Origin of the sequence: Flavobacterium xanthum (assembly GCF_900142695.1) — a bacterium.
GTDB lineage: Bacteria > Bacteroidota > Bacteroidia > Flavobacteriales > Flavobacteriaceae > Flavobacterium > Flavobacterium xanthum.
Genome location: NZ_FRBU01000008.1, coordinates 57,672 through 115,342, shown reverse-complemented (window position 1 = coordinate 115,342; position 57,671 = coordinate 57,672). Strand labels below are relative to the sequence as shown.

Sequence of the window (57,671 nt, the reverse complement as noted above, 5' to 3'; positions counted from 1 at the left end):
CTCAGAATCCGAAATTTCGAATTTCTGTGGTGGAACAAAAGACATGGTTTCAAATAATGAAATGCCTTGTGTATGTTGCTTAAAATAGGGGATTTCTAACGATCTCAGTACTTCCAGAAGTTGGCTATGTTGGTTTCCAAACCAAGTGGCACCCATTTCCATGGTGACAGCGGTTGTGCCAGTAATAGTTTTGATGCGACCTCCAATTCTCGTATTGGCCTCTAATAGTAGAACTTCCATACCTTTTTTCTGAAGTAAAAAAGCAGTGTAAAGTCCGCAAAGTCCAGCTCCTATTATAATAACTTTTTGCTTTTTCATGACTCTTCTTCCTCCGAAAATTTCCTTTTTTTCGGCTCTTTGATTATTGTTTTTCCACCCACAACTACAACAATTTCTCCTCTCGGAGCTATTTTTTCAAAATGGTTTAATACTTCTTTTACTGTTCCTCGAACATTTTCTTCATGTAGTTTTGATAATTCTCTGCACACACAAATCGGTCTGTCTTCTCCAAAATAAGTGATGAATTCCGCCAATGTTTTTAATAATTTATGTGGAGAGACATATAAAATCATGGTACGGGTTTCTTCGGCTAAAGCCAAATAACGAGTTTGTTTTCCTTTTTTGTCAGGTAAAAAACCTTCGAAAATAAATTTGTCGTTAGGCAGGCCACTGTTGACTAAAGCAGGTACAAATGCCGTGGCTCCGGGCAAACATTCTACTTCAACTCCGTTTTCAACACAAGCACGTGTTAATAAAAAACCGGGATCTGAAATTGCAGGAGTTCCTGCATCTGAAATTAAGGCGATATTTTCTCCAGCTTTCAACCTCGAAATTAGATTTTCGATTGTTTTATGTTCGTTGTGCATGTGATGGCTGTACATGTGCGTGCCAATATCGAAATGCTTTAATAATTTTCCGCTCGTACGCGTGTCCTCGGCGAGAATCAAATCGACTTCTTTAAGAATCCGAATCGCTCGGAAAGTCATGTCTTCGAGGTTGCCAATAGGCGTAGGAACGATATATAATTTTGACATAGATAAAATAATTAGGTACAAGTTTCTAATAAAATCAGAAACTGTTGAAATGCGTAATCAATACTATAGAACGAAGTTTACAAGAATTTTTTCTCAATAATATCCATGAAACGTTCTTCATACTCTTGTTTTCCTTGCCAGTTATTGTAATCTGGTTTTACCATTTCTTGAACAAAATCTCTAGTTTCATAGAAGGTATCAAACGTAATCAATTGACTTAGAACCCTATTGTAATCTTCACTGCTGTTTCCAAAAAGATGTTTTATAAACGCCAGACGGTCATTCAAATCGATGTTGATTCCTTTGGCTAATTTATCATTCAAAGAAACTATTTTCGGTTCTGTCTTTTCGACTATTTGTGATTGTATAGGGTCTGATTTTTGTGCTTCAGTGGCTGTATCGTCTTTTGGAACTTCAATGACTACTGCAGTTGGAATATTATCTACTTGCTGTTTTTTTACAAAAAGTGTATCGTGATAATTGCCGCCTAAAAGATCTTCAAAAGAGATTTGTACAGCTTCTGTTTTCTTTGGTATTTCCAACTCGGTCTGTACTTCTTTTTCCTGTGACAATTCAAAAGCAGGTTCAAAAGGCGCTTCAGTTTCCATTATTTCTTCTTCTATTTCCATTTCCGTAGCCGCAACTATTTCTGGTTCTACCACAGTTTCTTCTTCTTGCTCGGTCTCATCAATTACTTCTCCTCTTTGTTCCAAAGGCATTTCATCTCCTTCTTCAGCAACAGTTTCCTCAGCGATTATTTCTTCCTCATCAATTTCCTCAGTTACCGTTTCTTCCTCCTCAACAGCGCTTTCTTCTTCCGTTGCAACTGGTTCTTGTTCCGCTGAAGGAGTTGTTGCGGCGTTTTGTTCCAAAGTCGTTTCAGTAGCTTCTTCTACAGCAGTTTGTTCAATTACAACTTCTGCTTCCGGTTGAACCGATTCAGTTGTATCATAAATAGATTCTATTGCTTTACTAATTTCCGTTATACCAATAGTTGGTTTTGCTTCGCTAAAATGTTCGTCCACAAATCGTAAGACAGAAAGTTTTTCGTATAATTTCTGTGTTTCCAAATATAATTGATTGATATCAGATTTATTTTTTAACTGTAATATTCTGTGTGCAATGCTGATTAAATCGGCTTCCAATTTTTTTTTCATAACTGTTGAAATTATAGGGTGTTAGGCAGGTCTTCTTTGATGCGTTTTTGTATTCTGTTTTATATCTTGATCTAAAATGAGATTATTTAAGTAAAAGATTTTTATTTTTTTAAATAAGTGCTGGCAAATCCCCGATTTGATATAATTTTTATACTTTTGAAACGACGTAAAAGTATAAAATTTTTAAGTCGGTTCACTTATTACAAAGTAATAAAAACTATTCATTTTTTAAGTTAGAAAAATACAAAATGTTTCTCGAAAATACAGTAAATCATAAAGAACAATTTGGTTGGATCGAAGTTATTTGTGGCTCCATGTTTTCGGGTAAAACCGAAGAATTGATCCGTCGTTTGAAAAGAGCGCAGTTTGCCAAGCAAAAAGTCGAAATTTTCAAACCGGCCATCGATACGCGTTATGATGATGAAATGGTCGTATCACATGACGCTAATGAAATCCGTTCCACTCCTGTTCCTGCTGCGGCCAATATTGCTATTTTGGCGCAAGGTTGTGATGTGGTAGGCATTGACGAAGCACAGTTTTTTGATGATGAAATTGTGAAAATTTGTAACGATTTGGCCAATCAAGGAATCCGAGTAATTGTTGCTGGATTGGATATGGATTTTAAGGGAAATCCTTTTGGTCCAATGCCTGCATTAATGGCAACTGCCGAATATGTGACCAAAGTTCACGCCGTTTGTACCCGCACAGGAAATCTCGCTAATTATAGTTTCCGTAAAACCGATAATGACAAACTCGTTATGTTAGGCGAAACCGAAGAATATGAGCCTTTGAGTCGTGCCGCGTATTACCATGCTATGCGCAAAGATCAGGAGAAGTAATCCTCTCCCCAACCCTCTCCAAAGGAGAAGGAGCCGGAACTGGATTGAAATATAAAACCCTTTCAGAGTTCAAAAATTCTGAAAGGGTTTCTTTTTAATTAAAGATAGATTCTAATTTAAAATCTAATTCTGGAAATAATTTACTTTGAATACTATCTTCCTCAATTAACGGATGCATTCCTATGAACTCGTTGTCTTTTAAAACATATATAAAAACCGTTTTATCGGCTGGGTTTACAATCCAATATTCAAGAACTCCTGCTTCTTCATATAAATCAAATTTATACTTCATTTCTTTATTAGAATTCCCTGGGGACAAGATTTCAATCACTAAATCAGGTGCGCCAATAGCGCCTCGCTCATCAATTTTAGAATCGTCACAGATAACACATAAATCAGGTTGTATCACGGTGTAAATTTCTTGATGCAATGTAGCTTTCTTTTTGGCTAATAAGCGAACATCGAAAGGAGCTGCAAAAAGATTACAAGGATGTGGTTTGAAAAAATTATATAAAACACCTGCCAACTCCATGGAAATTCTTTGATGTGTAGTACTTGGTGCGGGACTCATCTTAAAGATCTTCCCTCTTAGCAATTCTAGTTTTTCCTGAAACTGCCAAGTCAAGTAATCCGCATAGGAATAGGTTTTATTTAAATCTAATTGATTGATGTCCGTTATCATAAAACTTCTTTTTCACAAAGTTACTAAAAAAATACTTCGTTTTTAATGTGCTCAACAACAGTGTATTTTTATTTATAAGGTTCAAATTTGACATTGGATTCGGAGTATTTCATTGCTTGAACATTTCATAATCCTCAATCTAAAATTAACAATCTTACATTTTCTTCCTCATTCTCGCTACAGGAATATCAAGTTGTTCTCTGTATTTTGCTATGGTTCTTCTGGCGATAGGATAGCCTTTTTCTTTAAGAATTTCCGCTAATTGATCGTCTGGAAGTGGTTTTTTCTTGTCTTCTTCCTCAATCGTGTTCTGTAGAATTTTCTTGATTTCTAGTGTAGAAACATCTTCTCCTTGGTCATTTTTCATGGATTCTGAGAAGAATTCCTTAATCAGTTTTGTGCCATAAGGCGTTTCTACATATTTACTGTTGGCTACGCGAGAAATTGTCGAAATATCCAGTCCTACCATATCGGCAATATCCTTCAAGATCATTGGTTTCAACTTGGTTTCATCACCATCTAGGAAAAATTCTTCTTGATAATGCATAATCGCATTCATGGTGACAAACAGTGTTTCTTGACGCTGGCGAATCGCATCGATAAACCATTTAGCCGAATCTAATTTTTGCTTGATAAATTGTACAGCATCTTTTTGCTGTGCTGATTTATCGCGCGAATCCTTGTAGGTTTGCATCATTTCCTGATAATCTTTAGAAACGTGCAGGGAAGGAGCATTTCGTCCGTTTAGGGTGAGTTCCAGTTCGCCATCTACAATTCTAATGGCAAAATCAGGAACTACATTTTCAGTTACCTTGTTGTTTCCTGTGAAAGAACCGCCTGGTTTTGGATTTAATTTCTCTATTTCGTGAATGGCTTTTTTCAGTTGCTCATTCGAAACATTGTATTTCTGAATTAACTTATCGTAGTGTTTTTTGGTAAACGCATCAAACTGATTTTCGATAATATCAGTCGCTAGTTCCACAGATTCTGTAGGTGTTTTGTGCTTCAATTGCAACAACAAACATTCCTGTAAATCTTGCGCACCTACGCCGGAGGGTTCTAGTTCATGAATAACTTGTAGCATTTTTTGCACCATCTTTTCATCGGTGTAAATGCCTTGGGTAAACGCCATGTCATCGACCATATCAGCCACGCTACGACGAATATAACCCATGTCATCAATACTACCAACGAGGAATTCAGCAATGTCACGCTCTTCATCATTCAGGATAAAGGTGTTCAACTGATTGATTAAATCTTGGTGAAAACTCACTGGCGCTGCAAAGGGCGTTTCGCGATCATCGTCATCATCGCTATAATTGTTGGCCTGTGTTTTATAATCTGGCGTTTCATCGTTGCTTAAATATTCGTCGATGTTAATGTCTTCGGCTTCAATTCGCTCTGATTCGGCATCATCGTAATCATCGTAATCCTCGTTTTCGAACTCGTCTTTCTCGTATTCATCTTCTTCTTTTCCAGTTTCAAGCGCTGGATTTTCATTCATTTCTTCGAGTAATCGTTGCTCAAAAGCTTGCGTAGGCAATTGAATTAACTTCATCAGCTGAATTTGCTGAGGAGATAATTTCTGGGATAATTTTAAATTTAAGAATTGCTTTAGCATTTTTATTGTTTAAAAGTTTAAGGTTTAAAGTTTAAGGTTGCAGAACGTTCCACAACTTTAAACTTTAAACCTGAAACAAATTTTTAAAATTCTGCATTCATTGGCGTTCTCGGGAAAGGAATTACGTCACGAATGTTTGTCATTCCCGTTACGAATAAAACCAATCTTTCGAATCCAAGTCCGAAACCAGAGTGAACTGCTGAACCGAATCTTCGGGTATCCAAATACCACCATAATTCTTCTTCGTCAATTCCTAAGGCTTTCATTTTTTCGACTAAAACATCAAAACGTTCCTCTCTTTGTGAACCTCCCACGATTTCTCCAATTCCTGGGAAAAGAATATCCATGGCGCGAACCGTTTTTCCGTCTTCGTTCAAACGCATGTAAAATGCTTTGATATTTGCCGGGTAATCAAACAAGATTACCGGACATTTAAAGTGTTTTTCTACCAAATAGCGCTCGTGCTCACTTTGTAAATCAGCGCCCCATTCGTTAATGATATAGTTGAATTTTTTCTTTTTGTTAGGCGTACAATCTCTTAAAATGTCAATTGCTTCGGTGTATGAAACACGTTTGAAATTGTTTTCCAAAACAAAATTTAATTTGTCAAGCAAAGCCATTTCGCTTCTTTCAGCAACCGGTTTTGATTTTTCTTCGTCTAACAAACGCGTCTCTAGGAACTTCAAATCCTCTGGACATTTATCCAATGCGTATTTAATTACGTACTGAATAAAATCTTCTGCCAAGTCCATATTGTCATTCAAATCATTGAACGCAACCTCTGGCTCGATCATCCAAAATTCGGCCAGGTGACGCGACGTATTTGAGTTTTCGGCTCTAAAGGTTGGTCCAAAAGTATAAATCTGACCCAAAGCCATTGCGAAAGTTTCTCCTTCTAATTGCCCCGAAACCGTAAGGTTGGTCTCTTTACCGAAGAAATCTTCTTTATAATTCACTTTTCCGTCTTCAGTTCTTGGTGTTCCGTCAAATGGCAAAGCGGTAACTTTAAACATTTCACCTGCACCTTCCGCATCTGATCCCGTGATGATTGGCGTATTTACATACACAAAACCTTTTTCCTGAAAATAGCTGTGAACCGCATATGATAATACGGAGCGTACTCTCATAATCGCTCCAAACATATTAGTACGAACTCTTAAATGCGCATTTTCACGCAAGAAATCCAAGCTCGGTTTGTTCTTTGGTTGTATCGGGAATTTCTCTGCATCAGAGTCGCCTAGGATTTCTAGTTTAGCCACTTGAATTTCAAATTTCTGTCCGGCACCTTTGCTTTCTACCAACGTTCCTGTAACGGATATCGCTGCTCCAGTCGTAATTCTCTTCAAGGTTTCGTCTGGCGTATTCTCAAAATCGACAACACATTGTATATTATCAATGGTCGAGCCATCGTTTAAGGCAATAAATTGATTGTTTCTAAAAGTTCTCACCCATCCTTTTGCATTTACTTCATGAAGCGTCGTGGTACTGTTTAGTAAGTCTTTAACTTTTGTATGTCTCATTTTATGTATATAGTTGATATTAAAAATTGTCTTATAACCAACTGCAAATATAAATGATTTGTTTGTAATTGTCACGGTGAGAAACGAAGCATTCCAAAGCTGTTTTTGTTTTTTGGAGCTATTTCCCGCTATCCATTACAATCTTATTGTTTTTTGAAAGCAAAAACAATAAGGATTTCCATTTCTATCGGGGCTAGGGAGTAGTGGAATTAGGAAGTTACTATTGAAGTAAAGAATAACTCATTAGATTTAATGCAAATTCAGTTTAAAAATTTTTGCTAATTTTCTAGGTTTAGGCTATTGTAGCGTTATCTTTTTAATGTAAAATGTCCTTTCACAATTCTACCATCTTCCAATTCTATAGTGTACCAATAGTCGTCAGAAGGTAAAGGTTGCCCGTTAAATGTACCATCCCAACCTTGATTTAATGGATTCAACGTATCTATTAATTTCCCATATCGATCATAAATATGAATGATTGTTTTATTATTGAAAGAATTATTAACCCCTTTGATATTCCAATAATCATTAAATCCATCTTGATTAGGGGTGAAGAAATTTGGAATTCCAAGTAGCGCTACTTCTTGTAGGACAATTCCACAACCATTCAAGTCTTTTACAAAAACCGTATGAATTCCCGCAGTAACATTAGTGAAAAGGCTTTCTTTTTGATAGTTCCCATTCTCTTCATCTAAAGCATAGACATAATTTCCTGTACCTGTTACGGATACTTGAATGCTATTTGAAGAAGTAAGATCTTCTATTTTTATATCTTCTATTTTAGCAATATTTGAATTAGAAACCTTAATGACTCTGGTTCTGGAACACCCTTTGTCAGTAGTTGCTTTTACGGTATAGGTTCCAGATTTGTTGACTGTTAAAGTGTATTGGGACTCGCCAGTAACTAGCTCTCCGTTATAAGTCCACTCATAAGTGTAAATATCTTTTAATAATTCATCGACAAGGCCCGCATTGATTGTTTTGGTAAAAGAACTAATATTACTGCATAGCCATTCCACACCAGTTAAGGTTATCGCTGGTACTGGATGAACTTCAAAGGGTAAAATCATTGTTGCTTTACAGGTAGTATTTGTTGCATTGATAACTTCAATTCTTATATTTTGTGAAGTGGTTACAAACGGATTGGGTAACGGACTTGAAAGCAAGTTGTCATTGGCATCAAAATATTTTACTGTCATTCCGGTTTGTCCTCCTAGGATGGTGTTTTGAAAAGTGGCAGTGTCAAAAGCATATTTTCCGTCTTGCTTAATAGGATCTATTTCATCATCACAAACAGTTATTAAATTGGAAGGAATAGGGTAGGCTTCTGGCAGATCAGAAACTACAAATTCTACTGTTGTCTCATAGGAACAAGCGGTTAATGTAGTATTGGTCGCCTTTACTTTTATTATTTGCGACCGAGTTATAAAAGGATTAGGTAGCGGACTTGCTAATTGATTATTATTTTGATCAAAGTAATCCAACGTGACATTAGTTGAACCATTCAATAATCGGGTTTGAATGGTAGCCGTGTCAAAAGCAAAAAGTCCGTCTTGGTCGTCATCACATTGTATCTCTTTTATAAGTTGCATAACCGGAATTGATTCAACAGTTAGCTGAATAGGAGATCCTAATCCTAAACAATCATTATTTAGTTTACTATCCACACGAACAAAGATCTTTTGTGAATTTGGATATCCTATATTCCTATAATTTGTAATATCTAAAATTGTGTTTTTTTCTGTTAAAGCATCATTTAGATTGCGATAGTAAGTAATATCTAGTTGTTGGCCGATTGGAAAAATAGCTGCGATTTCATTATCAAAACTACTAAAATCAAAACTGGCAATACCGTCAGTATTGGTACCTAAAATGGCATCATCGCAAACTGCAAAATTTCTTGTAAAATTAATCGGAATTTGCGTAGTAGAAACAATTAGGTTTACTGTAGCAATTCTAAAACAGTCATTAGAATTTGAAATCCGTGCAAAAACAATATCAGTATTGATCATTTGATTACTGTAACTAGTTGAATTAGTTGTGGGGTTACTATTATTTTCTGCATCAATTTGAGTGGTAAAAAAAGTGATGCTTTCGTTAGCTGCATTTGCTGTTATTTTTGGGATTGCTTCTTCTAAATTAAAAATACTAAAACCATTAATATCATCATCGCATTGTTTTAAATCGACATTTTGATTGATATTAGGTAACGCAATCACCTGAATTGTGAAGGAAGTTGTTGCAAAACAGATTGGATTGTCTTTGTTATACATTTTAACATAAATCGTTTCTATAGGATTAGTATTTGCGTAAGCAGATGGAGCTCCAATATTTTGGGTAAAAGCCACATCTTTGTAGTAAGAAAATAAAAATTGTGTCGCGGATTGACCGTTTAAAATCGGTACAGCTTTTTGAGTTAAATCAAATAGAACGCGTCCATCGCTATCATTGCCAATACTCGTATCATCGCAAACTAAATAGTCTGGAATAGCAGTTGAAATTCTTGGCATTGGTTTTTCAAAAACTGCAATTGAAAATGAAGTGCTGCTTTTGCAAGAAGGATTAGCTTTATTTGTTACTGCAACAATAATCGTTTGTGATTGATAAGCAGTAGTGTTTGTATAGGTATTTGGAGTATTAATAATTAAATCATTAGCATAGTCAGTAGTGTTAGCATAATAGTTTACCTCATATGAAGCGGGATCTTGACCGTTAAGTATTGCGGCATTTTGAGATGTCAAATCAAAAGCAGTAAAACCATCATTATTGGTATCACAAACTAGAATGTTTTGTGGCTGAGAAGCTGTTGGGACTTCGTAAATAACAATATCTTCCGTTTCTGTTATGGTACCTGTTCTTGATGTTGCTTTTACGGAGACGGTGTAATTGCCTGCTGAGGAATAAATAGGTGTGGGGTTAATGTCAGTTGACGAATTACCATCACCAAAATCCCATTGTGCAGCAATAACTTCCTGATTGCTAATTAATGAAAATGCAATCATTTCACCCAAACAGTTATTTTCCGTTTTTATGGTGACACGAAGATTAGATGGTGTAAATTGAGGTAGCCCCGCAAAAGATAGTCTTTCGTTAAGGCTAACAGCATTTAATTCAAAAGCACAGCCTAAACCCAGTACATTAGGTTTAGTTATGGCGCTTAAATAAGGTGTGATAAAATTGGCTATGTAGATCTTTCCATCAGGAGCTATCTGCAAAGCAGATGACCGATATCTAAAGTTAGGTTTAGATGATAAAATAATTTCAGAACCAGGTATATCAGCTGCTGTTAAATCATATTGATTGACTTCGAACTTATCAAGAATATCACTTCCCGTTGTTAGGTAGGCAATTTTTCCAGATGGTGAAAATTCTACGCCATAACTCTTTGGTTTATCCGTAATCAATCGAGGATTACTTACAACACCAGTTTCGTTATTAAAATCAAATAGTTCAGTTAAATTTAAATTATTAGCACAAATTAATTTATCCCCTAATGGAGATACTTTCATGTAACCAATAGCATCTCCTGCTCCTCCTATTTCTACACCAGCGTTGCTTATAACTGGATTTGTATTTACCCCTGAGTTATCAACGGCGAATGCGTAGAAATTATTATTTCCAAATCCATGACACATGACCCATATTCCCTCTCCCGTTTTATTTAAAACCGCTGTTAATTTTTCAGCAGGTGGCGTAATTAATAAATTATTTTTAATGGATGTAACCGCTCCTAAACCTCCATCTAGAGATAAATCTACTTCAGAGTAGCATATTCCTTCGTTAGATCCTTGAACGTCAGCGGTAAAAATATAATAAATTGATGCGGAATTTGGTTTTTTTACTATAATAGCAGATTGTGAACTAGAGAAATGACCTTTGAGATTACTGCCGTTAATCATAATAGTATGATTTTTATTATAGACAGTTACACCATCGGTATAAAATAATAATTGTCCTGAACTGTTAGATATTGTTGCACAGCCTTCGGTAGTACTTAATTTTCCGTTAGTTAAAGCAACTGGAGAGCCACTGTTAAAGTCTAATCCTGCACGTTCACCAAAATACCAAATATTAGCTTCGCCTTGAGCAGATAATGATAAAGAAAGTAAAAGCATTAAAAATGTAAAAATTTTACACATAGCATATATCATGAAAAGGTAGCTAAATATACATCTTATTTTTGTGGCAGTATGAGATTAGTAGGAAAATTTGGTTTTTTAACTTGTGAAAGATCTTTCAAAGTTACGAGAGAATGTAGGTCTTACTGTTTGAGAAGTAACTTATAAAAAATGCTAAAACACTTGAATTGCTTGTTTATTTTTTAATTAGTTTTTTTAAGTTTACTGTGATAACTTAAATGTTATACGATGACTCCAATATGTCATTTAAAGAAGGAAGTAGCAAAGGTGATCTAAAATAGTTAACACTCTTTTTAGTGAGGTTTTAAATCTCATGTAGTCAATCTGGAGCTATTTCCCGCTATTGGCTATATCTTACTTTTTGTAACAAAAAGTAAAAGGATTTTTTCCGAGGCTTCTGGACTATCCTTGCTAGGGTGCAGTGGAATAACAGTTTTTGAAGGGCTTTTTTCTGTTATGGTTGGGTTTAAAACAGATGTTTGGGGAGGTAATTTGCTCATTGATGTGACTTGTAATTTGTACAAGATGAAAAGTTTGTTTTTCTATCTTAGAAATAGTCTATGTTTTTTGATTGTTAGTTAAATCATGGGCTCAAAGTTGGAAACTTTGCGGTGAAAGAACAAATCCACAATTATTTCTATATTTCGCTGTCAGAAAACAATCGGTTTTTAACAATATTTAAAACTTGGCAAACTACTCAACACTTTGTATTTGTGCACCATGAACGACAATTTTGTAACAGAATATTTTGGCATCGGAATTCAAAACGGTAAAACACCGGAAAACTTAGGGGTTTTATGGCGAACGGCGCAAAATTTAGGCGCCAGTTATATTTTTACGATTGGGAATCGCTATGCTAAGCAAGCCTGCGATACGCACAATGCGGTAAAATCAATACCTTATTTTCATTATGAATCGTTTGACGATTTCTATAAAAATTTACCTAAAGGCGCTCGTTTAGTTGGGGTAGAGCTGGATGAAAATGCATCAGATTTAGAGACATTCAACCATCCAAGACGTTGTGTTTATTTATTAGGAGCGGAGGATAATGGTCTTACCAAAAAAGCGATTGAGAAATGTCACTATTTGGTCAAATTCAAATCCGAAAAAAGCTTAAACGTATCCGTTGCAGGAAGTATTGTACTGTATGATAGAGGTCTAAATAAGCCCAGATCTTAAAAAAATTACCGCTACGAAAAACGGGTAGAGGTAAAAATCACATCCGGGCAACTGGAAACTTTATGGATTGCGGAATGATTGATTTCCCTGATGACTACAAACAGAATTAAAAATATCTGCTTGTACCGCATCCAAACCCCAAAGCAGAACTTTTGTATTTTATTCCTTTACTTATTATTGAGGTTCTTTAATAAATTTATTTTAGTATTTGCAATGGAGTCAATTTTTGAGGTTGACTTATTAATTAAGGAATCCAGTCTTTTTACTTTAGCGCCTTCTTTAGAGATTAAAGAATCAAGTGCATTTACCTTCTTTAGCTCTTTGTTTACTAGCGAATCCAATTTATCGGTTTTACTATTTAACTCATTGATTTTTTCCTCTGCTTTTTGAGATAAGTCACCACAAGAAATAAACAATCCAACGAACAAAACAATTAGTCCAGTACTTTTTAATAGATTTTTCATAATTTAAATTTATTTAATTTTTTTCTAAATCCTCAATTTCTTCATTTGGGTTATTCAAAATGTCGATTTTTGGTTCGATGAATTCTTGTTTGTTGGTTAATGATTTGTTTAAGGTAAGGACTAGACAAGGCAACAACATCAGGTTAGACAACATACCAAAAGCGAGTGTAATGGCAATCAATCCTCCCAAAGCGACAGTTCCACCAAAATCAGAGAGCATAAACACGGAGAAACCAACAAATAATACTACTGAAGTATAGAACATGCTGATGCCCGATTCTTTGATGGTAGCAAAAACGGATTTTTTAATTTTCCAATTGTTCTGTTTTAATTCTTGACGGTATTGAGCCAAGAAGTGAATGGTGTCATCTACCGATAATCCAAATGCAATACTAAAGACTAAAATAGTGGAAGGTTTTAATGGAATTCCGAAATAACCCATTAATCCAGCGGTGATCACGAGCGGCAGTAAATTTGGAATCAAAGACACTACCACCATTTTGAAAGAACGAAACATAAAAACCATTAATAACGAAATCAAGAATACCGCAAACAATAAGGAGCTAACTAAGTTGTCTAATAAATACTGCGTTCCTTTTTCAAATACTAGTGCCTTTCCAGTCATTACCACATTGTAGCGGTCTTTTGGGAAAACGGCATTGGCTTTAGTCCAAAGCTTGTCTTCAATTTTAGCCATGTTTCCCGTACCAATATCTCTCATAAATGTGGTAATTCTAGCGACTTGCCCTGTGCTATCTACATAGCTCTTCATTAAGTTATCCTTAGTGTTTTTAGTGGCGTTTTTAGCATAGCCCAAAATAAAACTTTGCTCTTGCGAGCTAGGCAAATCATAATATTCAGGGTTACCGTTGTAGTAGGCTTGTTTAGAATATTTAACTAAATTTAATATTGAAATAGGTTTAGACAGTTCTGGAATTTCTTCTATGGTTTGTTGCAATTCGTCCATTTTACTCAAAGTAGACAGTTTCATAACCCCTTTTTTTCGTTTGGTATCAACTGTAATCTCAAGCGGCATGATTCCTTCAAATTCATTTTCAAAAAATAAAATATCTTTGTAAAAACTGGTATTTTTAGGCATGTCTTCAATCAAACTTCCAGAGGTTTTAATTTTAAGAGCACCTATGATGCTTACTAAAAATACAATCAAGGCAATGCTATAAACATAACGTCTGTTGTGTTTTACTGTTTTTTCAATCCAATTAATAAATACGCGGGTATAATTGCGGTTGAGGTGTTCTAAATGCTTTTGTTTGGGAACGGGTTGATAACTGTAATAAATAGGAATTACAATCAAACATAGGAAAAATAGAGACACAATGCTCAATGAAGATATAATTCCAAATTCCTTTAAAAGTTGACTACTAGTAATAATAAAAGTAGCAAATCCAGCTGCTGTGGTTAAATTGGTCATTAAAGTGGCGGTCCCTACTTTGGTAATGACGCGCTGTAATGCTTTTGCTTTATTCCTGTGTGCGCTGTATTCTTGCTGGTATTTATTAGTCAAGAAAATACAATTCGGGATTCCAATTACGATAACTAGCGTTGGCACTAATGCAGTAAGTACTGTGATGTGATAATTGAACAATCCTAATAATCCAAAAGTCCACATCACTCCAATAATCACAATTAAAATAGCGATTAAAGTTGCTCTAAATGAACGGAAAAAGAAGAAAAATATCAAGGAGGTGAGCAATAGCGAAGCGCCAATAAATAAACTAATTTCGTTTAAAATGCTCATGGCATTCAAGGTGCGAATGTAAGGCATTCCAGAAACACGCAAGTCTATCCCAGTTTCTTTTTCGAAAGCATTGATCTTTGGAATAAAATCATTTACAATATAATCTTTTCGGCCTGCTGTATTGACAATTTGTTTGTCTAAATAGATTGCAGAACGGATACTCCCGCTTTTTTTATTAAAAAGCAACCCTTCATAAAAAGGCATGTTTTGGAACAAATCTTTTTTAATGCTATTTAAATATTCCTGACTGTTAGTTTTATTTAGATCTACAAAAGGGATAAGTTCAAAAGTCTGCAAAGAGTCGTTTTTCTTGAGCTTCTTTAAATCATTGATAGAAACGACTAAATCAACTTCCTTCTGCGCTTTTATAGCAGTCATTAATTTGTTCCAAGCAGCAAAGGCTTTGGGCGAAAAAAAAGTATCGTCTTTTACCCCAACAACAATCAAGTTTCCTTCTTCTCCAAATCTATTTAGAAAGGCATTGTACTCAATATTAACAATATTGTCATCAGGTAATAAATTAGCTTCGGTGAATGAAAACTGAATATTTTTCCACTGTAAGGCTAATAGCGCTGTTATCACGACAATAATGGATAACATTAAAATTCTATTTCTAAGGACTATCCGAGCTATTAATTCCCAAAATCCCAAACTAAACCACTTGTTCATATTTACTTTATAAAGGCTGCAAAGGTAGTTAAAACCGCTATAAATCATTGGTTTTAGTATACTATTTTTGTTGGTTTTTGATCTGGCGGTTTGATTTTTATTTTATTTGTAATTAGAAAAAAATTAAAATATAAATGATACATTTGAGTCCGCGTCTTCAGTTACTATAGTTGAGGATAATCACCTAGGATAGGATATGAAGAATTATAAAAATACCATTTTTTATTTGATTGTAACAGGCGGTTTTACAGCTTTAATGTATTGGATTATCACCAAAGGCAAACATTTAGAAGTGGCTAAAACAATTGAGACGCCGGAGAGCGGAAATGGTTCTTGGGGCGATTTTTTGAGTTCGATGCAGTATAATTTTCAGGATCCTTTGGCTATTCTATTAGCCCAAATTATAACTATTATTCTTGTTGCGCGTGTCTTTGGCTGGATCTTCAAAAAAATTGGCCAGCCCTCCGTAATTGGTGAGATAATTGCCGGAATTGTTCTTGGACCCTCGTTAGTGGGGATGTATTTTCCAGAATTTTCAGCAGCCTTATTTCCCGTTGAATCTTTGGGTAATCTGAAGTTTTTAAGTCAGATTGGGTTGATTTTATTTATGTTCGTCATCGGCATGGAACTCGATTTGAAAGTGCTGAAGAACAAAGCAAATGAAGCCGTGGTAATCAGTCATGCTAGTATTGTTATTCCTTTTGCGCTAGGGATTGGTTTGGCCTATTTTGTATACAATCGATTTGCTCCGGAAGGGGTAAAGTTTTTGTCTTTCAGTTTGTTTATGGGAATTGCTTTGAGTATCACTGCTTTTCCGGTATTGGCCAGAATTGTACAAGAACGGGGGATTCATAAAACGAAATTAGGAGCTATTGTCATTACGTGTGCCGCTGCAGATGATATTACGGCTTGGTGTATTTTGGCTGTGGTTATTGCCATTGTAAAAGCGGGAACTTTTGTTAGTTCATTATATATTATCCTGCTGGCAGTTATTTATGTGCTAGCTATGATTTACATTGTAAAGCCATTTTTAAAAAGAATTGGAGACTTGTATGGTTCAAAAGACACCATAATTAAACCAGTTGTAGCTATCTTTTTTCTCGTTTTAATCATTTCGTCTTATGCCACTGAGGTGATTGGTATTCATGCCTTATTTGGAGCATTTATGGCCGGAGCTATTATGCCAGATGTTCCAAAATTTAGAACCATTTTCATAGAAAAAGTAGAGGACGTAGCTTTGATACTTTTACTGCCTTTGTTTTTTGTATTCACGGGTTTGAAAACCGAAATTGGTCTGATAAATGATCCGTATTTATGGAAAGTTACCGGTTTTATTATTTTGGTAGCTGTAGTAGGGAAGTTTTTAGGTAGCGCTTTGGCAGCGAAATTTGTAGGTCAGACGTGGCGTGACAGTTTAACCATTGGAGCCTTGATGAACACCAGAGGTTTAATGGAATTGATTGTCTTGAACATCGGTTTAGAACTAAAAGTTTTAACTCCCGAAGTGTTCACCATGATGGTCATTATGGCTTTGGTTACCACTTTTATGACTGGACCAGCTTTGGATTTAATCAATTACATCTTTAAAACTAAAGATGGTGTTGAAATTCTGGAGCCAACAAACCATAATAAATACCGCGTTTTAATTTCATTTGGAAACAATGAAAAAGGAAAATCGTTGTTGCGCTTGGCCAACAGTCTAATTAAAAAGCAAAAAAACAGCTCCAGTATTACGGTAATGCATTTGTCTTTGAGTGATGAGATGCACACTTTTAATATGGATGATAAAGAGAAAAATAGTTTTTACCCAATTGTGGAAGAATCGCAACTGCTGAAACAGGATATCACGACCATCTTCAAGGCAACGATGGATATTCAAACCGAAATTGCTGACGTCGCCAATCAAGGCGATTATGATTTGTTATTGATAGGATTGGGGAAATCTATTTTTGAAGGTACGATTCTGGGTAAAGTAATTGGTTTTACAACTAGAATAATCAATCCAGATCGTTTAATTGATAAGTTCACCGGGAAAGAAGGCTTGTTTGAAAATTCTCCATTTGATGAAAGAACCAGACAAATTATTTCCAAAACCAAAATGCCAATCGGGATTTTGATTGATAAGGATTTACAACAAGTCAAACATGTTTTTATTCCAATTTTTAGTCCAGAGGATTCGTTTGTGATTGATTATATCCAAAAATTAATTTACAACAATAATACTAAAATTGTTATTTTGGATGTTAATGGATATGTCACTACTAATTTTGTAATCAAGAGTGCGATTGATTCATTGGAACAAAAATATCCAAATAACATTAGTTTGATAACCGATAAAACTATTAAAAAGGAATTTTTAGACCAACAGGATTTAATGTTAATTAGTCTTGAAAGTTGGAAACAGTTAGTTGATTCCAGAAGTATCTGGCTCAGCGACGTTCCTTCCGTATTAATTTTAAAACAGTAATATGAATTGGATTTTATTAATTATCGGGGGTCTTTTTGAAGTTGGTTTTGCTACTTGTTTGGGCAAAGCCAAAGAAAGCACCGGAATGACGGCAACATTATGGTTGGGCGGATTTTTGGTTTGCTTGACAATAAGTATGATGTTGCTTTACAAAGCGACACAAACATTGCCTATTGGAACAGCGTATGCGGTTTGGACGGGAATTGGAGCTGTGGGAACGGTTTTGGTAGGGATTTTTATTTTTAAAGAGCCTGCTGATTTTTGGAGAATATTTTTCATCACCACGCTAATCAGTTCTATTATTGGACTGAAGTTTGTCTCGAGTCATTAATAGGTTTTGCTGACTATACTAGGAAGTCATTTGTTTTTTATCCTTGCTTTTTGAACTATAGTCATTTTATTTATCAGTATCTTATCACAGCTTAACAACACAAAACTATATAACAATATTGGTAAAATTCGGTCTTATTGCCAATAAATAATTCAAACTTTATAAAAATGATTTTAACAACAACCAATTCTGTAGACGATTATAAAATACTTGAGTATAACGGAATAGTTTCTGGAACTGCTGTAAACATGCAAAAAATGGGTTTGACTTTTAATATGCAAAAATATTATGCAGAAATTAGCGAAAGTATAGCTGATGTAAAAGATCAAGCATTTGCTAATTTAAAAGTAAATGCCGAGAAAATGAATGCTAATGCTGTGGTAGGAATTCAAGTAGATGTAGAACTTAAAAGCGGTGAAGGATTAATTGCGGTTATCATTACTGGGACTGCTGTGAGTATAGTAAAACGGTAAGTAGTATAAAAGATACAGTTTACTGTTTATTTACTAAGTACAAGGAGTTTCTTAACATCAAATGGTATATATAATTAATCGGTTAGTCATAGTTGGCTTTAGTGTATTGCTCAATCACAGAAATAGTTCCATTCAAAATCTCATGAAATCATAAAAAACCCGCCCTGTCACAATAACAGAACGGGTTTTAAATATAAGTTGAACTGGAATTACACCTTCATGATTTCGACACCGCTCACACGAACGTCCCGGTCATGAAAATAATTCATATTCTACCAAAATTCAAAAGAAAGCTAAATACTAGCACAAACCTCAATTACATTTGCCTCCAAGAATTGTTATTGACTGAATGCTTGCCTCAACATGGCTTTTTTTGAATTCGATTAACTAAATTTACTCACTTGTTTTTATTTGTAAGTTGTTAAGTTTTTTGTAAAGTTTAACTACAAAATAAATAATTATTAGGAGCAATATCACTAAAAATATTTGCCAAATAATTAATTCAATACTATAATCATTTACTATTTTTTCCATTATAACTTTTTAATTGAGATTATTGTTCCGTTAGAATTATTATCTCATATGAAAGCTCCACTTCCCTAGCTCACGCGAGCGTCTCGCTCGTGAACACAATTTATATCGCAACATACTTCAAAAGAAAGCTAAATACACTAGAACAAACCTCAATAATATTATCCATTAAGAATTATCACGAGCGGGACGCTCACGCCAGCAGGGTAATTCAGTTTAAAATCAAAAAATTACCATCTTTCTAATTCTATTTTTTTCTCCAATTTCCAATGACCTTCTTCTTTTTTAAACAAGCAGGCATTAACAACCCCGTCTTTTTGAGATGATTGTTTTGAATAAATCAGAATTGCATACTTTTCATTAATAAAAGGTTTATAAAATCGTATTATACCTATATATTTACTTTCAAAATCTTTGTTTATTTTAGGGTTTGATAAAGCAATTAGCTTAAATTTCCCAATTGATTTTAATTTTTTTAAATCAATTAATTTTAATTTTGAATAGGGATGTTTTTCTAATAATTTTAAGTATTTAGTATAAGTAGTTCCTTCTAATTCCTTGAGAATACCGGGAACATATTCCCTTGAATCTATGATTTTTTTTTCTATACAAATTTTATAATCTTTTGATCTAGTGCTATTTGTTTTTATAGAATCATTTGGAGTTATAAAAAAAGAATTATGGTCATAAGCAATAGTATCCGACAACACTAAAAAGTTATCATCTAAAATATCGTAAAAAACATCATTATGCTTTTTTTGGCAGCTTGCATAAATAATAACTAACAAACATAATAAAATGGACTTTTTCATTTTTATGGAATTAAAAATAATTACTAAATTTAATCACAACATTACCTGCGTTGTCATATTCTATTAGCACGTTGAATGCATCTCTCTCAAAGCCTTTACCAAAATCATAAGCACCTTCACTTATATTATTCTTATTTGTACTGTAATGAACAAATTCATGTAATATTGTAACAGCAAGTAAAAACGCAGTTGCTTCTCTTGTACTTTCATAATATGCACTTTCTAAACCTCGAACATAGCTAGCATTGATGTGTAAAGTATTGATTCCTTTATTTTTATTGAAAAAACCATATCTCCCATACATTTCCTCAACTTTTATAACTGGTCCTTGGCCAAACGTTAAATCGTCTAAAATTTTCTGTTTGCTAAAACCTGAGTAAGTTTTTAATGCTTCTAATACCTTGGGGTTGTTTTTTACAAATGTTTTTAAATTTTTTGCTAAATACGTAAATTTGGGATATGTTTTTTCATAATTATCTGTTGGGTCGAATTTGAAAAAAGGTTCTTTTGAGGGGTTTAAATCATTGAAAGTGTTTCCGTCATCTCCAATATATTTCCATATAAATGGTGGTTTTATATAGTCAAAATATGTTACTTCCGGATTTTCAATCATAAAATTTATTGTTCCATTAACAAATTCAATTTGTTCAAAACTAGTAATGGTTTCTAAAATGCTTATTTGAATTTGGAGGTCTAGATTTGACAACCATTCACCATGATAGAGTAAAAATTGAAATACACTAAACTTAAAATTTGCAACTTGACTAGGTGTATAGTCATTGTTGTAATATTGATTAAATATTGTTGGGATATTATTAAAAGCATATGTTAGCGCAATTTGATTCGATGAGGTTAAGCCTCCATTTGTGCCAATCCAATAATTGGTGTAAGCCATTAGCCACTCTGTATTGTCAATAACTCCCTTGATTTCATTACTCGAATTGTATAAAGTAGTAATGAATTGATTAATTTGTAACATGTTTTGTACAGCGGGATCACTCAAATCGCTACCTTCAAAATAATTTGGTAAAAAAATATTTAAATCAGTAGTTCCTCCACCTGCAGTGCTTCCGCCAGTAGTAGTACCTGTATATTCAGAATAAGGATTACTACTAGAGGTATTAGAGAAATCCCATTGTGAGGCTAGTGGAATAAAATCTGTAGGGCCACCACCTGTAGAACAAGCACTATCTATTACTTTGAAAACATTAATTGTAGCTCTTGTCCCATCACTGTTATAACAACGCGGACTGGTATCAAGGTTACCTTCGCAGGCATCAACCTCTTCATAATATCCTACCTGTAAACAACCACCACTAGTTGTTCTGTGGGTTTTTAACTGATTTTCTATTTTTACAGTTAATGTACTTTTTATGGCACGAATAAAATCATTACTATTGTTAATTTGGTTTACCTGTTTATTTAAATAGTAGGTCACTAAATAACTTTGAGGTTCTTCATTTTTTTTAAATTCAACAATAATATTTTGTTGAAAAGTAGCTGTTGGAACTTGAAATATACGAAAAGAGAATGTTTCGTCATCATTTGCTCTTTTTACATATTGAATATTTTGTAGATCTATATCGTAATTAAATGTTGAGTTTGATGTTTTATTTTTATCACTCGCTACAACATTTTTGAGTTTTGCTGATTCAATAAATGCTTGATTGTTTATTTTTTTTAATTCTAAAAAATTTATTTTTTTGAAACTATAATCTCTCGATTTGGTTAGAGATTCATTTTGTAGCACCACCTCTTCGGGACTACACGATTGAAAAAGTGACAAGACAAATACCATAATTACAGCAAATAATGTCTGCCTTTTGTATCGTGTTTGTTTGTTTGTTTTCATTTTTTTTGGTTAATTAATATTTTATAAAAATAGGATTTATTTTATAAGTTACAATACCCACTTTTAGTGATATTTACAAAAAAACAAAAAACCCGCCCTGTTACAATAACGGGACGGGTTTCAAATATAAGTTAAGATGATTTTACACCTTCATAATTTCAGCTTCTTTCACCACTAAAAGTTCATCTATTTTACGGATAAATGTATTGGTTAGATTTTGCACTTCATCTTCGGCAGATTTGCAAATGTCCTCTGAAGTCCCGTCTTTTTCCAGCTTTTTGATTTCGGTATTGGCATCTTTACGAGCATTTCGAATACCTACTTTAGCGTCTTCAGCTTCAACTTTGGCTTGTTTTGCTAGATCGCGTCTTCTTTCCTCTGTCAATGCGGGAACGCTAATGATAATTACATCACCATTGTTCATTGGATTAAAACCAATGTTTGCAATCATAATTGCTTTTTCAATGACTTGCAGCATGTTTTTTTCAAAAGGCTGTAAAGTAATGGTTCTAGCATCTGGAACACTAATTTTTGAAACTTGAGATAGCGGTGTTGCAGATCCATAATAATCTACAAAAACACTTCCAAGCATGGCTGGAGATGCTTTTCCGGCACGAATATTCAAAAATTCTTTTTCTAAATGCGCAATAGAACCCGTCATAGATTCTTTAGTACTGTCTAATATAAATTCAATTTCTTCGGTCATAATTTCTTAATATTCAGTGTTCGGTATTCAGTGTTCAATTTTACTGTATTGTGAACACTGAAAAGTTTATTTATACGTTTACTACAGTTCCTATGTTTTCTCCAGCACAAATTTTCAATAGATTTCCTACTTTGTTCATGTCGAAAACTACGATTGGCAATTTGTTTTCCTGGCTCAAGGTAAATGCAGTGGTGTCCATTACATTCAATCCTTTTTTAAGCACATCATCAAAGGTGATCGTATCAAATTTAATTGCAGCGGCATTTTTCTCTGGATCACAATCATACACTCCATCCACACGAGTTCCTTTTAGGATTACATTAGCATTGATTTCTATGCCTCGTAAAACAGCAGCGGTATCCGTTGTAAAATAGGGATTTCCTGTACCTGCGCCAAAAATCACAATTCTTCTTTTTTCAAGATGACGATCTGCTCTTCTTTTGATATAAGGCTCTGCAATGGACTCCATTTTTAATGCGGTTTGCAAACGGGTTTTCATCCCTTTTTCTTCCAGTGCTCCTTGTAATGCCATTCCATTGATAACAGTGGCCAGCATTCCCATGTAATCGCCTTGCACACGATCCATTCCTGCACTAGCTCCGGCAACTCCTCTAAAAATATTTCCACCACCTATAACAATGGCAATTTCTACTCCTTTGTCATGAATTTGCTTGATTTCGTCAGCATATTCAGCCAATCTTTTTGGGTCAATTCCGTATTGCAAGTCGCCCATTAAAGCTTCGCCACTTAGTTTCAGAAGAATTCTTTTGTATTTCATGTGTGTGTTGAGTTGATTGGTGCAAATATAGAATATTCTTCTTTTCTAATATAATGTTGCTTAAATTTTATAAAGTAAGTTTTTCGTGTGATTTTTTTGCGGCTTCATAGCCAATGTTGAAAACGGCATTCATTTTTACTTTGCTAGTTTCAAAGGTGCTGTATAAACACAAATCTTTGGGCTCTATAACCCAATCACAAATATTAAATTTATGCCTATTTGAATTTGCCGAAAGAATATCAAAAGCTCGAGTAGTAACTGCCTTGATAGAATTGAGATCTTTGGCTTCAATTTTTTGAATTGGACTCACATAAACCCCTATTACCGTTTCACATTGTCCTTGTAAAATATCAGTAGGAAAATGATTTAGGATGCCACCATCACTGTAAATATTGCCCTCTATTTCATATGGGGATAAAATTCCAGGAAAGGCTGATGAGGCTAAAATTGCATCAACAATTTTTGTGCTTGGACTAAATATTTTTAGTTTCCCCCGAATCATATCCGTAGCCGTTATTTGAATAGGGATTTTTAAATCGCCTAAAACGGCATCCTTGAAAATACTGTGAAAATAACTTCGAAAGGATTCAGAATCAATTAATCCTGCTTTTTTGAACGTTAAATGCTTCCAATGAAAAAGATAAATGGATTTGAAAAATTCTAAAATTTCTTCCGGACTTTGTCCCCAAGCATATAATGCACCAACAATGGATCCCGCACTCGTGCCTGCTATTTGCGAAGGCTTAATATTTTGTTCTTCTAAAAATTTTATAACTCCAGCGTGTGCTAAGCCTTTAGAGCCTCCACCGGAAAGTACCAATCCTATCGATTTTGTTTTTAAATCCATTGTAACTATTTGTTATAAAATTACTCTTTTTGACCAATTGAATGTGATATATGTCATGATTAAAATTCAAATTTATGGTAACTTTGTTAAAAACAAAATATTCATTATGAAAATTCCAATAGCTAAAGCATTGTTTAATAGTCATTCCTATTTAGAATATAGAAAATTAATTGCCGATTTATTGCTTGAAAAAAAATCAACCGGAAACGAACAATCAGAGGATTTAACCCATTATAGTGAGTTGAATGAAACCCGAATGAACCGTTTAGACAAAACGATTAAAATAACAGACGAAACTACCTCTAAACTAAAGGCGCTAAACGGAGAATACATTTGGTTGATAATTTCTGAAGGTTGGTGCGGTGATGCTGCACAATTGCTTCCTATCATGAATAAGATGGCAGTGGAATCTGGTAAAATAGAATTGAGAATTGTGCTGCGAGATGAAAACGAAGAGTTAATGAATTTGTTTTTAACTAATAATAAAAAAGCAATTCCCATAGTAATATTTTTAGATAAAGAAACAGGAAGTGCTTTAGGGAAGTGGGGTCCAAGACCGCAAGCTGCAGTAGAATTGGTAGCGGATTATAAAAAAGAATTTGGAGTTATTGATGAAACATTAAAAACCAATTTGCAACTTTGGTACTTGCATGATAAAGGCATTACTACTCAAAAAGAGTTGGTGGGCGCAATGCTAGAATTAGATGCATATAAGGAACGCTAAATTTATTTCCGAAGCTTACAACTAACACTATTTTATTTGAAGGAAGAATTAATACGATCCTTCAAACTCAAATCCATTAGACATTTTCTCGAATTTAAATTTTTATACAGCGAAAAATTTCGTAAATTGCTCTTTGCCAACCAAGTCTATTATTTGATTTACTTTTTTATGGATGTTTAACTATTGTATAACAATTAAAAAAACATCATTATGAAAAATTTATTGGAAAGAGTTTATGATTATTTATCGTACTTGCTATTTGGAGGTAAAGACGTAGCTAATTATTAACAAAAGACAGTAGCCGGTTAAACGAAAAAAGTATGGTTTAAAACTACTGTAATTTTTTAGAAAAAGCACATCGCAAGTTCAATTACAGGATTTGTCATGTGTTTTTGCTTTTTGATAAGGATTTTACTTTAAAAAGTGATTAGAGAAAGACCTAAACTAATGCTTCCATTCTCTTTTAGATTGCCAAAAGGAATCTTAAATTGATTTAGTTCAATAAATATAAGGAGGTCATCTGCAGTTTGTACACCCAAGTTTATTTTTTTATAACCTCCTGTTAAAGCGCCGCGACCCAGAGCAATTGCTTTTCCTGAACCCAATTGTAGCGCAAGTCTGGTATTGTCCCCTATTTTTGGACTTAATTTCACATTAATAAAAACAGGAACTATAACTAGTTTGTCGTACCATTTCCAATCTATTCCGGAGTGAATGCCTAAAGCAATCCACTGATTGTAATGCAATCCAAACCCTATTTTACTGCTCAGACCATCAGGAAGGAACCACGACTTATTTGTATTGCCATTGGGGTTTATTTCTTCGCGATCTGGGTTTCCTTTTAGAGGTACGGCTACGTCAAATTGTAGGTAAGTGCGATTATCATTTTGCGAATAAGCAAAACAGGTGATCAGGAAAACGTAAAGAATAGAAATTCTCAAATTATTAGGTGCTTTCCGTTAGACTAGCTTCAAATTGAACAACATCTACACCGTTGTTTACATCGTAGTCACCAATTTTAGTTCGGCGTAAAGCAGTTAAGTGAGAGCCGGAATGCATTGCTTTACCAAAATCATAAGCCAAAGAACGAATATAGGTTCCCTTGCTGCACACCACTCTAAAATCAATTATTGGAAGTGCTATCTTGGTAATTTCAAATTCGTGAATGGTTGTTTTTCTACTGGCAATTTCAATGATTTCTCCTGCCCGAGCATGCTCATACAAGCGAACTCCATCTTTTTTTATAGCAGAATAAATCGGCGGTTTTTGGTCTATTTCGCCTAAAAATTGTTTGACAGTTTCATGAATTAAAGCTTCATCAATATGTACTGTTGGGAAAGTTTGGTCGATTTCCGTTTCTAAATCATAGGAAGGCGTAGTTGCGCCAATATAAAATGTTCCGGTGTATTCTTTGGCTTGACCCTGAAGTTCAGTAATTCTTTTGGTAAATTTTCCGGTGCAAACTAATAATAATCCAGTAGCCAAAGGATCTAAAGTTCCGGCATGGCCAATCTTAAATTTCTTTGGAAGTCCCAGTTTATTAATTAGGGCATATTTCAATTTATTTACCGCCTGAAAGGAACTCCAATGTAATGGTTTATCAATGAGTAAAATTTGTCCGTTTTGGTAGTCTTCGGCTGTTTTCAAAGGGGATTATTTAAAATATGAAAAGTAAATCAACAAAAATATTCCTACTATTATGCGGTACCAACCCCAAGGTTTAAAACCGTATTTTTTGATGATTTCAATAAAGAATTTAATCGCTATAATGGCAACTATAAAAGCAACAACATTTCCTAATAAGAACAATTGTATGTTTTCATTTGATTTTAAAATCAATTCGTACCCTTTCATCTGTGAGGTTTCGTACGTTTTCAAGAATACGGAATAACAGGTCACGGCCATCATGGTAGGGACCGCTAAAAAGAAAGAGAATTCTGCGGCTACATGACGCGTTAATCCTTGTTGCATTCCTCCAATAATGGAAGCAGCAGAACGACTTGTTCCTGGCATCATTGCCAAGCATTGCCAAAAACCAATAATTACTGCTTTCTTTACAGTAATGTCTTCTTCTTTGACAACTGTTGGGTTTTGAAACCGACTGTCGATAAAAAGTAAAATAATCCCACCCAGTATCAATACAATCGCAATAGGAATTGGATCACCAAGGATGGCTTCAATTTTATCATCAAATAACTTTCCTAAAACCAACGCTGGAATTACAGCAAATACAAGTTTAATATAAAAGTTGAATTTGGAGAAATCGAAAAATTTTTTCCAATACAAAGCCACAACAGCCAATATGGCTCCAAACTGAATAGAAACTTGAAATAGTTTTACAAAATCATCCTCTTGAATTCCAAAATAAGAACTCATAAAAACCATGTGAGCAGTTGAAGAAACAGGAAGATATTCCGTTAATCCTTCGATAATGGCAATTAAAAAAGCCTGTATTATATTCATTTATGCTTTTTTTGGATTTTTAAGAATCGCATAAATGGTAATTCCAAAACCAATTAAAACGGTAGTTGGCGCCAATCGAATTCTTCGGAAGTTAAAGATTTCCTCACTAAATGCATTAGGATCGTCACTTCCGCCTCCCGACATTAGAATAAATCCTAAGGCAATTACTCCAATTCCAATCAGTAGAATTTTGTAATTTATTTTATCAAAAAGAAATTCGGGTTGCTGTTCGTTATTTTTCATTTATGCTGAATTTTAATACTTTTTTTTAAATCTGTAGTCTAAAATAGTTTGTCTACACTCTAAAATTAATAAAGGTCATCTGTTCTTAAATTCAAGAAACGTTGCGTTGCAAAGTAAGTACTTAACCACGTGATTAGTATCCCAATACCTAAAACCGTTAATAATACTAGTCCAATCATTGCTTTGTCTTCCAGTATACCAAGATTTGGAAAACTAGTTTCCACGTAAATTAAAACTCCTACAAGTGCTACAACAGCTAGCGCGGCTCCAATCATTCCTAATTTGATGCTGCGCATCACAAAAGGTTTTCTAATAAATGATTTTGTAGCTCCCACCATTTGCATGGTTTTAATAATAAATCGGTTAGAATGGATGGACAGGCGTAAGGAACTATTGATTAGTAAGACTGCTATAACAGCAAGAAATCCGCTGATGATTAGAATCCACATACTCACTTTTTTGATGTTGTCGTTCACTAAATTGACCAATTGTTTATCATAAACAATATCTGAAATCATCGTGTTTTGGCGCAGGCCAGCTTCTATTTTTGTAATGCTATCTTTAATAACATAATCTCCTTTTAAATGGATATCATAAGAATTCTGCAATGGGTTTTCACCTAGAAAGGTCATGAAATCTTCACCAATAATATCAGTATGTTCTTTAGCAGCAGCTTCTTTAGCGACGTATTTATATGATTTAACAAAAGGACTTGCTTTTAATTGACTACCAAAAGCTGTCACAATACTATCCTTGGCTTCATTTTTAAAAAAAACCGTCATGGCAATATTTTCTTTGAAATCGTTGGCTAATTTTTTAGAATTTATAATGAAAAGGCCTAATATTCCCAGTAAAAATAAAACTAAGAATACACTTAGTACTACTGAAAAATAAGAGGAAATTAAACGGCGTTTTTGAAAATTATCAAAGGAAGAACTCATAGTTTACTAAAATTATTGGGTAAAAATAATAAAGAATTTCTTTATTTAAAGTTAATAACGCTCAAAGTTTCAACTTTCGTACAATAAACGTAAATTTGGCACCTGAAAATAATCATTGCCAGAAAAAATGAAAGGAACTGACCTAGCCAGTTTCTCTGAAGCTTATACTATGAAATACAATCCAAACGAAATTGAAGCCAAGTGGCAAAAATATTGGTTAGAAAACCAAACATTTAAAGCCGAAAACAACTCAGAAAAACCTAAGTATTATGTGCTTGATATGTTTCCTTATCCATCTGGAGCGGGATTGCACGTTGGTCATCCGCTTGGATATATTGCTTCTGACGTGTATTCCCGTTATAAAAGACACCAAGGGTTCAATGTATTGCATCCTATGGGCTATGATAGTTTTGGATTGCCGGCAGAACAATACGCCATACAAACGGGTCAACGTCCCGAAGATACTACTTCAGTAAACATTGATGGTGGAGTTGATAAAGAAGGAAATATAATTGCTGGTTACAGAAAACAATTAGATAAAATAGGTTTCTCATTTGATTGGAGTAGAGAAGTACGAACTTCAAATCCAGATTATTACAAACATACACAATGGATTTTTATCCAATTATTTAATTCTTGGTACAATAAGAACAGTGATAAAGCGGAAGATATTGCTACTTTGATTGCCATTTTCGAAACAGAAGGAAATGCAAATGTCAACGCCGTTTGTGATGACAACATTCAACAATTTTCGTCAAATGAATGGAGCGCTTTCGCAAAAGAGACGCAGGAGAAAATTTTGTTGCAATACAGATTGACTTATTTAGCAGAGACTGAAGTAAACTGGTGCCCTGGTTTAGGAACGGTTTTAGCGAATGACGAAATCGTAAATGGCGTGTCAGAACGAGGCGGTTTTACAGTGGTACGTAAAAAAATGACCCAATGGAGCATGCGAATTTCTGCTTATGCAGAACGTTTGTTGCAAGGGTTGAATGACATAGACTGGAGCGAAAGTATTAAGGAAAGTCAGCGGAATTGGATTGGGAAGAGCGTTGGAGCGACTGTAGAATTCAACGTTCAGAATTCGGAAGCTAAAATTGCAGTTTTCACAACACGTCCCGATACCATTTTTGGAGTTACGTTCATGACGTTGGCTCCGGAACACGAATTAGTTTCACAAATTACGACTGCGGAACAAAAAGCGGAAGTGAATGCCTATATAGAAAAAACGTCAAAACGTTCCGAAAGAGAACGTATGGCCGATGTAAAAACCATTTCAGGTGCATTTACAGGAGCGTACGCTGAACATCCGTTTACGAAAGAACCAATTCCGGTTTGGATTGGCGATTATGTTCTAGCAGGTTACGGAACAGGCGCAGTTATGGCAGTACCTTGTGGTGACGAAAGAGATTATGCTTTTGCAAATTTCTTTGAAGGGCAACAAGGCATGCCTGAAATCAAAAACATTTTTGACCAAGACATTTCTGAAGTTGCTTATGGAGCTAAAGAAGGGTTTCAATTAGTGAATTCTGATTTTTTAAATGGATTAGATTACAAAAAAGGAACTCAAAAAGTAATTACAGCATTGGAAGAAATCAATCAAGGAAAGGGAAAAATCAATTACCGTTTGCGTGATGCCGTTTTCTCTCGCCAACGATATTGGGGAGAACCGTTTCCAGTGTATTACGTGAAAGGGATGCCTCAAATGATAGCAGCGCAACATTTGCCAATCATTTTGCCTGAAGTAGAAAAGTATTTACCTACTGAAGATGGTTTGCCACCTTTAGGAAATGCCGCAGTTTGGGCTTGGAATACTAAAACGAATACCGTTGTTGGTACTGATTTGGTTGACCATGAAACGATTTTTCCTTTAGAACTCAACACGATGCCAGGATGGGCGGGAAGTTCATTTTATTGGATGCGTTATATGGATGCACACAATGAAACCGAATTTGCCAGTCAAGAGGCACTGAAATATTGGGAAAGTGTCGATTTATATATTGGAGGAAACGAACATGCAACGGGTCACTTGTTGTATTCTCGTTTTTGGAATAAATTCCTTAAAGATAAAGGCTATGCACCAACCGAAGAACCCTTCAAAAAACTGATTAATCAGGGAATGATTTTGGGGACGAGTGCGTTTGTTTATAGATTAAGTTCTTTTGGTGCGTCTGGAGGTCGGGATGACTACGGGAACGATACGGTTGGAGAAGTTTCTAAGCCAATTTTCGCTTCATTCAAATGTGTGAAAGAAATAATTAAAATTATTGATAGTTTAGGGATTGATAGCTCTCAAAGTATTGATTTGACTAGAAACGGAAGCTTTTTTAATTATAATAAAATTGAAGATAGTACATTAGACTTTTTAGGCTGCGAAATAATGAAAAATTTCACTGGTAGTACAGAGTCTATCTCTGTTAGAGTCGGTTCTTTTAATCCAATTCACGTTCATTTAAAGTTAATTAACGAATCTTCAAATGAATTGGACATTGAGAAATTCAAAGCGTGGAGAGAAGATTATAAAGACGCGGAATTCATTTGCGAAGAAAACGGAAAATACATCGTTGGTCGCGAAGTCGAAAAAATGTCGAAATCGAAATACAATGTAGTTACTCCAGATGCTATTTGTGACGAATATGGAGCAGATACGTTGCGTTTGTACGAAATGTTCTTAGGGCCATTGGAGCAAGCAAAGCCATGGAATACGGCAGGGATTTCGGGAGTTTTTGGTTTCTTGAAAAAATTGTGTCGTTTGTATTTTGATGAACATACAATGATTGTTACTAATGAAGCACCAACTAAAGAAAATTTAAAATCATTACACAAAACCATCAAAAAAGTAGCCGAAGATATTGAGGGATTCTCTTTCAATACATCAGTGTCGCAGTTTATGATTTGTGTAAATGAATTGTCTGCGCAAAACTGTCATTCTTGCGCGATTTTAGAACCTTTGGCGATTGTGATTTCACCTTATGCACCGCATATTGCTGAAGAATTATGGTCGTTGTTAGGATATGAAGGTTCAATTGCGACGGTTCCTTTTCCAGTTTTTGAAGCTAAGTATTTAGTTGAGAGCGAAAAGGAATATCCCGTTTCTTTCAATGGAAAAATGCGTTTTACAATGGTTTTACCTTTGGATTTAACCAAGGAGCAAATCGAGGAAATCGTTATGAAAGACGAAAGAACCATCAAACAATTAGAAGGAAGAATACCTAATAAGGTGATTATCGTTCCGGGAAAAATTATCAATTTAGTGGGGTAAATATCCAATATTGCAATAATCATATTAATCCAAATTCTATTTTTAGAATTTGGATTTTTTGATTCTAATAAATAAAAATCTGCGTAAATCAGTTTCATCTGCGTTATCCGTGTTCCATTTCACCAATGCCAAATTGACACAATAAAAAATTGGTTCAGATTTTGCTATTTCTTTCATAACTTTAAACATTACAATTAAAAAATAAAAATATGGGAATGGGTTATTTGATTCTTGCCGGAGCCATTATGCTTTTCAGCTGGTTAGTTAGTTCAAGACTAAAAAGTAAATTTGAACATTATTCTAAGTTACAATTACAAAACGGAATGTCAGGCGCTGAAATCGCTGAAAAAATGCTTGCTGATAACGGAATTCGGGACGTAAGAGTAATCTCTACTCCGGGACGTTTGACGGATCATTACAATCCGGCAGATAAAACGGTGAACTTGAGCGAAGCGGTTTATAACCAACGCAACGCTGCTGCTGCTGCTGTTGCAGCACACGAATGTGGTCATGCCGTACAACATGCGGTAGGCTACCAATGGCTTACAATGCGTTCTAAATTGGTGCCAGTAGTCAATGTGGCGTCAACGTACATGCAGTGGATTTTGCTTGGAGGAATCTTGATGATGAAAACGTTTCCACAATTATTATTGGTAGGAATTATCATTTTTGCGGCAACCACGCTGTTTTCTATTGTTACTTTACCAGTTGAATATGATGCGAGTAATCGCGCATTAGCTTGGTTAGAGAACAAAAGAATGCTGACGCAACAAGAACAAGCAGGAGCTAAAGATTCCCTAAAATGGGCTGCCAGAACCTATGTAGTGGCTGCTTTAGGTTCTATTGCCACGCTATTGTATTACGTTTCCATTTATATGGGCGGAAGTAGAAGAGATTAATACTTTTTGAAGGAAATATATAATCCGTCTTGTGAAAACAAGGCGGATTTTTTCTGTCAAAAAACCAAAAAAACTATAATTGAATCTGTCGGTCGATTTGTTGGTCTAAGGAAATGAAAGTTTCGGTCCGGGAAACGCCTTCTATCGCTTGGATTTTCGTATTAAGCAATTGCATTAAGTGTTCGTTATCTCTACAGATAATTTTTATTAGAATCGACCAGTTTCCAGTGGTATAATGGCATTCCAATACTTCAGGGATTTTCTTTAAATCTCTTACGGCCTCCGGATTTCGTGCGGCTTTGTCTAAATAAATCCCAACAAAAGCCATTGTATTGTATCCTAAAATTTTATTGTTTACCGTAAACTTAGAGCCCGAAATCACACCAGATTGTTCCAGTTTTCTCAAACGCTGATGAATTGCGGCTCCTGAAATGCCTATTTTATTGGCAATTTGAAGAATTGGTTTTCTGGCATCTTCCATCAAATCTCTCAAAATTTCTTTATCGATGCCGTCAATTTCTACGATTAGGGAATTGATTTTCATGTGTTGTTATTTTAAACTAAAATATGAAATTTAGTTTGAATTGAAAATCAAATTTAAGTAAAAAACGATTAATGTAAAGAATAAGTTGTCTGATTTATAATTTACTCTAAAAAAAAGCCATTCGGATTGCGAATGACTTTTGTATGGTAGTAACAAGTAGTTTTTTTATTTTCCTTTATTAACTTCGACAATGTACTTTTCTAAAGCCATAGTCATCGAAGGTGTTGCTGGAGTTGGGGCAAGAATGTCTACTCTTAAACCGTGATCCAACGCTTCTTTTTGTGTCGTACTTCCAAAAACGGCAATTCGAGTATTGTTTTGTTCGAAATCTGGAAAGTTCATAAACAATGATTTTATTCCGGTTGGGCTAAAGAAAGCCAAAACGTCATAATATACATCAGCTAAATCAGATAAATCACTCATTACGGTTCTGTAAAATACAGCTGGCGTCCAGTCTACTTTTAAAGCATTTAAGGTCATAGGCGCATCAGCATTTAATTGGTCTGAAGCAGGTAATAAGAATTTTTCGTCTTTGTATTTTTTTATTAGTGGAGATAAATCGGCAAAATCTTTTGGTCCAACATAGATTTTACGTTTTCGATACACTACGTATTTTTGAAGATAAAAAGCGATAGCTTCTGATTGACAGAAATATTTTAATCCTTCAGGAACTTTAAAGCGCATTTCATCCGCTACTCTAAAAAAGTGATCAACAGCATTTTTACTAGTTAAAATAATCGCTGTGTAATGGTTAAGATCAATTTTTTGAAGTCTAATCTCCTTGGCATTAACTCCTTCTACATGAATAAAAGGTCTGAAATCAATTTTTACTTTATGCTTTTGTTGAAGTTCAAAGTAAGGTGAATTTTCCACCTTAGGCTCAGGTTGTGACACCAAAATTGTTTTCACTTTCATATATGACGTTTTCTAAGCACTCCCTTTTGTAAACCAATAATACATAAAATAATAGGGAGCTATTTCGAGAGCGCAAAGATATAAAATAAAATAAAACAACTTACCGAATATTAAATTTTGATAATTTTTTATTGAAATCAAATAAGTCAAAACATTGATTACTAGTATTATGGCAATAATAACCAGAGGAATATTTCTTGAAAAGGAGTCGTAATAAAACAAAATAATATTAAAAGGCAGTATGAATAATCCAATATAGGTTCTGTAAGTCACCTTTTGTAGGTTAAACTGCTCCATAAATTCCTCAATATTAAAGGATGTAGCTATTATTTTTTCAATCAAATATTTAGATAAGATAAAGAAAACTAAGAACGTGAATATCTGAATGTAAAGCAGCCAATCTGTTTTTGAGGCGTAACCAAAATAACTCAACAATATTTGAATAAAAAACGCAAGGGAAATGACCTGAACGAAAAACAAACCAAGGGTAAAGCCACTTTTTAAATGGGCGCTGTCTCTATATACTTTGGTATATTTATTAGAAAAAAGCAGGTTGGCAAAATCACCAAATCGATTTTCGAAAACAGATTTAGTAATGGCAACAATAGCAAATGACAGAACAAATAGAACTGTTGCCCAGTCTTTGCTGTCCGTTATTCTGGGATGAAGTATAGTTTCGATCATAACACTGCAAAATTACTAATTTTTCTATCATTCTTTTTATTATAATTTTATTAAGGTTCAAATGGCATAAAAAGTTTACTTTTGCCGTGAAATTAGTCGAAATATGAATGATTGTATTGTTATAATTCCAACCTATAACGAAATTGAAAATATTGAAAGCATTATTCGATCGGTGCTTTCGCAAAAAAAATCTTTTCATGTTCTAATAATTGATGATAATTCGCCGGATCACACTGCTGATAAGGTTGTTTTACTTCAATCAGAATTTGAGGGTAGATTGTTTTTGGAAAAAAGAAACAAAAAATCAGGTTTAGGAACCGCTTATGTTCACGGATTCAGATGGGCCTTGAATCATAAGTATGAATATGTTTTTGAAATGGATGCTGATTTTTCCCATAATCCCAATGATTTAGAAAAATTGTACAGTGCATGTCATTTTGGAGATGCCGACTTAGCCATTGGTTCTCGTTATGTGACCGGTGTAAATGTCGTAAACTGGCCATTGAGTAGGGTCTTAATGTCCTATTTTGCCTCTGTTTATGTGCGAATGATTACGGGTATGAAAATTCATGATGCTACTGCTGGGTTTGTTTGTTACAAAAGAAAAGTTCTAGAAGATATAAATTTAGATAAAATTAAATTTGTGGGGTACGCTTTTCAAATAGAAATGAAATACAGAACGTACTGTAAAAAGTTTCAGATTGTTGAGGTTCCCATAATTTTTACCGACCGGACGAAAGGACAATCCAAAATGAGTAATTCAATAATAGTTGAAGCCGTTTTTGGAGTTATTGCACTTAGATTAAAAAGATTAGTCAACTCATTATAAGAAAAAGATACGATGAACAGGGTTTTAATTAAGAATGCCAAAATAGTAAATGAAGGAGTGATTTTTGAGGGCGACGTGTTAATTGAAAATGACTTAATTGTTGAAATTTCAGAAAGTATTAGTGCCAAGTCATCCGAATGTAAAATTATTGACGCCGAAGGGAATTATTTAATTCCAGGTGCGATTGATGACCAAGTGCATTTTAGAGAGCCAGGACTAACGCATAAAGGCGATATTGAATCTGAATCTAAGGCCGCAGTAGCAGGTGGAATTACCTCTTATATCGAACAGCCTAATACGGTTCCGAATGCGGTGACCCAAGAAATATTAGAACAAAAATACGAGTTGGCTGCTCAAAAATCGTATGCGAATTATTCGTTTATGATGGGTGCAACCAATGATAATTTAGAGGAAGTTTTAAAGACAAATCCAAAGAATGTTGCCGGAATCAAAATATTCTTAGGGTCTTCAACCGGAAATATGTTGGTGGATAATGAAGCTACTTTAGAGAAAATATTTTCCAGTACACCCATGCTAATTGCGGTACACTGTGAAGATGAAACTACAATAAAAAATAATTTAGAGAAATACAAAGCAGAGTTTGGAGAGGATGTTCCCGTTACGGTGCATCATCTCATTCGAAGTGAAGAAGCGTGTTATATTTCATCATCTAAAGCCGTTGCACTTGCCAAGAAAACAGGTGCTCGTTTGCATGTATTTCATCTTTCGACGGCCAAAGAAATGGATTTGTTCTCGAACAAAATTCCATTGGAAGACAAAAAAATTACAGCTGAAGTTTGCATTCATCATTTGTGGTTTACCAATGATGATTATGCCACTAAAGGCAATTTGATTAAATGGAATCCGGCTGTAAAAACGGCCAATGATAGAAAAGTACTTTGGGAAGCCTTGTTGGATGATCGAATCGATGTGGTAGCTACAGATCATGCTCCACACACTTTAGAAGAAAAAAAACAATCTTATTTGAATGCGCCTTCTGGTGGGCCGCTAGTTCAACACGCTGTTGTAGCCATGTTTGAAGCGCATCATCAAGGAAAAATAAGTATTGAGAAAATTGTGGAAAAAATGTGCCATAATCCAGCTAAAATTTTCAAAATAGAAAAACGTGGCTTTATCAAAGAAGGCTACTATGCGGATTTGGTTATCGTTAATTCAGGTTTGCCTTGGAGTGTAAAAAAAGAAAATATTTTGGCTAAATGTGGTTGGTCTCCCTTTGAAGGATTCACGTTTAAATCCAGAATTACCCATACTTTTGTAAACGGACAATTGGTTTACAATGCTTTTAAAGTAAAAGATGTTCGCGCAGGGAAACGATTATTATTCGAGAGATAAATTTTATTAGATGAGAAAAATAACAACAGTGATAGTAATGCTGATTCTTCTGGTAAGTTGCAAGGAGGAAGTGATTCAAAAGCCGGATCAGCTTGTGGAGAAGGATGTTATGGTCAATGTTATGGTTGATTTATCTATTTTAGAAGCCATAAAATATCAAAATCCAGCTTCCTTAGATACCTTTAAAATAAATCCAAGAGACTTTATTTATAAAAAATATAAAATTGATAGTCTTCAGTTTGCAAAAAGTAATGTGTATTACGCATCGGATTATGAGGATTATAAGTTGATGTTTGAACAAATTGTACAACGGTTGGATGCCAAGAAAAAAAGCGCTGATTCGTTAGTAAATTTGGAAAAAAAGAAAAAGAATCCGATACTTTCAAAGAAGAAAAATCCAGCCTTACTTGCTAAAGATACTACGAAAGTAGACTAAGGAATTGTGTTGTTACAGCGTTGAAATCTCTTTTATATACTGATGAATGTCTATAAATTCCGTTTTCAAATGATCTTTTATCTTGTGGTTAGAATAGGTATTTTTCGAATAGGATGCTGTTGCAGTAGCTCGAGATAATTTTCTTTTTTGTTGCAAAATATTCGCAAAAAACCAATCCAATCTCCACAGCACTTGCATTAAGAAAGGAGTTGCGTGAAGTGAAGGTCTTTTGACTCTAAAAGAATCAGCAATGCTATTGAATAAGTCCTGAAAGACCATGTTCTCCGAGATAAGGGTAAAGCGTTCGTTTTTAGTTTCGCTTTGCATCAATTGATGCGCCATGCGTACCACGTCAAAAACAGCAACAAAACCAGTTGAACCCCTTGTGTAAAATTTCAATCCTTTTTTTACCTTCGTAAAAAGTTGTCCACTACCTTGCTCTCTGAAGCCAGGGCCAAGAATTACTCCAGGATTTACTATGATCACCTCTAAACCTTCTTGTTGTCCACGCCATATTTCCATTTCGGCACCATATTTAGAAATGGCATAATCACTGTGGTATTTCTCCGGATTCCATTCGGTTTCCTCAGTGATGAGTTTTTCATGGGGTAATAAATCGCCTAATGTGGCAATAGAACTCACAAAACAAAGTTTTTGGATTTGATAGTCGATACAAAAATTTACAATATTTGCCGTGCCCTCAATGTTTGTTTTTCGCAATACATCTTCGTCTTTTGGATCAAAAGAAATTAAAGCGGCGCAATGGTACACGATATCAATATCTTGAAAGGCGATTTCTAAGGAAGGAACAGCTGTAATGTCTGCTTGAATCCATTCGATTTGGTCGAATAGAAATTCCTTTTTATAAATAGAGAATAGTGATTTGGTTTTCTCTATAGAAGCATTGCTTCGATAAATAGCGCGTACTTTTTCGCCATGATCAATTAAATGAAGCAATAAATGTGCGCCTACTAAACCAGTTCCTCCTGTGACTAAAATCATGCTACGAAAATACGAATAATTTTTTTCGAATAACCTATTAAACAAATAACCGAATCCACAATAAATTTTATCTTTGTGCAAATTGATTAAAAAGATGAAGAATTTTATTGAAGAAGTAACTTGGAGAGGAATGCTCCACGATGTTATGCCCGGCACAGAAGAACATTTGATGGAACAAATGCGTGTGGCGTATGTGGGAATTGACCCAACTGCCGATTCATTGCATATAGGACATTTAGTGGGTGTGATGCTGTTGAAACATTTTCAGCTATCGGGTCATAAACCACTAGCGTTAGTGGGTGGTGCAACAGGAATGATTGGTGATCCATCCGGAAAGTCGAATGAAAGAAATTTATTGGACGAAGCGACTTTACGTCACAATCAAGAAGCAATAAAAGGACAATTGGCTCGTTTCTTGGATTTTACCTCTAATTCGACTAATGCAGCAGAATTAGTGAATAATTACGACTGGATGCAGCACTTTTCTTTTCTGGATTTCATTCGTGATGTAGGTAAACACATTACGGTAAATTATATGATGGCAAAAGATTCTGTGAAGAAACGTTTGTCTTCCGAAGCTGCCGAAGGAATGTCATTTACAGAGTTCACATATCAATTGGTTCAAGGATATGACTTTTTGCATTTGTACAGAGAAAAAAATTGTACGTTGCAAATGGGAGGAAGCGACCAATGGGGAAATATTACTACAGGAACTGAATTAGTACGTAGAATCGCCAGTGGAAAAGCATATGCATTGACTTGTCCGTTGATTACAAAAGCGGATGGAACTAAATTTGGAAAATCTGAAGGTGGAAATATCTGGTTGGATTCTGCTAGAACTTCTCCGTATAAATTTTACCAATATTGGTTGAATACTTCAGATGTTGATGCCGAGAAATACATTAAAATTTTTACTTTTTTATCGAAAGAGGAAATCGAAGTATTAACTGAAAAGCATAGAGAAGCACCTCATTTACGTTTGTTACAAAAACGTTTAGCCGAAGAAACTACGGTGATGGTACATTCAGCAGAAGATTTAGAAAATGCTATAAAGGCATCGAATATTTTGTTCGGGAATTCTACTTCGGATGATTTGAAACAATTGAACGAAGCTACTTTTTTAGATGTGTTTGATGGTGTTCCTCAAGCGGAAATCTCAAGAAATGAAATCGAATCGGGAATCAATATCGTTGATGTTCTAAATGAAAAAACGGGTTTCTTAAAATCGAATGGTGAAGCAAGACGCGCTTTGGCAGCGAATTCTATTTCAGTAAATAAAGAAAAAGTTACTGAGGAATTTGTACTTTCTACCAAAGATTTAATCAACAATCAGTTTGTACTGTTGCAAAGCGGTAAGAAAAATTATTTTGTGATTCGGGTTAAATAATTTATAACTTTACTTGAAATAACAAAAGCTATGGAAACTCAATTTTTGACCGACGAAAACGGAAATAGAACGGCTGTTGTGTTGCCAATAAAAAAATACAATAAATTGATTGAAAAATTGGAAGATTTAGAAGATGTGCGTCTTTATGATGAAGCCAAAAGAGAGGATGACGGTTATCGTATTTCTATAGACGAAGCTTTTAAAATCATTGAAGAAAAGCGGAAATTAGCGAAGTAATGGCTTATACTATTGAATTTAGAAAAAAAGTTTTGAAAGCTTTAATAAAAATTAATGAGCCTCATTATTCTGCGATTAAAAAGCAAATCTATGATTTAGCAGAAAATCCACGACCACAGGGTTATAGAAAATTGAAAGGAAGAAAAGGATGTAGAATTCGTGTTGGAGATTACAGAATTATATATGAAATTTTTGATGAAATTTTACTAATTGATGTAATCGACTTAGGTCACAGAAAGGATATTTATGAATAAGTTTGCTCGTTGATTTAGTTAACCAAAAATAATCAGAAATTGGGTTTACATTACCATCAAGTTACACCCACGAATATCCGAATTATCAAAACGTCCCAATACCTCAAAAGAGTTGTTGGGATTTTTTTTGCCTAAGTCTTGCGTGGCAATAAAGGAGCAAGAATTAATGTTGGCCAAATCAATCACGTTGATTCCTCCTGTTTTTTCATCAGGAATGTAGGTTAAAGCATCTTCGGTGTCACGAATAAGGATTTGTATCCAAGAAGGGCATTCAAATACGCCATTTCCCAAGGAATACGCTTGCGAAAGCAGCTCAGTCATTCCATACTCAGAATGTATGGCTGAAACGCCAAATCCTTTACACAACTGCTCATGCAATTCTTCGCGAATCATTTCTTTGCGTCTGCCTTTCATGCCGCCCGTTTCCATAATAATAGTATGCTGTAATTGAAATTGGTGTTTTTCAATCAGATCTAATAGCGCAAAAGTAACACCAATCAGAATGACATTTTGACCAGCTTGATCTAAAGCGATAAGCTTGGAAATTAGGTCGTCATGATTGTGCAAGTAAAAACCACTTTCGGGATGATTGGAGAGTTCAATTAAATCCTTGACCATATAAATTAATGAGGAACCTTCTCGTTCTAGATAGGATGGAAGCAAGGCCAGAATGGCATAGTCTTCAATATTTCCATAAAATTCAGAAAATCCTTTGCGGTAGCTTTCTTCATATAAAGTAACATCAGTAACCAAATGTTTGCTGGTAATCATTCCGGTTGTTCCGCTACTGGTAAAAGTTTCTTGTATAGGATTAGAATTTGACACCACTTCATGACTCTTAAAAAACTGAATTGGTAAAAAGGGTATTTGTTGTAGCGACTTCACTTTATGAGGATCTGTCTTTAAAAAATCACAAAATTCCTGATATACCTTATTGTTTTCGTATTGGTAGCGAAATACTTTTAAGGCAATTTTTTCAAACTGTTTTTGACTGGAGGTGGTAAATATATCGGAGGATGTAATCAACTATTTTTTTTTGTAAAAGTAATCAAAAAAAATCAGGGAAAACAAAAACAGAATTGCATAAACTTGAATCACGAGATTGATTCTGTAAGAGTAAAAATGCAAAAAGCCCCAATGGGAATGGAGCTTTTTGCATTTATTTTTTAAATTACCGTATAATTAATTTCCTAGTTGCTGAGGCTTCTCTTTCATTGATCTTGATGATGTAAACACCAGAAGAGAGATTAGAAACGTTTAATTCTCTTGAGCTTAGCGTGGTTTGAAGTACTTTTTTGCCTAAAACGTCAAAGATAATTATTTCTTTATCGAGATCGTTTTTTGTGGTAATGTAGACTTTACCATTACTCACGGGGTTCGGGTACAAGCTTAAACCTTCAATAGAAGCGGTTTCTTGCGTTCTTGGTTGTTGCTTATTTTCCTGAGCACTAACGCTAAGGGAAAATAAAAAAACCAATAAAGTAATTGTATAAAAGTAGTTTTTTGCCATCAGATTAGTTTGAATAGTAAATATACAAAATATATTTCAAAAAGCATACCAAAAAAAAACATCCTGATTTCTCAGGATGTTTAGTATCACATATTGTTCAAATTATAGTCCAACAGACCATCCTGCCGACCAAGAAGGAGCATTTACTCCATTTCCTGCTCCAGTTGCCGTACTTATTTCAGAGGCAATAACTAAGGAAGCATCTGCGCTAACTCCACTTGTAGCAGGAGCTACAGCTGTCTTTTTACCTTTAGTTTTAGTAGTTACATCTATAAAATTTATTCCAGTAATTTTAAGACCAGTACCTATTGCATTTAAACTTTCATCATTTTCTACATCAACACCTGTAGCCCAAGAGCTTAATACTACATTAGAAAAAATTCCTTTTGTTCCTCTTCTTAATTTTAAACCTTGATTTTCTGTGTAAATCAGTGATGAAGCTCCACTTCCAGGACCAACTAATGTAAGATTTGTAATTGTTGGGTTAGCAATGGGAGTATTAGCAAAACCTAATTCAAAATTATCTGCTTCAATTCCTCTATTTCCTTTTCCAAATGATATTTTTCCGTACCAGTTTGTGTTGGTACCAGACCAACCTTCAGTCCAGTCATACTGATCGTCTTCATTGCCAAAAGAAATTAAATTAGAAGTGTTAACTGTTCCTCCAAAAAATTCGAAACCATCATCTGCACCTTGGTATGTCTCAACATATTCGAAAGTTGTTCCAGAACCAACTCCAAATAATGAAGCTCCGTTAAATTCTTTTTCACTGTTAAAAGCTGCACCAGCATATTCAATTCTTAAATATCTGATAGATCCAGAATTGTCATTGGCTACTGTACCACCATAAGCTAAATCTGCAACTTCAGATTGTGCAGTACTAGCTCCTCCACTTACGCGGTTGATAGGTGCTTTACCACATATTACTAAACCACCCCAGTCTCCTGCTTTTTTAGTAGTTAAACCACTTGTCATTACCACTGGTTTGCTGGCTGTTCCATTTACATTTAGTTTTCCTCCTTGAGCTACTGCAATATAAGATGCTGTTCCGCCTGTACCTTCTATAATTGTTCCTGCAGGAATAGTTAATGTAGCACCGCTATTCACTTGAATTTTTCCAGACAATTTATAGGTTGTTCCAGCGACTAATACAACTTCTCCCTCAGTAATTGTCCCTTGAAAATTAAGAGGATTAACTACAAACGTTGATGAAGAACTATCAGTACCGCTAGTGTCAGTTGTACAACTTGTTACTAGTGTTGCTGAAAGTGTTAAAATTCCTAAAACTTGTAAAATTGATTTTTTCATGATTGTAATATAATTTGTGTTTGTTTAGATTTGTCAAAGGTCAGTTAAGTTTGCTTTGCGGAAGTTAAGGAACTGTGACTGTTTGTTTAAATTAACTCGAGGTTATTGTTAACTTAACGTTTCCATTGTTAAGAGCTTTTTTAATAAAAAAAAAGAGCAGTTGTAGCTGCTCTTTTATATTAGAATTGATAGTTTAAGTTGATGCTAAATAATAGCCCCTTTTTATAGGATAAAACATTTACATCTCCTGTTCTGTTCTCTTGTACTCGATCTATGGTAGGGTCTAAAAGATTTTTTACTACAAAGTCAATTCCTAAATTTTTATTCAATTTAGATTTGGCGATAAAATCTAGTGAACCAAATGATTTATCAACTAGATTTCCCTTGTCATTTGTACCAATAGCATAAACTCTGTCTGAAAAGTAGGTGTAAGCCAAAGTGGTGTTTAGACTTCCTTCTTTATTGTTCCATTCGTTTAATAACGAGATATCTGCGTTCAATAATAAATCAGATGCACCTGTAAATTTACTTTGAGTATCAGTAAAAACCACATTATAATCCGTTTCTTTTATCACTTTTTCAGTACTTAAATCTTGATTGCTGTATAAATAAGAAGCGTTGATACCTGCGGACAATTTTTTAGCGTTATTTTGATCAAAATCAAAAAGTAATTTTCTGTATTCAATCTCTCCACCGGCAACATAACCAAAATCTCCAGTGTTAATAAATGAGATATCATTTGTGGACGAAGCAATAGTTACTTCATTCATAGGGTTAAGTATGTATTTACCAAAAGCAGTTACTGAAATTAATTCTTCGCTTTTTGGAAACATCTCCCATTTTAAGTCAAAATTATAATCATCAGATGCATATAAATTTGGATTTCCTACTTTAACCTCTGTAACATCCTCGTAAACAAATAATGCTCTTTCTTTAAATTGTGGCAACGTATAAGTTTTACTAAATCCAAAACGTAAATTTTGTTTTTCGTTTAGTTCATATTTCATTGTTACACTTGGTAAAAAAGCAATTTTTTCTAATTCATTAAAGCCACCATTTGGATCTAACTGAGTGTTCCAGTCTACTTTTTGAAAAATGTATTCCCCTCTTAATCCTAGAACGGTAGTTAACTTTTTAAATTTATATTCTGTATTCAAAAAACCACCATTTATAAATTGATCCCCATTATAGGTTTGTGGATCTAATGCATTTGGAACTTGAGGTCCACCGCGGAAGGTTGCGATTTCAAAATTACCATTGCTGAAATTTTGTTGGTTGTAAAATAAATCTAAATTATTTGGATCTACAAGTGTTCCACGGAATTCATTGGTTGCTCTAAAATTAAATTGCGACGCTTCAAAATTCCTCGTTTTAAATCTACCATTGTAGCCAAAAGTTAATTTACCATTGTAGGTGTCGTCGTCTGACTTGTTGAATTTATAATCAAAAGAAATATTTGCAGCAGTTTCATTTTCTGTTAATTTTTGAAAATATCTGTGATTATCAGGAAAAGAAATACTAGATAAAACATAACCACTAGGTTCTTTTCTAAAAATGTTTTGAGTTCGGTCTGGCATATCGCCTTTGATCATGTTGTAAGATGCTCCCCAGTTTAATTTAGAACGTTCCCCCAATTTATGTTCTCCTAACAATTGATTAATGAACAAACTATTTTTTTCATACTTGTTACGACGAATTAAACCATTACCATCGTTTGCAATATCTATGATAAATCCGGTGTATTCTTCCTTACTCTGAGAAGAATTGTTTATGAAGACCGTATTGAAGTTAATTTTATTATTGCTATTCATTTTATAACCAATATTAGCCATACTAGTAAAATTAGTATTGTAGCTAATTAGAGAATAAGTATCAAAATTCTTGTTTACTATACCATCACCAGTTACATTTCCTTTTGCTGAACCATCAGATCTAGACGTAAAGTCGCTTCCAAAAGATACAGTAGCAAAAACATTAAGTTTACTTTCTGCTCCTAGGTCGTATGATTTTCCTCCAGAAATTCCAATAGAGCTTCCTAGTGGAGTTTTACTATCTAGTTGCAAAGACCCAAAATTATATTGCGTCAAAGGATTTGCTGGTATTGCAATTGCACTAAAACCAAAACTGCCAGGTCCTTTTTGTAATGAAAAGTTATCTTCACTGATTGCATTCGTATTTACTTTTGAACCAATGTCAACCTTAAGAAAGCCTTTTCCTTTGTAATCTTTAGATACAATGTCTACATTTCCTCCAGCAAAATCACCGTATAATTTACTATTATACACTTTGTCAATAGAAACATATTCCAAGATGTCTGTAGAGAAAATTTCTAAATTGATATTCTTCTTTTCTGGATCATTAGATGGAATTGGTAAACCATTCATGGTGGTAGAGTTGTAGCGATCTCCTAGACCTCTAACAAATATATTTCCAGAACCCTCCTGTTTAGTTATTCCAGTTGTTTTAGTTACTGCTGTTGCTACATCGCTTACTCCTTTACGGGAAAGCTCTTGGGCTCCAATAGTTTGTTTTATTTCGACCGCATTTTTTTGGTCTAATAATAATGCAGTTTCTTTTTGCCTGTTAACGGTAGATCGAACTACCACGTCTTCTAATTTATATCCAGCAGAACCCAGCGCTTTGCTTACCGTTATAGTTTCATTGGCAATCACTGTCACAGGAATCTCTACTGATTCATAACCTACAAAGCTAAGTTGTAATGTATAGCTTCCTGGTAACACTGTTAAAGTGTATTTACCATCAATATCAGTATTAGTTCCTATGCTAGTTCCTTTAAGGAGAACGTTAGCAAAAGGTAAGGACTGATTATTAGCATCTTTGTCTGTTAACGTTCCAGTAATCGTTCCTTTATTTTGTGAAAAAGAAACAGCTGTTAGTAATAACGTGAAAAATAGTAACTTGAATTTCATTTGGTTTTAATTTTTTTGCAAAGTAACGCCTGAAATGCGAAACGGAAGTTATTGATTTGTTATGGTTATGTTTTGTTATGGGTCTTCAAATCACTCCAATATTAAATTACGGTTAACAGCTTTTCAATACCTCATTTATGTTTACATTTACATTGCAAAATAAATTTTTGACGCTTTATGAAGAAAAAAAACACCAAGATTCTATTAGTTGACGATGAGCCGGATATTTTAGAAATTGTAGGGTACAACCTTTCTCAGGAAGGATATCAGATCATTACAGCGGCAAATGGTAAAGAAGCTATAGCCAAAGCCAAAAAGGAAATTCCAGACCTTATTATAATGGATGTCATGATGCCAGAAATGGATGGCATGGAGGCTTGTGAGAACATTCGTAAAATTCCAGAGCTCAGTAATGTACTTATCACTTTCTTGACGGCTAGAAGTGAAGATTATTCTCAAGTAGCTGGTTTTGATGCCGGTGCAGATGATTATATTACAAAACCAATCAAACCTAAATTATTAGTCAGCAAAGTAAAAGCTTTGTTGCGTCGTCTGAAAGAGAAAGAACAAAATAGCGAAACACTGAATGTAGGCGGTATCGAAATTAATCGCGAAGAATACAAAATTGTTAAGGACAATATCGAAATTGCATTGCCTAGAAAAGAATTTGAACTGTTCTATCTATTGGCTTCAAAACCAGGAAAAGTATTCAAACGAGATGAAATTTTAGATAAAGTTTGGGGTAACGAAGTCGTTGTTGGTGGAAGAACGATTGATGTACATATCAGAAAATTGAGAGAAAAAATTGGTGAAGAATTATTCAAGACAATAAAAGGAGTTGGATACAAGTTTGAAGTATAAATGACAATAAATTTTAAAAAAACATACCGTTTTGCCGTGAAGTCGGCACTATACATTACTCTTTTTTCTACAGGATTAGTTAGTTTTCTGACCTATTTGTTTTTCACCTTTTCGTATCGCTTTAGCTTGATTTTTGCATTCGCTATAGCAACATTCTCTTTTATCGTTATTCAATATCGGGTGGAACGGTTCATTTATAAAAAGGTAAAAAAAATATACGATGATGTTTCTTTACTAGAGTCTAGTACTTTTAGAAATCAACCGATAACAACCGACATGGCGACACTTACGCGTGAAGTCAAAAAATTTGCCACCGATAAAAAACTGGAAATAGAAACCTTAAAAGTTAGGGAAGAATATAGACGAGAGTTTCTTGGGAACGTTTCTCACGAACTCAAAACACCTCTTTTTATGGTTCAAGGTTATTTGTCAACCTTACTAGATGGGGCGATGAACGATAAAACAATTCGTAAAAAATACTTAGAACGCGCTGAAAAAGGGGTGGAAAGACTCATCTACATTGTACAGGATTTAGATATGATTTCTAAACTTGAAATTGGAGAACTGAATTTAGAAATCGCCGAGTTTGATATTGTTAAACTAATTCAAAATGTTTTTGATTTGTTGGAAATGAAAGCTTCCAAAAAAGATATCCTATTGATGTTTGATATGAAATACAATAAGCCAGTGATCGTGGTCGGCGATCAAGAAAAAATCCAGCAAGCAGTCATGAATCTGATTGTAAATTCGATTAAATACGGAAAAGAAAAAGGATCAACTGAGGTAAGTATCGAAGATTTAACGGATCAAAAAGTGATCATTAGAGTAACCGATAACGGTGAAGGAATAGAGAAAAAAAATATTCCAAGACTTTTTGAACGTTTTTACCGCGTTGATAAAAGCGGCGCAAGAACAGAAGGTGGCTCTGGATTGGGGCTGTCCATCGTAAAGCACATTATTGAGGCGCACGATGAAAAAATTTATATTGACAGCACCTTTGGCGTTGGATCTGAATTTTCTTTTACGCTTGAAAAAGCAAAAGCCATCAAAAAAATAAACTAGCGTGACCCGTTTTATATTTTGGAAAACCGTTTCAGACGAATCGGTTTTTTTGTTTTAAAACAGTTAGTTATTTTTCAAAAACTTGAAATAAAACAGGCCATTCAATAGTTGTATGCAATCGAGGCAATCCTTTATATTCTTGGATTTCTTGAATATCCTCCATTTTAAAATCATCTTGATTAGCATAAGGAACCAAGCCTTCTTTCTTTAATTTTTTGGCTAGATACTCTTGTTCGTATTGTCCAGGAGTGGGGATGAAAAAAGCTTTTTTTCTCAGCTGTACAAGATCCATTATAGTAGTGTAACCAGAGCGGCATAAAACCATTTCACTTTCGTTAAAAGCTTGTTCCAGTTCTGTTGAATTCATGAAGTTGTAATAAGCTACATTTTCTTTTACAACAATTTTCTGCTCCGATTCTATATTTCCTTCAATGAAAATTACTGTTCCTTTGAATTGGAGGATTTCTTTTTTTAGATATTTTTCCAATATACCCCGTTGTGGTTCCGGTCCTGAAAGAATAATCAATAAGTCGTATTTTTTTGCGATGAGTTTCTTTTGCAATCGGCTTAATGGACCTATGTATCTTATAGGGAGGTTTAAATGGTCAACATGACCTAATTCTCCACTTAAATTTTGCGAACCTGCAAGGTCTGGAACCCAGCATTCCGTGTATTTTTTTATAACATATTGATGTATTTTACTCGTTAACCACGTAGTATTTCCTGTCATTACATTCAATTGGTGCGTTATGTAAACGGATGGCACTTTCTTGCTGAAAACGCCTAATCTATTGTCTGAAATAATGCCGTTAATGCCATATTTACTAATCCAATTTTCAACTATTATTTTTTCTTTTCGAATGGCTTTAATGGTTTTCGAACCGTTTATAAATAACTTCCATTTAAAATTTTTGCCATTTTTAGCATATTCTATCTGGTAGGAGGGAAGTTCTAAGGCTATTACGTTAGGAAATTCTTTTTTTAGTAATGCTAGTGCAATTCCGTCGGATGCAATTATGGGCGTATAATTATTTTCTAACAACGCCTTAATGATAGGAATACATCGGGTAGCGTGACCTAATCCCCAATTTAATGGTGCAATTAGTATGGTTTTTTGGTTTGTTCTTAAATCCATTTGCGATTGATAGGGTTGCTGTTTTTTATTTTAAAGTTAGACAATGAACCCGTTTTATATATTGCTAAGGTATTATCAAACCATTAAGTTACGCTACTAAAAGTAAGCTCTAAGTTGAACGTTTCCGGTGTGAATGGCTTGGCTTGTTTCACTTTTTCGACCTTGGTAATTAAAATTGATATCTAAAAATTGTGTAATGTTTTTTTGTAAAAGCAATCTCCATGTCAAGTTTTGTCCCGTTTGTAATCCCTCTAGCATTTGAAATCCAACAGCAGAGAATTCATTTCCTTCAAATTTATTTTGGTAAAAAGAAACCTCCCCGTTCATTGTGAATTTTTTAGTTCCTGCATACGAAAAAGCAGTTCCAAAACGGTTTTGCAACAGTGTTTCTGACACGCCAATCTGATTTTCTTTTCTTTGCAGTTCATAAAAAAGATCCCAACTGGTACTTTTGGAAAACAAATAACTGATTTTTGGAGCCACTTGATAGCCGTTGATATCAAAGTTTTTCTCCGGGAAATTCTCCGATTGAATGGTGGTGTGAATGGTTTTAGCAAAAAAACCAAAAAGCCAGCTTTTTTGATACAAATGATTGTACTGCAATTGATGCGAATTGTTTGCGGCTTCTTGCGAACCGATGGATAATAAGTTTTTAGTTTTGTTTGCGAAGTAGGAATAAGTTGTCGAGTGTTTTTGCTTCCCTCGGTTGTAAAACAAACTGTTTCGTAAACTCGAGTTTAATCCCAACACGTTCTCCTCAGATCCACTAAAGGGATTTAATTCAAAATTAGCACCTTCATTTCTATTTTTTCTGTCGATTATAAAGGCTGTCTGATTATAAAGATAGGAGAGTAACTTTTTCAATCCTTTTTCGTTTTGCCATTGATTTGGATTTAAGGTTAGGGATTGTGAGAACTTATTTTGATGTGTTTTTATATAAATCCTATTGGGTAAAAATACGCGAATGAATTTTGCCTGATCGATAAACGGCGCAATTTCAAACTCCTGTAACTCCTGAATCCTATTGCCGTTATAATCATTCCAAGTATAAACGCCTTGTCCCGCGGAAACTTCCAGATACGTAAATTCTTGTTGCGGAATGCTTCCTGAATTCGTTTCATAAACCGTTGTGCTTTGTATTAATTGATTGAAAAAACGATCCGTGTACACTATTCTGGAGTTTAGTGTAGGTTCTTTTTTTCGTGTTGCATCTACAAAAGCCAAAACTCTATAATTGGCATAAATGGATAAATCACTTTTATTAGTTTGAATCAATTTGGATTTTAGCAATAGCGTATGTGAGGAATTTACACGCTGAATTAAGCCATTCTGTAAGCTGTCATTGGTCCTTCTAAGATAGCCCAATTCCAAAAAAACCTTGGTACTATCGCCACGTCCAGCGTACAGACCATACTCTGTGAATTTTTGGCTCAAGGCCGAAAATTGATTTGTTGTTTTATCTTTTTCTTGATTATTCTCTAATCGCAAAGTGGATCCAACCCAGTTTTTATCAAAATGAAATCGCAGTTGAGACTGGTTTCTTAAAAATTGGGATGCTAAAAGGCTAGCGTCACTTTTAAGATAGCTTCCTTGATTTTGAAAGGTCCAATTTTTCACTTGAAATAATCCATTTAAAACGTGCCTACTACTCGAAAAATTTTCAGAAAAATCTAGTTTTTCAAACTGATAGACAAGCAGTCCTTTGTCCGTAGATTTTGGTTTTGGATTTAAATCCAATTGCAATCCGGTAACGAGTAAACTTTGATTTCCAATGGCAGTTGTTCCTAAGTTCCAATCCCGATCAAATTCTATGTTGTAAATTCGTTCCACGGACCTAAATTCGCTCTGGATAAATTGATAATTAGCGAAAGCATCCATTTGCCATCTCTTAGAAAAAATGCGTTGCTTGGCATTTATTTTTCCGGCTAAGCCTTTATTATTTGCATCGTCAATACCCGAAAATAAATTTTTATCATTGTTGCTAATCCCAATTTCAAAGTCAACAGCTGTTTTTTCAGTAGGTTTATATTTTCCTAAAAACGTTGCTACTTGTACTTTCGTGGGTGCAATCAGTTGGATTATTGGTTCGTAATTTCCTTGAGGAATCCCGTTTATAGGAGCAATGAATTCATAAACTCGGGTTATTGTAGCTGCATTAGACAGGACGTAATTTCCATTATTTGAGCCTACAAGAGTAAAACGCACATTAAATAATTCCTGTTGTGGGTCATTTGAATATTCGAAAATTTCAGTAGCATTGCTTATTGTTTTTTGATAGAGCACTTTATTTTCAGAGTACGTGTCGGAATACGCAGAAGGCGCAGTCATTAAAGTAGAATTATCTCCGGCATTGACTAATATTTGGGCTTGTTCAGGAGAAAGGTTTTGTTGTAATGGTTGGTTTTTTAAATCGTTTTCTGAATACAAATAGCCACCAAAACTCCATTTTTTGTTTTCATGGGTAGCACCGGCATAGGTTACAAAACGCGTGTAATTCCTGTCGGAATATTGGTATTCGATAGCAATTCGCATTTCTGACGTGATCGTAAAAAGCGGTGTAAATACTATTTCGCCGGCATTGTAATCTATGGTGTAGTCATTGTTTTCACCTCTTTTTAATAAAATTCCGTTGACAAAAACCCGCTCTGAACCGGAAACGACTAAAACGTACAATTCGCCATTTTGTCCTTTTAATTTGTACGGACCTTGATTGCCTTCCTGTCCTACAATATTACTTTTGGCATATTGTCCGCGTACTAATGCTGCTGATGCAAACACATTCGTTTTATTTGCTGCGGTTCCAAAGTTGAAGTTTGTGGCTAAGCCTTGGACTTTTTTATTGAAATTTAGGAATTGCGTTTTATTATTTTCTAGAAAAATATCACCAGCACGTATGTTCCATTCGTCGCTGAATAATTCCATAAAAATATTGTCAAACTGATCTAATTTTTGAGAGTAGCCTCCGTCTTGCAGCGGAATATTGCTGTCTTGGATTGAGGCTCTCAAACTCACTTTTTCTGAAATTTTTCCTGTGATTTGCAAATCCAGATTAGAGTTCAAAACAGCATTTTGATTGTTTCCTACAGTCACACCTCGTGTAATACTCCCCGAAGTATTCAATCCGTCAAAAGGAATATTCTTTTTCGTGTTTTTGTTGTCTATAACATATAAATCGCCTAATCCAGCTTCATTACTCACCACTTTGCTGGGTTCGTATATTCGGTATTCTTTAGTCAATAACTCCGGAAATTTTAAATACTGTAAGGTGAGGGAATCCGAGTTGAAAATGCTGTTTTCTTTTAAAAGTAAAGTTCCTTTAGCAAAATTTACTATAAATAAAGTACTGTCAATGCGTTTGCCATTGGCGTCAAGCAATTTGAAAAAACTAGAATTAATACTTTCATTTTCAATGTGAATGGTGTCGCGTTTAGGAAAGATTTTTTTGGTTTTGTACAACGAATTGGTTTGCTGTGCGTGAAGCCCAGAAAAACAACTGATTAGAATCCAAAAAAGTAATTTTTTCAACATAAATACTATAACTCGAAAGTATCAAAAGTAGTATTTATAATTTGATAATCAGAATATGTATTTCTCTGAAAATTTGGATTTTAATGAAGTCATAAAATCCCTTTTTCGGGTCTTTTTTTGGACTTAAAAAAATAACGGACATCAAAATTTTATTTTGATGCCCGTTATTAAAAGTGGTACCGCGTGTTTAAACCTCTTTGGTCACGACTTGCATGGTTTCCCGACTGACTTGCTTCAGCAAAACCACTTTGTCTTTTTCTACTGTTTGTGCTGCTGAATCATTGAAATGCCTAATCGTGTATAACGTCACATTTTCATTGTATTCTACTTTGAATTTTTTAGATAAAATGGCATTTAGTGTTTTGAAATTGTCGAATTTATCCTCAACACAGACAGAGAAACTAATAGCTGAATTCTGGATTAAGTTTACCTTTAGTTTAAATTGGTGAAACAAAGCAAAAATTTCGCTGATGTTTTCTTCCATGATAAAAGAGAAATCTATAGAAGATAGCGAAATCAAAAGTTGGTTCCTTTTGACAATAAAACAAGGCAAATAAGGTTCTAAATCAACGCCTTTAGATACACTAGTTCCTTTTAATAAAGGATTTATAAAGGACTTTACAAACAAAGGAATTTCTTTTTTTTGTAACGGCTGTAACGTTTTTGGGTGAATAACAGTTGCGCCATAAAACGCTAATTCAATGGCTTCGCGATACGAAATTTGATTTAATAGGCTTGTATTTTCAAAATATCTTGGATCGGCATTCATTACTCCAGGAACATCTTTCCAGATGGTTACGCTTTCCGCATTCAAGCAATAGGCAAAAATTGCCGCAGTATAATCAGATCCTTCCCGACCTAAAGTAGTTGTAAAATTATTCTCGTCTGAACCCAAGAAACCTTGTGTAATATTCAGTATTTTACGTTTTACGTTTTTGGCAATATTCTTTTGTGTTAATTCCCAATCTACTTCGGCATCTCTGTAATTGGCATCCGTTTTTATAAAATTACGAACATCCAGCCATTGCGTTTTAATGCCCATGAAATTCATAAAGTGGCTTAGGATAGTCGTCGAAATTAACTCGCCATAACTAACAATTTGGTCGTAAACAAAATTATAATTTGGAGATTTATTATGGGCCAAGAAATATTCCAAATCAGCAAATTGGGTGTTTACTGCTGTAAAAACTTGATTTTTATCGTCTTCAAATAAATCCAACAAAATTTGATTGTGGTATTTTTTTACTTCCTGAACCGATGAATTTAACTCAGCCGATTTATCGAAATAATTTTTAATTACCAGTTCCAATGCATTCGTCGTTTTTCCCATAGCAGAAACCACGAGCAGGACATCTTCATAACCTACTTTTTGAAGAACGCCATATACGTTTTTAATTCCTTCGGCATCTTTTACGGAAGCGCCACCAAATTTGAATACTCTCATACTAATAAAAATTCCATTATTTTGAACTCTAAAACCTAACTTTCAAGTAGGCTTAGAAATTTATTTTCTTATTTTATTTTCAACAAAATTGTTGATTCCTGCTTCATCCATTTGTACCACGTACCAATCCCGAAGAACCTTAGCTCCAGATTTCTCATAAAATTCAATTGCAGGAGTATTCCAGTCTAACACGTTCCATTCTACTCGCCGCACCTGATCCTTCTTGCCTTGTTTTATGATTTCAGAATATAGAGCATAGCCTAATCCGGTGCCGCGCATTGTCTCTTTAACTACTAAATCTTCTAAGTGTATTGTTTTTCCTTTCCAAGTTGAAAAGCGGTAGTAATACAATGCAATACCTACTATTTGCTTTGCTTCTGGATTAGCGCTCGAGTCATTTTCGATTTCTGCTACAAAAACATGAAAGAGTGGAACTGGGCCAAAACCATCGCGAATTAAATCGTCCACAGTTACAAGAACGGCATCTGGTTCTTTTTCAAATACAGCTAATTCTTGGATCAGACCCAAAACCGCCGCCATATCATTGGGAGTACCTTTTCTAATATTCATGTGTGGTATGTATTTGTAATGTTAAGAAATTCACAGTTTTCAGCATGGTTCGTGGTCAACTTTATAAAGGTTGATTTCATAATATTTTATTTTATTGATTCGAAAATGCAATAAAACTACACTGATACATATTAAATTTATGTTTTATTCAGCAAATATACAATAGTGATAAACTAAGTTCATATTATTCAAATCATTTTCACAAAAAAAACGATATTTGTGACTTCAAATTAACTACATCGATTTCGTAATGGAAGAACGCAACAAAACACTAGGAGAATTTATAATTGAAAATCAAAATGCTTTTCAGTATTCGTCAGGCGAATTATCCCGAATCATTAACTCCATCCGTTTGGCTGCCAAAGTGGTCAACTACAAAGTAAATAAAGCGGGTCTGGTAGATATTGTTGGAGCGGCTGGAGAACAAAATATTCAAGGCGAAGATCAGCAAAAACTCGATGTTTACGCTAACGAAGTTTTTATCCAAACGTTAATCAACCGGGAAATAGTATGTGGCATTGCTTCTGAAGAAAATGATGATTTTATCACTGTAGAAGGAAGTGATAACAGTCATAATAACAAATACGTCGTGTTAATGGATCCACTTGATGGGTCATCTAACATTGATGTAAATGTTTCTGTCGGAACAATATTTTCAGTGTATAGGAGAATCACTCCAATAGGTACTCCGGTGACAATGGAAGATTTTTTACAACCGGGAATCAATCAAGTAGCTGCAGGATATGTGATTTACGGGACTTCAACGATGTTAGTTTACACCACAGGACATGGAGTCAATGGATTTACGCTGAATCCAGCTATTGGAACCTTTTATTTGTCGCATCCAAAAATGCATTTCCCAACAGACGGACATATTTATTCAATCAACGAGGGGAATTATGTTCATTTTCCACAAGGAGTTAAAGATTATATCAAATATTGTCAACTTGAAGAAGGGGACAGACCTTATACTTCTCGATACATTGGTAGTTTAGTTTCTGATTTTCATCGAAATATGATCAAAGGAGGGATTTATTTATATCCAACAAGTTCTAAAGCACCAAAGGGGAAATTAAGACTTTTGTATGAATGTAATCCGTTAGCCTTTATCGTGGAGCAAGCAGGTGGGAAAGCATCAGATGGATTTGATAGAATAATGGAAATTGAACCAACAGAACTGCATCAACGGGTACCTTTTTTCTGTGGAAGCTATAATATGGTAGAAAAAGCGGAAGAATTTATGCATAAAGCAAAACTAAGCAAATACTAAAAAGCAAAAAGCTTCCGCCATGGCGGAAGCTTTTTTTTATCACTTTTACTATTTATTCATGCTTTGCATTTCAAAAATAAAAGTATCTAAATCTACTTCTTTATCTACTAATTTAAGAGCTTTATCTACAATGTACTGTATGTTGTCAGCATTAAATCCTATACCTACACCAATTTTTCTAAGGAGTAACTCCTGTTTGTCACCTAAATGATGATCAACATGAACAATTCGTGCTAAATCATACAAACGCTCTATTCTTTGCTCGTACAAATAGGGAGGGTTGATTGGATATTTTAAAGGATTTTCAAGGATTTCCTCATATTCTGCTGGAGAAATTTCTAATCGAACTGCCAGTTTGTCTAAAAATGCTTTTTCCTCTGGAGAAAACTTCTCGTCAGTAAGTGCTACACGGACAATTGATGAAAAATGGCCTCTATTTCTTTGCTTAAATTCGCTATCAAATAAATCTGAAAATGACATAATTATTGGTTTTATATCCTACAAAGATAAATCTATTTTTAAATTATTGATTTTAATTTTTTTAATTTTTTTCTTTTGCTAAGTTCTCTTCAGAATTCTATTTATTTAAATATTCAAAGGATACATTTTCAAAATTAATCGTAAGTTTACAACCCCTTTATCAACCTAATATTTTACTGATGTCAGAATTTTGGATTTACTTTCAAATAGGATTAAAACACGTTTTAGATATTCATGCTTATGATCATGTTTTATTTTTAATAGCGCTTGCAGTTCCATTCTCTTTCAAGGATTGGAAACGCGTGGTTCTTTTGGTAACCCTTTTTACTGTTGGTCATACAATGGCGTTGCTGCTCTCCGTTTTTGGCATAATTGCTATAAAAGTAAACGTTGTCGAGTTGTTAATTCCAATAACAATTTTAATAACAGCGCTATTTAATCTTTTTACGGCAGGAAAAACCAATAAAAAAGAAAGTATCAATCTAGTGTTTTTTATCACGCTTTTCTTTGGGATAATTCATGGTTTGGGGTTTTCAAATTACTTCAAATCAATTCTAGGAGGGAGCGCGACCTCTAAAGTGTTGCCTTTAGGCGAATTTGCTTTAGGGATTGAGGCGGCTCAGATTGTAGTCGTTTTTGTCGTTTTAATACTGTCGTATATCGTTCAAACCGTTTTTCGATTCTCGAAACGCGATTGGACTCTTGTCATGTCAGCATTTATAATAGGAATAGTGATACCAATGATTGTGGAAAGTGAAATCTGGAAGAGATAGAAATGAACGAAAAAAAATTAAATAAATACGATAAAGCCTACCTTAGAATAGCTAAGGAATGGAGTCTTCTTTCTTATTGTAAACGCAAACAAGTTGGCGCAATTATTGTGCGTGATCGTATGATTATTTCTGATGGTTATAACGGAACGCCCACAGGTTTTGAAAATTGTTGTGAGGATCACGAAGGATTAACGCGCTGGGATGTTTTACATGCCGAGGCAAATGCAATTTTAAAAGTAGCCCGCTCTACACAATCCTGTGAAGGAGCTACCTTATATATTACACTTTCACCTTGCAAGGAATGTAGTAAATTGATTCACCAGTCCGGAATTAAAAGAGTAGTCTATCATAACGGATATCGGGATGATTCTGGAATTCAGTTCTTGATAAAAGCGGGAGTTGAGGTAGAGCACATTCCAGTATTAGAAGAATAAGTAGCAAGTAAGTTCTAGAAGAAAGACCTCGCTGTCTTTCATTACAAATTAATTGGATCTTCAAATGAAATTTAGCGCTAAATATTTACCCATTCTTATTTTCTCCACATTTGCCTTGGGCATTGTATTGGGTGGATTATTGAATTTTCCTAATACAGCGGATTACCTAGTCAAAAACAATTCAAAAAGTAAGCTCAATAAACTCATTGATTTCATTGATAACGAATATGTTGATGATGTCAATACAGATTCTATTGTAAATCTAACGGTCGATAATATTCTGGCAAAACTTGATCCGCATTCCGTTTACATACCACCTAGTGAACAGCTGGA

The 57,671-nt window shown here is 34.5% G+C and carries 52 protein-coding genes (2 of these 52 cut by a window edge); 20 read left to right on the top strand and 32 right to left on the bottom strand.

Going from position 1 to position 57,671, the window contains the following annotated elements:
- The 3 genes from BUC11_RS05300 to BUC11_RS05290 form a co-directional block, all read right to left on the bottom strand.
- Positions 1-318, bottom strand: the beginning of a protein-coding gene (locus BUC11_RS05300) for a flavin monoamine oxidase family protein (RefSeq protein ID WP_073352628.1). It extends 735 nt beyond the left edge of the window; only the first 318 of its 1,053 coding nucleotides appear in the window; it begins with the start codon at positions 316-318; its stop codon lies off the left edge, out of view.
- Entirely contained in the window at positions 315-1,034 is a 720-nt protein-coding gene (gene rsmI / locus BUC11_RS05295; protein ID WP_073352625.1) for a 16S rRNA (cytidine(1402)-2'-O)-methyltransferase, read from the bottom strand. The genes BUC11_RS05300 and rsmI overlap by 4 nt, the downstream gene beginning before the upstream one ends.
- 77 nt (positions 1,035-1,111) lie before the next feature.
- Positions 1,112-2,191 (bottom strand): hypothetical protein, encoded by a 1,080-nt coding sequence (locus BUC11_RS05290; protein WP_073352623.1) that lies wholly within the window; start codon positions 2,189-2,191, stop codon positions 1,112-1,114.
- A 248-nt stretch (positions 2,192-2,439) separates the two neighbouring features.
- Here BUC11_RS05290 and BUC11_RS05285 point away from each other — a divergent pair, with 248 nt between their 5' ends.
- Positions 2,440-3,030 carry a thymidine kinase gene (locus tag BUC11_RS05285; protein WP_073352621.1) on the top strand — a complete coding sequence of 197 codons (591 nt, stop codon included), beginning with the start codon at positions 2,440-2,442 and terminating at the stop codon, positions 3,028-3,030.
- Between the two features lie 94 nt (positions 3,031-3,124).
- Here the strand turns inward: BUC11_RS05285 and BUC11_RS05280 are convergent, their stop codons facing one another.
- The 4 genes from BUC11_RS05280 to BUC11_RS05265 all read right to left on the bottom strand — a co-directional run bounded on the left by BUC11_RS05280 (position 3,125) and on the right by BUC11_RS05265 (position 10,968).
- Complete coding sequence (locus BUC11_RS05280; RefSeq protein WP_073352620.1) at positions 3,125-3,712, bottom strand: Uma2 family endonuclease; 588 nt, start codon at positions 3,710-3,712, stop codon at positions 3,125-3,127.
- Between the two features lie 154 nt (positions 3,713-3,866).
- Positions 3,867-5,333 carry an RNA polymerase factor sigma-54 gene (gene rpoN, locus BUC11_RS05275; RefSeq protein WP_073352618.1) on the bottom strand — a complete coding sequence of 489 codons (1,467 nt, stop codon included), beginning with the start codon at positions 5,331-5,333 and terminating at the stop codon, positions 3,867-3,869.
- An 83-nt stretch (positions 5,334-5,416) separates the two neighbouring features.
- Positions 5,417-6,853 carry an asparagine--tRNA ligase gene (asnS, locus tag BUC11_RS05270; RefSeq protein ID WP_073352616.1) on the bottom strand — a complete coding sequence of 479 codons (1,437 nt, stop codon included), beginning with the start codon at positions 6,851-6,853 and terminating at the stop codon, positions 5,417-5,419.
- 308 nt (positions 6,854-7,161) lie between these two features.
- Positions 7,162-10,968, bottom strand: coding sequence for a T9SS type B sorting domain-containing protein (locus BUC11_RS05265; RefSeq protein WP_175547732.1), 3,807 nt, complete (start codon positions 10,966-10,968; stop codon positions 7,162-7,164).
- Positions 10,969-11,712: 744 nt separating this feature from the next.
- Between BUC11_RS05265 and BUC11_RS05260 the strand changes: the two genes are divergently transcribed.
- Positions 11,713-12,171 (top strand): RNA methyltransferase, encoded by a 459-nt coding sequence (locus BUC11_RS05260; RefSeq protein WP_073352611.1) that lies wholly within the window; start codon positions 11,713-11,715, stop codon positions 12,169-12,171.
- 167 nt (positions 12,172-12,338) lie between these two features.
- Here the strand turns inward: BUC11_RS05260 and BUC11_RS05255 are convergent, their stop codons facing one another.
- Entirely contained in the window at positions 12,339-12,635 is a 297-nt protein-coding gene (locus BUC11_RS05255) for a hypothetical protein (protein WP_073352609.1), read from the bottom strand.
- Between the two features lie 13 nt (positions 12,636-12,648).
- A complete protein-coding gene (locus BUC11_RS05250; RefSeq protein WP_073352607.1) occupies positions 12,649-15,063 on the bottom strand; it encodes an efflux RND transporter permease subunit in 2,415 nt (804 codons plus the stop codon).
- 196 nt (positions 15,064-15,259) lie between these two features.
- On the opposite strand from BUC11_RS05250, the gene BUC11_RS05245 reads away from it, so the two are divergent.
- The 3 genes from BUC11_RS05245 to BUC11_RS05235 all read left to right on the top strand — a co-directional run bounded on the left by BUC11_RS05245 (position 15,260) and on the right by BUC11_RS05235 (position 18,334).
- Positions 15,260-17,530, top strand: coding sequence for a cation:proton antiporter (locus BUC11_RS05245; RefSeq protein ID WP_073352605.1), 2,271 nt, complete (start codon positions 15,260-15,262; stop codon positions 17,528-17,530).
- Position 17,531: 1 nt separating this feature from the next.
- Positions 17,532-17,861, top strand: a complete 330-nt coding sequence (locus tag BUC11_RS05240) for a DMT family transporter (RefSeq protein WP_073352604.1) — start codon at positions 17,532-17,534, stop codon at positions 17,859-17,861.
- 167 nt (positions 17,862-18,028) lie between these two features.
- A complete protein-coding gene (locus BUC11_RS05235) occupies positions 18,029-18,334 on the top strand; it encodes a heavy metal-binding domain-containing protein (protein ID WP_073352602.1) in 306 nt (101 codons plus the stop codon).
- Between the two features lie 761 nt (positions 18,335-19,095).
- On the opposite strand, the gene BUC11_RS05230 is transcribed toward BUC11_RS05235, so the two are convergent.
- The 5 genes from BUC11_RS05230 to BUC11_RS05210 all read right to left on the bottom strand — a co-directional run bounded on the left by BUC11_RS05230 (position 19,096) and on the right by BUC11_RS05210 (position 23,860).
- Positions 19,096-19,677, bottom strand: coding sequence for a hypothetical protein (locus tag BUC11_RS05230; protein WP_073352598.1), 582 nt, complete (start codon positions 19,675-19,677; stop codon positions 19,096-19,098).
- A 10-nt stretch (positions 19,678-19,687) separates the two neighbouring features.
- The gene (locus tag BUC11_RS05225; RefSeq protein WP_073352596.1) at positions 19,688-21,529 is read right to left on the bottom strand and encodes a hypothetical protein; all 1,842 of its coding nucleotides are present in this window, start codon (positions 21,527-21,529) and stop codon (positions 19,688-19,690) included.
- A 142-nt stretch (positions 21,530-21,671) separates the two neighbouring features.
- Positions 21,672-22,235, bottom strand: coding sequence for a ribosome recycling factor (gene frr / locus BUC11_RS05220; RefSeq protein ID WP_066075279.1), 564 nt, complete (start codon positions 22,233-22,235; stop codon positions 21,672-21,674).
- 70 nt (positions 22,236-22,305) lie between these two features.
- Positions 22,306-23,013 carry a UMP kinase gene (pyrH, locus tag BUC11_RS05215; RefSeq protein ID WP_073352594.1) on the bottom strand — a complete coding sequence of 236 codons (708 nt, stop codon included), beginning with the start codon at positions 23,011-23,013 and terminating at the stop codon, positions 22,306-22,308.
- A 67-nt stretch (positions 23,014-23,080) separates the two neighbouring features.
- Positions 23,081-23,860, bottom strand: coding sequence for a patatin-like phospholipase family protein (locus BUC11_RS05210; RefSeq protein WP_073352592.1), 780 nt, complete (start codon positions 23,858-23,860; stop codon positions 23,081-23,083).
- A gap of 106 nt (positions 23,861-23,966) precedes the next feature.
- Here BUC11_RS05210 and BUC11_RS05205 point away from each other — a divergent pair, with 106 nt between their 5' ends.
- Positions 23,967-24,584, top strand: a complete 618-nt coding sequence (locus tag BUC11_RS05205) for a thioredoxin family protein (protein WP_073352645.1) — start codon at positions 23,967-23,969, stop codon at positions 24,582-24,584.
- A gap of 416 nt (positions 24,585-25,000) precedes the next feature.
- Here BUC11_RS05205 and BUC11_RS05200 read toward each other — a convergent pair whose 3' ends face one another.
- The 5 genes from BUC11_RS05200 to BUC11_RS05180 all read right to left on the bottom strand — a co-directional run bounded on the left by BUC11_RS05200 (position 25,001) and on the right by BUC11_RS05180 (position 28,231).
- The gene (locus BUC11_RS05200) at positions 25,001-25,525 is read right to left on the bottom strand and encodes a hypothetical protein (RefSeq protein WP_231379712.1); all 525 of its coding nucleotides are present in this window, start codon (positions 25,523-25,525) and stop codon (positions 25,001-25,003) included.
- Positions 25,526-25,529: 4 nt separating this feature from the next.
- Complete coding sequence (truB, locus tag BUC11_RS05195) at positions 25,530-26,231, bottom strand: tRNA pseudouridine(55) synthase TruB (RefSeq protein WP_073352590.1); 702 nt, start codon at positions 26,229-26,231, stop codon at positions 25,530-25,532.
- Positions 26,232-26,237: 6 nt separating this feature from the next.
- Complete coding sequence (locus BUC11_RS05190; protein ID WP_073352587.1) at positions 26,238-27,047, bottom strand: undecaprenyl-diphosphate phosphatase; 810 nt, start codon at positions 27,045-27,047, stop codon at positions 26,238-26,240.
- Entirely contained in the window at positions 27,048-27,290 is a 243-nt protein-coding gene (locus BUC11_RS05185; protein WP_073352586.1) for a DUF3098 domain-containing protein, read from the bottom strand. It lies immediately after the preceding gene.
- A gap of 65 nt (positions 27,291-27,355) precedes the next feature.
- A complete protein-coding gene (locus tag BUC11_RS05180; protein ID WP_073352584.1) occupies positions 27,356-28,231 on the bottom strand; it encodes a cell division protein FtsX in 876 nt (291 codons plus the stop codon).
- A gap of 169 nt (positions 28,232-28,400) precedes the next feature.
- Between BUC11_RS05180 and BUC11_RS05175 the strand changes: the two genes are divergently transcribed.
- Both BUC11_RS05175 and BUC11_RS05170 read left to right on the top strand, forming a co-directional pair.
- The gene (locus BUC11_RS05175; protein ID WP_073352643.1) at positions 28,401-31,493 is read left to right on the top strand and encodes a leucine--tRNA ligase; all 3,093 of its coding nucleotides are present in this window, start codon (positions 28,401-28,403) and stop codon (positions 31,491-31,493) included.
- A gap of 209 nt (positions 31,494-31,702) precedes the next feature.
- Positions 31,703-32,392 carry a zinc metallopeptidase gene (locus BUC11_RS05170; protein ID WP_175547731.1) on the top strand — a complete coding sequence of 230 codons (690 nt, stop codon included), beginning with the start codon at positions 31,703-31,705 and terminating at the stop codon, positions 32,390-32,392.
- Between the two features lie 73 nt (positions 32,393-32,465).
- Here BUC11_RS05170 and BUC11_RS05165 read toward each other — a convergent pair whose 3' ends face one another.
- From BUC11_RS05165 to BUC11_RS05155, 3 genes are all read right to left on the bottom strand, one after another.
- A complete protein-coding gene (locus tag BUC11_RS05165) occupies positions 32,466-32,936 on the bottom strand; it encodes an Lrp/AsnC ligand binding domain-containing protein (protein WP_073352582.1) in 471 nt (156 codons plus the stop codon).
- Positions 32,937-33,101: 165 nt separating this feature from the next.
- A complete protein-coding gene (locus tag BUC11_RS05160; RefSeq protein ID WP_073352580.1) occupies positions 33,102-33,851 on the bottom strand; it encodes a uroporphyrinogen-III synthase in 750 nt (249 codons plus the stop codon).
- 12 nt (positions 33,852-33,863) lie between these two features.
- Positions 33,864-34,535: a DUF4271 domain-containing protein gene (locus BUC11_RS05155; RefSeq protein ID WP_073352578.1), complete on the bottom strand. Its 672-nt coding sequence runs from the start codon at positions 34,533-34,535 to the stop codon at positions 33,864-33,866.
- Positions 34,536-34,638: 103 nt separating this feature from the next.
- Here BUC11_RS05155 and BUC11_RS05150 point away from each other — a divergent pair, with 103 nt between their 5' ends.
- From BUC11_RS05150 to BUC11_RS05140, 3 genes are read left to right on the top strand one after another with little or no spacing between them, the layout of a single operon-like run.
- On the top strand, positions 34,639-35,364 hold the full coding sequence (locus tag BUC11_RS05150; protein ID WP_073352577.1) for a polyprenol monophosphomannose synthase: 726 nt from the start codon (positions 34,639-34,641) through the stop codon (positions 35,362-35,364).
- A 12-nt stretch (positions 35,365-35,376) separates the two neighbouring features.
- A complete protein-coding gene (locus BUC11_RS05145) occupies positions 35,377-36,717 on the top strand; it encodes a dihydroorotase (protein ID WP_073352574.1) in 1,341 nt (446 codons plus the stop codon).
- 10 nt (positions 36,718-36,727) lie between these two features.
- Positions 36,728-37,153 carry a DUF4296 domain-containing protein gene (locus BUC11_RS05140; protein WP_073352573.1) on the top strand — a complete coding sequence of 142 codons (426 nt, stop codon included), beginning with the start codon at positions 36,728-36,730 and terminating at the stop codon, positions 37,151-37,153.
- 12 nt (positions 37,154-37,165) lie between these two features.
- Here the strand turns inward: BUC11_RS05140 and BUC11_RS05135 are convergent, their stop codons facing one another.
- Entirely contained in the window at positions 37,166-38,155 is a 990-nt protein-coding gene (locus BUC11_RS05135) for an NAD-dependent epimerase/dehydratase family protein (RefSeq protein WP_073352571.1), read from the bottom strand.
- Positions 38,156-38,249: 94 nt separating this feature from the next.
- On the opposite strand from BUC11_RS05135, the gene tyrS reads away from it, so the two are divergent.
- Genes tyrS through BUC11_RS05120 form a run of 3 tightly spaced genes read left to right on the top strand, consistent with a single transcriptional unit; the run spans position 38,250 to position 40,033 of the window.
- A complete protein-coding gene (gene tyrS, locus BUC11_RS05130) occupies positions 38,250-39,542 on the top strand; it encodes a tyrosine--tRNA ligase (RefSeq protein ID WP_073352569.1) in 1,293 nt (430 codons plus the stop codon).
- Between the two features lie 30 nt (positions 39,543-39,572).
- A complete protein-coding gene (locus BUC11_RS05125; protein WP_073352567.1) occupies positions 39,573-39,779 on the top strand; it encodes a hypothetical protein in 207 nt (68 codons plus the stop codon).
- Positions 39,779-40,033, top strand: coding sequence for a type II toxin-antitoxin system RelE family toxin (locus BUC11_RS05120; protein ID WP_073352564.1), 255 nt, complete (start codon positions 39,779-39,781; stop codon positions 40,031-40,033). The genes BUC11_RS05125 and BUC11_RS05120 overlap by 1 nt, the downstream gene beginning before the upstream one ends.
- A gap of 45 nt (positions 40,034-40,078) precedes the next feature.
- Here BUC11_RS05120 and BUC11_RS05115 read toward each other — a convergent pair whose 3' ends face one another.
- The 4 genes from BUC11_RS05115 to BUC11_RS05095 all read right to left on the bottom strand — a co-directional run bounded on the left by BUC11_RS05115 (position 40,079) and on the right by BUC11_RS05095 (position 45,781).
- Positions 40,079-41,059, bottom strand: coding sequence for a LuxE/PaaK family acyltransferase (locus BUC11_RS05115; RefSeq protein WP_073352562.1), 981 nt, complete (start codon positions 41,057-41,059; stop codon positions 40,079-40,081).
- A 145-nt stretch (positions 41,060-41,204) separates the two neighbouring features.
- Entirely contained in the window at positions 41,205-41,543 is a 339-nt protein-coding gene (locus tag BUC11_RS05105) for a T9SS type A sorting domain-containing protein (RefSeq protein ID WP_073352558.1), read from the bottom strand.
- 102 nt (positions 41,544-41,645) lie between these two features.
- Positions 41,646-42,851 carry a hypothetical protein gene (locus tag BUC11_RS05100; RefSeq protein ID WP_073352556.1) on the bottom strand — a complete coding sequence of 402 codons (1,206 nt, stop codon included), beginning with the start codon at positions 42,849-42,851 and terminating at the stop codon, positions 41,646-41,648.
- Between the two features lie 179 nt (positions 42,852-43,030).
- A complete protein-coding gene (locus BUC11_RS05095; protein WP_073352555.1) occupies positions 43,031-45,781 on the bottom strand; it encodes a TonB-dependent receptor in 2,751 nt (916 codons plus the stop codon).
- A 177-nt stretch (positions 45,782-45,958) separates the two neighbouring features.
- Between BUC11_RS05095 and BUC11_RS05090 the strand changes: the two genes are divergently transcribed.
- Complete coding sequence (locus BUC11_RS05090; RefSeq protein ID WP_073352552.1) at positions 45,959-46,642, top strand: response regulator transcription factor; 684 nt, start codon at positions 45,959-45,961, stop codon at positions 46,640-46,642.
- Positions 46,643-47,704 (top strand): sensor histidine kinase, encoded by a 1,062-nt coding sequence (locus tag BUC11_RS05085; RefSeq protein ID WP_073352550.1) that lies wholly within the window; start codon positions 46,643-46,645, stop codon positions 47,702-47,704.
- Between the two features lie 67 nt (positions 47,705-47,771).
- On the opposite strand, the gene BUC11_RS05080 is transcribed toward BUC11_RS05085, so the two are convergent.
- From BUC11_RS05080 to BUC11_RS05065, 4 genes are all read right to left on the bottom strand, one after another.
- The gene (locus BUC11_RS05080; protein WP_073352548.1) at positions 47,772-48,839 is read right to left on the bottom strand and encodes a glycosyltransferase; all 1,068 of its coding nucleotides are present in this window, start codon (positions 48,837-48,839) and stop codon (positions 47,772-47,774) included.
- A 96-nt stretch (positions 48,840-48,935) separates the two neighbouring features.
- Positions 48,936-52,367: a hypothetical protein gene (locus tag BUC11_RS05075; protein WP_073352546.1), complete on the bottom strand. Its 3,432-nt coding sequence runs from the start codon at positions 52,365-52,367 to the stop codon at positions 48,936-48,938.
- A 187-nt stretch (positions 52,368-52,554) separates the two neighbouring features.
- Positions 52,555-53,811, bottom strand: a complete 1,257-nt coding sequence (locus BUC11_RS05070) for an aspartate kinase (RefSeq protein WP_073352545.1) — start codon at positions 53,809-53,811, stop codon at positions 52,555-52,557.
- A 60-nt stretch (positions 53,812-53,871) separates the two neighbouring features.
- Positions 53,872-54,381: a GNAT family N-acetyltransferase gene (locus BUC11_RS05065; RefSeq protein ID WP_073352543.1), complete on the bottom strand. Its 510-nt coding sequence runs from the start codon at positions 54,379-54,381 to the stop codon at positions 53,872-53,874.
- Positions 54,382-54,631: 250 nt separating this feature from the next.
- On the opposite strand from BUC11_RS05065, the gene fbp reads away from it, so the two are divergent.
- Positions 54,632-55,651: a class 1 fructose-bisphosphatase gene (gene fbp / locus BUC11_RS05060; RefSeq protein WP_073352540.1), complete on the top strand. Its 1,020-nt coding sequence runs from the start codon at positions 54,632-54,634 to the stop codon at positions 55,649-55,651.
- Positions 55,652-55,699: 48 nt separating this feature from the next.
- Here the strand turns inward: fbp and BUC11_RS05055 are convergent, their stop codons facing one another.
- Positions 55,700-56,131, bottom strand: a complete 432-nt coding sequence (locus tag BUC11_RS05055; RefSeq protein WP_073352539.1) for a TerB family tellurite resistance protein — start codon at positions 56,129-56,131, stop codon at positions 55,700-55,702.
- 179 nt (positions 56,132-56,310) lie between these two features.
- Here BUC11_RS05055 and BUC11_RS05050 point away from each other — a divergent pair, with 179 nt between their 5' ends.
- From BUC11_RS05050 to BUC11_RS05040, 3 genes are all read left to right on the top strand, one after another.
- Positions 56,311-56,904: a HupE/UreJ family protein gene (locus tag BUC11_RS05050; protein ID WP_073352537.1), complete on the top strand. Its 594-nt coding sequence runs from the start codon at positions 56,311-56,313 to the stop codon at positions 56,902-56,904.
- A 2-nt stretch (positions 56,905-56,906) separates the two neighbouring features.
- Positions 56,907-57,338, top strand: a complete 432-nt coding sequence (locus BUC11_RS05045; protein WP_073352536.1) for a deoxycytidylate deaminase — start codon at positions 56,907-56,909, stop codon at positions 57,336-57,338.
- Between the two features lie 64 nt (positions 57,339-57,402).
- A protein-coding gene (locus tag BUC11_RS05040; RefSeq protein WP_073352534.1) for a S41 family peptidase crosses the window boundary here: on the top strand, positions 57,403-57,671 show its 5' end (the start). The gene runs 1,306 nt beyond the window's last position; 269 of the gene's 1,575 nt are visible here — the first part of the coding sequence; the start codon lies at positions 57,403-57,405; the stop codon falls past the right edge of the window.

Excerpts from the sequence above, each read along its gene's own strand:
- rsmI (WP_073352625.1), bottom strand. The coding sequence starts at position 1,034 with ATGTCAAAATTATATATCGTTCCTACGCCTATTGGCAACCTCGAAGAC.
- BUC11_RS05290 (WP_073352623.1), bottom strand. The coding sequence starts at position 2,191 with ATGAAAAAAAAATTGGAAGCCGATTTAATCAGCATTGCACACAGAATA.
- BUC11_RS05285 (WP_073352621.1), top strand. The coding sequence starts at position 2,440 with ATGTTTCTCGAAAATACAGTAAATCATAAAGAACAATTTGGTTGGATC.
- BUC11_RS05280 (WP_073352620.1), bottom strand. The coding sequence starts at position 3,712 with ATGATAACGGACATCAATCAATTAGATTTAAATAAAACCTATTCCTAT.
- rpoN (WP_073352618.1), bottom strand. The coding sequence starts at position 5,333 with ATGCTAAAGCAATTCTTAAATTTAAAATTATCCCAGAAATTATCTCCT.
- asnS (WP_073352616.1), bottom strand. The coding sequence starts at position 6,853 with ATGAGACATACAAAAGTTAAAGACTTACTAAACAGTACCACGACGCTT.
- BUC11_RS05265 (WP_175547732.1), bottom strand. The coding sequence starts at position 10,968 with ATGCTTTTACTTTCTTTATCATTATCTGCTCAAGGCGAAGCTAATATT.
- BUC11_RS05260 (WP_073352611.1), top strand. The coding sequence starts at position 11,713 with ATGAACGACAATTTTGTAACAGAATATTTTGGCATCGGAATTCAAAAC.
- BUC11_RS05255 (WP_073352609.1), bottom strand. The coding sequence starts at position 12,635 with ATGAAAAATCTATTAAAAAGTACTGGACTAATTGTTTTGTTCGTTGGA.
- BUC11_RS05250 (WP_073352607.1), bottom strand. The coding sequence starts at position 15,063 with ATGAACAAGTGGTTTAGTTTGGGATTTTGGGAATTAATAGCTCGGATA.
- BUC11_RS05245 (WP_073352605.1), top strand. The coding sequence starts at position 15,260 with ATGAAGAATTATAAAAATACCATTTTTTATTTGATTGTAACAGGCGGT.
- BUC11_RS05240 (WP_073352604.1), top strand. The coding sequence starts at position 17,532 with ATGAATTGGATTTTATTAATTATCGGGGGTCTTTTTGAAGTTGGTTTT.
- BUC11_RS05235 (WP_073352602.1), top strand. The coding sequence starts at position 18,029 with ATGATTTTAACAACAACCAATTCTGTAGACGATTATAAAATACTTGAG.
- BUC11_RS05230 (WP_073352598.1), bottom strand. The coding sequence starts at position 19,677 with ATGAAAAAGTCCATTTTATTATGTTTGTTAGTTATTATTTATGCAAGC.
- BUC11_RS05225 (WP_073352596.1), bottom strand. The coding sequence starts at position 21,529 with ATGAAAACAAACAAACAAACACGATACAAAAGGCAGACATTATTTGCT.
- frr (WP_066075279.1), bottom strand. The coding sequence starts at position 22,235 with ATGACCGAAGAAATTGAATTTATATTAGACAGTACTAAAGAATCTATG.
- pyrH (WP_073352594.1), bottom strand. The coding sequence starts at position 23,013 with ATGAAATACAAAAGAATTCTTCTGAAACTAAGTGGCGAAGCTTTAATG.
- BUC11_RS05210 (WP_073352592.1), bottom strand. The coding sequence starts at position 23,860 with ATGGATTTAAAAACAAAATCGATAGGATTGGTACTTTCCGGTGGAGGC.
- BUC11_RS05205 (WP_073352645.1), top strand. The coding sequence starts at position 23,967 with ATGAAAATTCCAATAGCTAAAGCATTGTTTAATAGTCATTCCTATTTA.
- BUC11_RS05190 (WP_073352587.1), bottom strand. The coding sequence starts at position 27,047 with ATGAATATAATACAGGCTTTTTTAATTGCCATTATCGAAGGATTAACG.
- BUC11_RS05185 (WP_073352586.1), bottom strand. The coding sequence starts at position 27,290 with ATGAAAAATAACGAACAGCAACCCGAATTTCTTTTTGATAAAATAAAT.
- BUC11_RS05180 (WP_073352584.1), bottom strand. The coding sequence starts at position 28,231 with ATGAGTTCTTCCTTTGATAATTTTCAAAAACGCCGTTTAATTTCCTCT.
- BUC11_RS05175 (WP_073352643.1), top strand. The coding sequence starts at position 28,401 with ATGAAATACAATCCAAACGAAATTGAAGCCAAGTGGCAAAAATATTGG.
- BUC11_RS05170 (WP_175547731.1), top strand. The coding sequence starts at position 31,703 with ATGGGAATGGGTTATTTGATTCTTGCCGGAGCCATTATGCTTTTCAGC.
- BUC11_RS05165 (WP_073352582.1), bottom strand. The coding sequence starts at position 32,936 with ATGAAAATCAATTCCCTAATCGTAGAAATTGACGGCATCGATAAAGAA.
- BUC11_RS05160 (WP_073352580.1), bottom strand. The coding sequence starts at position 33,851 with ATGAAAGTGAAAACAATTTTGGTGTCACAACCTGAGCCTAAGGTGGAA.
- BUC11_RS05155 (WP_073352578.1), bottom strand. The coding sequence starts at position 34,535 with ATGATCGAAACTATACTTCATCCCAGAATAACGGACAGCAAAGACTGG.
- BUC11_RS05150 (WP_073352577.1), top strand. The coding sequence starts at position 34,639 with ATGAATGATTGTATTGTTATAATTCCAACCTATAACGAAATTGAAAAT.
- BUC11_RS05145 (WP_073352574.1), top strand. The coding sequence starts at position 35,377 with ATGAACAGGGTTTTAATTAAGAATGCCAAAATAGTAAATGAAGGAGTG.
- BUC11_RS05140 (WP_073352573.1), top strand. The coding sequence starts at position 36,728 with ATGAGAAAAATAACAACAGTGATAGTAATGCTGATTCTTCTGGTAAGT.
- BUC11_RS05135 (WP_073352571.1), bottom strand. The coding sequence starts at position 38,155 with ATGATTTTAGTCACAGGAGGAACTGGTTTAGTAGGCGCACATTTATTG.
- tyrS (WP_073352569.1), top strand. The coding sequence starts at position 38,250 with ATGAAGAATTTTATTGAAGAAGTAACTTGGAGAGGAATGCTCCACGAT.
- BUC11_RS05125 (WP_073352567.1), top strand. The coding sequence starts at position 39,573 with ATGGAAACTCAATTTTTGACCGACGAAAACGGAAATAGAACGGCTGTT.
- BUC11_RS05120 (WP_073352564.1), top strand. The coding sequence starts at position 39,779 with ATGGCTTATACTATTGAATTTAGAAAAAAAGTTTTGAAAGCTTTAATA.
- BUC11_RS05105 (WP_073352558.1), bottom strand. The coding sequence starts at position 41,543 with ATGGCAAAAAACTACTTTTATACAATTACTTTATTGGTTTTTTTATTT.
- BUC11_RS05100 (WP_073352556.1), bottom strand. The coding sequence starts at position 42,851 with ATGAAAAAATCAATTTTACAAGTTTTAGGAATTTTAACACTTTCAGCA.
- BUC11_RS05095 (WP_073352555.1), bottom strand. The coding sequence starts at position 45,781 with ATGAAATTCAAGTTACTATTTTTCACGTTATTACTAACAGCTGTTTCT.
- BUC11_RS05090 (WP_073352552.1), top strand. The coding sequence starts at position 45,959 with ATGAAGAAAAAAAACACCAAGATTCTATTAGTTGACGATGAGCCGGAT.
- BUC11_RS05085 (WP_073352550.1), top strand. The coding sequence starts at position 46,643 with ATGACAATAAATTTTAAAAAAACATACCGTTTTGCCGTGAAGTCGGCA.
- BUC11_RS05080 (WP_073352548.1), bottom strand. The coding sequence starts at position 48,839 with ATGGATTTAAGAACAAACCAAAAAACCATACTAATTGCACCATTAAAT.
- BUC11_RS05075 (WP_073352546.1), bottom strand. The coding sequence starts at position 52,367 with ATGTTGAAAAAATTACTTTTTTGGATTCTAATCAGTTGTTTTTCTGGG.
- BUC11_RS05070 (WP_073352545.1), bottom strand. The coding sequence starts at position 53,811 with ATGAGAGTATTCAAATTTGGTGGCGCTTCCGTAAAAGATGCCGAAGGA.
- BUC11_RS05065 (WP_073352543.1), bottom strand. The coding sequence starts at position 54,381 with ATGAATATTAGAAAAGGTACTCCCAATGATATGGCGGCGGTTTTGGGT.
- fbp (WP_073352540.1), top strand. The coding sequence starts at position 54,632 with ATGGAAGAACGCAACAAAACACTAGGAGAATTTATAATTGAAAATCAA.
- BUC11_RS05055 (WP_073352539.1), bottom strand. The coding sequence starts at position 56,131 with ATGTCATTTTCAGATTTATTTGATAGCGAATTTAAGCAAAGAAATAGA.
- BUC11_RS05050 (WP_073352537.1), top strand. The coding sequence starts at position 56,311 with ATGTCAGAATTTTGGATTTACTTTCAAATAGGATTAAAACACGTTTTA.
- BUC11_RS05045 (WP_073352536.1), top strand. The coding sequence starts at position 56,907 with ATGAACGAAAAAAAATTAAATAAATACGATAAAGCCTACCTTAGAATA.